Below are 44,213 nucleotides of genomic sequence, written 5' to 3' on the forward strand. Positions count from 1 at the left end.
GAGGTGCTGGTGCCGTTCGTCGCCGCCATCGTGACGTCGGTGTCGTTGGCCGACCAGACCATCGAAATCGATCCGCCCGAGGGTCTACTGGAGATGGAGTAGACCATGCGCATTGATGTCGTCACCGTCTTCCCGGATTACCTGGCACCGTTGCGGCAGTCGTTGCCCGGCAAGGCCATCGACTCCGGCATCGTCGAGCTCGCAGTGCATGACCTGCGGCGGTGGACCCATGACGTGCATCGGTCCGTCGACGATTCGCCGTACGGTGGCGGTCCCGGCATGGTGATGAAGGCCCCGGTATGGGGTGATGCGCTGGACGAAATATGTTCGGATGAAACGCTTCTCGTCGTGCCGACGCCGGCGGGCAGGCTGTTCACTCAGGCCGACGCCCAACATTGGACTGCCGAGAAGCATCTGGTGTTCGCGTGCGGACGCTACGAGGGCATCGACCAGCGCGTCGTGGACGACGCTGGCCGACGGATGCGGGTCGAGGAGGTGTCGATCGGCGACTATGTGCTGCCCGGCGGCGAGTCGGCGGCCCTGGTCATGATCGAAGCCGTCGTTCGCCTGCTTCCCGGTGTGCTCGGGAATCCCGCTTCACACCAAGACGATTCGCACTCTGACGGCGTACTGGAAGCGCCCAGCTACACCAGACCGCCCAGCTGGCGAGGGCTCGACGTGCCCGAAATTCTGCTGTCGGGTGACCACGCCAAGGTGGCGGCGTGGCGCCGTGAACAGGGTCTGCAACGCACGCAACAGCGCCGGCCCGACCTGCTGGATTAAATACGGCCGCCCGGAAACATCGTCTTGACCGCTTGGGTGATGGTGTTGCGTGCCGTCTTGTCGTCGGCGGGCTGCATCGAGCCGATCGCCATGACGTACCGACGGTCCGGCCCGATCACGCCGGTCGACAAGTGCACCCAGTTGCCGCCATTCCAGCAGCAGAACCAGCCCTGCTTGACCGCCACCGGCTCGGCGTAGAGGCCCTCGGGGATTCCGAATCGCTGTGGGTAAACCCCGCCGGGCACCGTGCCGTCGGGCGCGGTCGGTGTGGACGCTGCCAGGTTGGACAGGATGACGCTGGCCTGCTCCCGCGGCAGCCCGCCGGTACCCGCGAGCAGCATGTCGTAGTAGTGGACGAGGTCACCCGCCGTGCTCATGGTGTTGAACCACCGCCCGTTATACGGCGTCGTCGTCGCCCGCAACCCATAGCGCGCGGTCACGCGCGAGATGATCGCGCTGCCGCCGCTGCGGTTCCAGAACACCTCGGCGGCGCTGTCGTCGGAGGCGCGCAGCATGATGTCGAGCGCCGCGCGGTCGGCAGGGGAGAGCTTGGTCTGGCCCCTCGATTCCTGCAGCAGCAGATCGTCGGCGATGAACAGCTTCACCACGGAGGCGATCGGCATCGCAGAGCCGTTGCCATTGGAGACGGTCTGGCCGGTATTGCGGTCCAGCACCACGGTGGTGATGTCGGCGCCCGCCTTGGCGGCGTCGGCGGTGGCCAGCCTCGCGCGGTCGTCGAGGCCGTCGAAGGTGGCGGCGGGCTCGTCGGGCGGGGACTCCGGAAGCGGCGCCATGCTGCCCTGAGGTGCGACGACGGTCAGTTGCGGGCCGGCGGGCTCGGGCGGCGTGCCGTACACCTTTGCCTCGCAAGCCGAGACGAAGGGCGCCGCGACCGCGACGGCGCAAAGCGCTGTGACCAGCTTCGACGGTCCCCGTCGCATGGCCCTCCAATCAGTGTTTCCGGAACCGGAATCTGGGGCTTGCGGTACCGCCACCGCCCGTGATTTCAGCCTAATCGTCGAGATGGCATCGTGCGTACTTAGGTCTTGCCGGTGTTTGGGGCACGCAGATGGCGGCGATTTCATTGGATTTCAGAGATTGGCGCCTATCTGGCACAATTGAGCAGTTGTCTGCGCAGGACCGGGGACGGCCCCGCTGCGAGATACACCCAGATCCGCCCGATAGATCGGCTCGGCTGTCCGTCGATGTGAGCGTCACACCGCGACAGAGAAGCCCGCAGCCGCCAACAGCAAGGAAGTGTCACCGATGAACACGCTGGACTTCGTCGATCAGACGTCGCTGCGCGACGACATCCCGGACTTCAGCCCCGGCGACACCGTGAACGTTCACGTGAAGGTCATCGAGGGCTCCAAGGAGCGCATCCAGGTCTTCAAGGGTGTCGTTCTTCGCCGGCAGGGCGGCGGCATCCGCGAGACCTTCACCGTTCGCAAGGAAAGCTACGGCGTCGGCGTCGAGCGGACCTTCCCGGTGCACTCGCCCAACATCGACCACATCGACGTCGTCACCCGTGGTGACGTGCGTCGCGCCAAGCTGTACTACCTGCGCGAGCTGCGCGGCAAGAAGGCGAAGATCAAGGAAAAGCGCTGACTGGCGTTTCCAGCCGCCTGCCCAGCGGTTTCTGAACCGTGGAACGCGAGGCAAGCGGCGGCGAGCATCGCGCTGGCTACTCTGATGCGGTGACCGGACCTACGGACCCCGACGACTCGTCTATTGATCCGGATGCCGGCGGCGACGACGCGGAATCCGAGCCGAAGAAGAAGCACGGCGCACTTCGCGAATCCGCGATCCTGATCACCATCGCCATCGTCCTGTACTACGTGATGCTGACGTTCGTCGCGCGTCCGTACCTGATCCCATCGGAATCGATGGAACCCACACTTCACGGCTGCAACGGGTGCGTCGGCGACCGGATCATGGTGGACAAGCTGACCTACCGGTTCTCATCGCCGGAGCCCGGCGACGTGATCGTGTTCAAGGGGCCGCCGAACTGGAACATCGGCTACAAGTCGATCCGCTCGGACAACACAGCGGTGCGCTGGCTGCAGAATGCGCTCTCGTTCGTCGGGTTCGTTCCGCCGGACGAGAACGACCTGGTGAAGCGCGTGATCGCGGTCGGTGGCCAGACCGTCGAGTGCCGTGCCAAAACCGGGCTGACGGTCGACGGCAAGGCGTTGTCCGAGCCGTACCTCGACCCAACGACGATGATGGCCGACACCAAGGTCTACCCCTGCCTCGGCAATGAGTTCGGTCCGGTGAAGGTGCCCGAGGGCAGGCTGTGGGTGATGGGCGACAACCGCACCCATTCGGCCGACTCACGCGCCCACTGCAGCAACACTCCTGCCGACGCTCAGCGCGGGCTGCTCTGTACGGGCGACCCGACGGCGGGCACGATCCCGGTAGACAATGTCATTGGAAAGGCACGGTTCATCGCCTGGCCGCCGTCGCGATGGGGCGGAGTGGGCAGCGTGGACCCCCAGACCCAATAGGAGTGGCACTTGCCAGCGACATGGCCTCCGCGAACCGTGATTCGGAAGTCCTCGGGCCTGCGCACCCTGGAGTCCGCGTTGTATCGCGGCGGTCTTGGCCCGGTCGCAGGTGTCGACGAGGTTGGCCGCGGCGCGTGCGCCGGCCCGCTGGTGGTGGCGGCCTGCGTGCTTGGACCCAACCGACTGGAGAGCCTCTCGGCCCTCGACGATTCCAAAAAGCTCAACGAAAAAGAACGCGAGCGGCTGTTTCCGCTGATCCGCCGGTACGCGCTGGCGTATCACGTGGTGTTCATTCCTTCGGTGGAAGTGGATCGGCGAGGCGTGCACGTGGCGAACATCGAGGGCATGCGCCGGGCGGTGGCCGGGCTTTCGGTCCGCCCTGGCTATGTGCTGTCGGACGGTTTCCGGGTGCCCGGGTTGCCGATGCCCTCGCTGCCGGTAGTCGGTGGCGACGCCGCGGCGGCGTGCATCGCGGCGGCCAGCGTGTTGGCGAAAGTGAGCCGTGACCGGCTGATGGTCAAGATGGAGTCCGAGCATCCGGGCTACGGTTTCGCCGATCACAAGGGCTACAGCACGCCCGCGCACACCGCGGCATTGGCCGAGCTGGGGCCCTGCGGCCAGCATCGATACTCGTTCATCAACGTGCGCCGACTGGTGACGGTCGAGGGCGAATTGGTCCCAGAGGACGCTCTGGACACCGAACCCGAGCAGCAGAGCCAACTCGGGTAGGGGAAGAATGGAATCAGACCTACGTGAAGGACAGCTGAGTCGATGAGTGCCGAAGATCTCGAGAAGTATGAAACCGAGATGGAGCTCTCGCTCTACCGCGAATACAAGGACATTGTCGGGCAGTTCAGCTATGTCGTGGAGACCGAGCGGCGCTTCTACCTCGCCAATAGCGTCGAGTTGGTGCCGCGTAACTCCGAGGGTGAGGTCTACTTCGAGCTGCGGCTGGCCGACGCCTGGGTCTGGGACATGTACCGGCCCGCCCGGTTCGTCAAGCACGTGCGGGTGATCACCTTCAAGGACGTCAACATCGAAGAGGTGGAAAAGCCCGAGCTGCGGCTGCCCGAGTAGGCCGTTGCCGGCACGGCCGATGTCCGAATCCGAGGTATACGTGTCATTGTGACGCCGTGACCGCGCGCACAGACTGGCGTCATGACTCAAACCGGCATGGGTTCAATCAGTTCGACGTCGACGAGCTTCGGGACGGTCGGGTGGGCGCGACAACGTGGTGGCCGGCTGACCCGCGGTGAGAAACTGCGTGAGTTCGCGAGCGCGAATCGGGTGTTGCTCCACACCGCTCCTGCTCAGGTCCGCATGCGGTTGGGACTGCCGAACTCCAACGCGCGATCCTTCGATATCGATGCGATCCTGCTCCCGGATTCGAAGATCGCTCGCGAGGCACGAACCCAACTCCTCACGCGCTGGCTGATGTTCACCACCCTGGCTCGTCGCTCGCCGCTCGAGGGCCGCGCCTAGAGCCTGGATCGTCGCCAGTGACACCTAATATTTGATCCGCAAGCCCACAACGTCGGACCCTCCGGTGATTGTCGACTGGTAGTGCTGTACGCCATTCGACATGCCGTTGGCCGCCGCATGCCGGCGTGATCGATCCGATCCGTAGGCCTGGAACTAACATTAGGTTAAGGTCGGGCCTGATGGTCCGGGGTGCTATGGCGGCCGTCGGACGCTTTCCGGCTGCAAGTCGTGCATTGAGGTGAGGAGATCGCGTGTGACATCCGCCCTGAAACCCCTGCGGACCGTCGTGTGGGCCACCGGAGGGGTCGGCACGATCGCGATCGATGCGATACGACGTCGCCCCGACCTCGAACTCGTTGGTGTCTGGGTTCATTCGCCGGAGAAGGACGGCAGAGACGTCGGTGAGCTGACCGGCGGTGAAGCCATGGGGTTGACCGCCACGAACGATGCCGATGCGCTGATCGCCCTTGGCCCCGACTGCGTGGTGTACGCCGCCAGCGGCCCCGAGCGTGACGCCGGTGCGGTGCCGGATTACGTACGGCTACTACATGCGGGCATCAATGTCGTATCGACGACGTCCACCAGTCTCGTGTATCCGCCGTCGTATTACGCACCGGATTGGCGCGCTGAGTTGGAGGAGGCGGCCAAGGCGGGAAACGCGTCCTTCTATGCCTCGGGCGTATTCCCCGGTTTCGCCTCCGACCAGCTCGCGCTGCTGATGACGACCCAGTCCAAACGCATCCGGACCATCACATCGACCGAAATCGCGCTCAACGATCACTACCCGGTCGCGGACGTGATGATGGACGGGATGGGATTCGGTCGCCCACTCGACTTCGAGCCGATGTTGAAAACGCCGGGGTTCATCGAGCTGGCCTGGAAGGCGCCGATTCATCTGATTGCGAAGGGTCTCGGTGTCGAAGTGGAGGAGGTGCGTGGCACCCTCGACCGCCAGTTGACCGACCGAGACATCGAGGTCGCGTTCGGCACGATCAAGGCAGGTACCTGCGGGGCAGTGCGTACGCACGCGGCGGGCATCGTCAACGGCCGGGAGGCGATCGTCATCGAGCACATCATCCGAATGGCGCGCGACGTCGCCCCCGACTGGCCGGCCTCGGAGTTCGACGCAACCTATCGCGTCGACATCGAAGGCGACCCCGATGTCCACTGCGCGATGACTCTGGGCGAAGCAGCGGGCCACGGCGCCGGCCACGCTGCCATGGCCGCCACCGCGATGCGGGTGGTCAACGCGGTCCCGTTCGTCGTCGACTCAGCGCCTGGATTGCTGAGCTCCCTGGACATTCCGACAACACTGCCGCGACACGTATTCGACTGAGCGGGCCATCCGTACAAACTCTGGTAGAGGAGCCTGTCACGTTCACCCTGAGATTTGACATGCGCGCACCGGCCTTCGGCGCGCCGACTTCCGCGCTGTACTCGGCAGCCGCCGACATGAGCGCCTGGGCGGAGACGCGAGGCTGCATCGCCGCGGTGCTGTGTGAGCACCATGGTTCCGAAGATGGCTACCTGCCGTCACCGATCGTTCTCGCTTCCGCGATCGCTGCCCGCACCGAGCGTCTCCTCTTGAGCCTCGTCGTGATCCTGCCGTTCTATGATCCGGTGCGCCTCGCAGAAGACCTCGTCGTGCTCGACATCATCAGCGAAGGCCGGGTGTCGGTCGTATTCGGAATCGGTTATCGGCCTGAGGAATACGAGCATTTCGGCCTCGATATCCACCGTCGCGGGCGGCTCGCCGACGAGAAACTCGGCCTGCTCCGCGAACTGCTGTCGGGTGAGCCCGTCGTGCACAACGGCAGGCGCATCGCGGTGACGCCGCCGCCGCGGACCCCTGGTGGCCCGACGCTGATGTGGGGTGGCGCGAGCTTGGCAGCCGCGCGGCGGGCCGGCAGGTACGGTCTTGGGCTATTGGCCAATGGCGGCGAGCCCGGCATGCAGGAGGCATACGAATCCGCTTCGAGGCAACACGGACATCAGCCGGGCCCCGTCCTCGTGCCCGACCGCGATACCCCAACGGTGGTCTTCGTCGCCGACGACGTGGATCACGCATGGGACGAAATCGGCGAACACCTCCTTCACGACGCCAGGATGTATGCCGAGTGGAACCCCGATAACGAGACTTCCGCGGGTATCTCGCGTGCCAACGATGTCGCAGAGCTGCGCGCCACCTCCAAGTCGCACCGCATCCTCAGTGTGGCGGAAGCGGTCGAGCGAGTGTCTTCCGGCGAGATGCTCAACCTGTCACCACTGTGTGGCGGCCTACCGCCGGACCTGGCATGGCCATATCTCAAGCGGGTCGGCGACGTGGTGATGCCGAATGTCGCGCGGGCCGTGGGCGCCACGGCATCGGGTGGTGACCTTGGCGATGCACTGAATGAGTTGATGTCGACCGAGAGGTCGGGCCAATGATCGACGCAAGCCTGTGTCCGCAGTGTCGCGAGTCGTGTCGGAAGGAAGTCACCACATGACCGAACCGGTCGTCTCCGACGAACTGACACAGGGCGTCAAGGATGCACAGGCCAAGTTCGACGAAGGCATGGGCGCTGTCGGTGACGCGTCGCCCTATCCGATGCTGGCCGAATTGAGGGCGTCAGCTGCCGTTCATCGCGGCTGGCCGGAGATGGGTATACCGCCTAGTTCGGATGGCGGGCAGCAGATCTTCTCGGTCTACAGCTTCGATGTGGTGAAGGCCGTTTTCACCGACAACCAGACGTTCAGCACGCGCTGCTATGAGGACATCGTCCGCCCCCTCCAGGGGCCGACCATTCTCGAGATGCAGGAACCCGAGCACGCCCTGTATCGCAAACTGCACGAGTTCGCCTTCGCCCGTTCATCTATGCGGCGATGGGAGGCCGAGCTGGTCCAGCCTCTCGTGGAGCGCACCATTGAGAGGTTCCGTGATGCCAAGCGGGCCGACCTTGTCGAAGAGGTCTTTATGCCGATCCCGGTGCGGGTCATCGCGGCGCTGATCGGTCTGCCGGAAGCCGATATTCCCGAATTCCACAGACTGGCCATCGACCTGCTCGGATTTCATTCCGACATGGATGGCGCGCTGAAGGCATCCGCACAGCTCAAGGAGTACTTCATCGAAATCCTCGCTGACCGTCGACGCCATCCCAAAGACGACATGGTGACGGTGCTGGCCGAGTCGGACATCGACGGCGTCACGATGTCGGATGAGCAGATCTATGGCTTCATGCGCAACCTGCTGCCCGCGGGGGCAGAGACCACGTCACGCTCGACGGCCAGCCTCGCGATCGGACTGTTGACCCACCCCGATCAGCTCGCCGCGGTGCAGGCGGACCGCAGCCTGCTGCCGCAGGCGATCGAGGAGGGCATTCGTTGGGAAACGCCGCTACTGAACTTCATGCGGGAGACGACGCGTAGCGTCGAGTTCCACGGGGCCGACATCCCGAAAGGCTCGACCATCGCGATGAACCTTGGAAGCGCCAATCACGACGAAAACAGGTGGGACGACCCCGAAACCTTTAACATCTTCCGAGATCGCAAGCCCCACATCGGGTTCGGTCATGGTGCGCATGTGTGTCTAGGCATGCATTTGGCCCGACTCGAGAGCACCTTGATCTTCAACACGCTTTTCGACCGGTTGCCCGGACTTCGGCTCGATCCCGAGGCGCCGCAGCCCTACGTCGCCGGCACGTTCTTCCGCTCTCCGCAGCACCTGAAGGTGATCTGGGACTGACCGGCCCCTGCAGCGCCGCTCGGCGGTCACGGCACGAACTTGCCTCAGCGAGCTGCCACTACGGGTTGCGGACTGCGACGCCTCGCAGCACGGTGTCGCGGACCAGAATCAGAGACTGGCGCGTGCCGATGTCACGGAGGATGTTCTCGGGAATCCATTGTTCACCGATCACGCACCGCGCGAGCATCTCCGCGGAGGGGCTGCTGATCGTGATGTCTCCGGAGCGAATGCCTTCGGACAGTAGAGCTTTCATCTGGCGGATGCGAGTCGTGTACGAGAACGCGGGAGTTGGAGTGTCCGGCGGCGCCTGGCGCAGCCATGCGAGTTGGATCCGGAACTCATCGGGAAACTGGTCAAGGGCACTGATATTCAGCCAACTCAGCGCGTCAAGCTTTTCCGATGGGGTTGAATCAGAGCGCAGAATGTCAGTCCATGCGCCGCCGACCTTCTTGCCGAACGACAGCATGATCGACATCAGCAGTTCATCCTTGGAGCCAATCACCCGATAAACGGTCCCCGTGCCCAGCCCTGCGGCCGAGGCGATGTCACGAATGGTCGTCATCTCGTAACCGCGACGGCCGAATTCCGCGCGTGCCACTGCGCGCACGTGCGCGGCCTTGTCGTCGTCGTCATCCTGGTCATCGACCCAGGTGCGGATGACGGCATCGGCGGCGGCGAACGCACTGGACCGATCGAGGTCGTCGTCGGTCGGTGGGGTGGCGGCCAATCCCTCGAGCATGATGCGACACATCAGCGTCGCCACCTGATCGCTCGATGCCTTGTGTCTAATCAGATCAAGCCCGACGTGCAGCATGGCCTGGCAGATTCGGTCCGCCAGCGTCGGCAAGTCGGCGCCGAGTCTGATGTAGCCGCTCCAGCGGCCGGCCCGGAGCGCCTGAAGCATGGCGGCCTGGATCTTCTCGGGTCGGCGCCGGGTGAGCTCGATCAGTGCCGGGTCGGCGCTGGGGCCCTCGTAGAACGACATCTGCAGTGCGGCCCTGTGCTCCACCGCGCAGCGGGCGATCGCACAACCGAGGCTGATGATCTGCTCGGATGCCGGACGGGGGTCTGGCTCGTCCAGTTGCGCCAGCGCCAGTTCGCCGATGCGATCCAGGTCAGCGTGGTATCGCCGGATCAGCTCGACCAGAATCGCTTCTTTGGATTCGAAGTGGTGATAGAGACTGCCCGCGAGAATTCCTGCGGCGTCGGCGATCTGTTGCAATGACGTGCGCAAACCGGATTTAGCGATTACCGCATTGGCGATTTTCAAAATCTCGGTGCGCCGTGTGTCGTCGACCGTCGGGTCGCTGGGCCCGGTCGCGAGTTTTTTTGAGTTCCGACGCGCCGGCGCGGCGGGTTGGCCGTTTCGTGTTGCCGCGTCGAGGTCGGACATGGCTAGCTCTACCTCGACTCCTGTCGTATGCGGCACTGCGACCGGATTCTACCGGTCTCAGTCCGTAATGGGCGGCTAGGACATCCCACGGGCTCCGAGACACTCAGATTATCGCTTGCTGCCAAATATTTGTTCCCCGACATGCCCGTCTGAGGCTAACAGAACGGCGCGTTTGCGGGAGTCTTTCGAATGTGTGAGGCATGACGGCCCGAAATGTTCACGCGGCCGAACGCAGTACAAGCAGGATGGATCCGTGTTTGCGGTCAACCGCCCTTGAGCCCGAATCGCATCGCCTTCGTGATCGCTGACTCACACCGGCGGGCTGTCGGCGGTCGACCACCAGTACTCGACGAACGGCTGCATAGCCCGGCCGACGAGTTCGATACGCGGTCCGGTCGGTCCCTTGCAGTACGCCCACAACAGCTTTCCGGAGCCGTCGGGGATGTACGACTTCACCTCGCATTGCATTCCGTTGTCTACCAGCGTTGCCAGGTCTGATTCGACGTCGTCCGACCAGTAGCCGATGTGGTGCACGCCTGAATTCGCTGGGGTCCATATCGTGCCAGGGACCGTCTGCAGGAACTCGACCCGCGGTTCACATCCTGAATAGACCATCCGCATCGGGATGGTCACCTCGCCCTGCGGTGTCACACCTACCTGCTCGGCCTCGACCACTTCGGTCCACCGGTAGTCGGCCACCTTGGTGAACCAGTCCATGGTGGCGTCAAGATCGTCGACGACGACGCCGGTGTGGTGGAGGTCCTCGGGCTTCATTGGTTCTCCTGTGTCGTCGCGCTCTTGATCTCCTGCTCCAGCCATTGCACCTCGCTGAAGTTCTCACGTCCGCTGGCACTCAGAAGCTGCTGCAGCGCAGTCCGTTTCACCTGCGACGCGGCCGGATCTCCAGGTGTGTGGGTAAGCGCGATGTCGGCCAAGTGCAACGCGTGCAATGCGCGGCCTTGTTCCGCGTGCGCCTGGGCGCGCTCGGTCAGTGCAGTCGTCCCGCCCGCCAACTCGATGATGTCCGGCCACACCGACGACGCGGGGACGTCGTAGAGCTCGGTCGTCGATTCGTAGCGGAACCAGCCGACGTGTTCTTCCCAGATGGCGCGCACGATCCACGGCACCTTCCCATGCACCTGCGGCAGCGTGAGCTCGGCAGGCAGCGTGACGTCGCGCATCAACGTCCACATGTCGGCGCCCGAATTCATCCCGTCGATCGTGCGGTCGCGCAGATACGCCGTCGCGTCGCGCACCTTGGACATCGTTTGGGCGATCTCGTCCGCTCCGCGGAAGACGTCGTGTCCGTTGATCAGTGTGTCGGGCTCGAGTCCGATCACTCGGTCGACAGAGTGGATGAATTGCATTGCGCTGCGGATCTTGTCGCCGCGCAGCGTGTACAGATTGGGCACATGGCCGAAGAACGGCCCCATCAAGTTGCCTATGAACGCGATTCGGTGCTCGGGCATCCACACGGCGGACGCGTCTGTGGTCTCGCCCCCGGGCGTGGAGTAGAGCTCGAACCGACGCCCGCCGAGTTCGAACGCATGGCTGTCGATGAAGGTTGTGGTGAGTACCGGCTCCGGCGGCAGCTCCATGGCCGTCGCGTCCACGTCCATGAACGCGCCCCACAGCGTCATGATCCGTCGTGCATAGAACGGATGTAGGCGGCGCCAATACTCCCGTACATCGCTGTGGTTCGCCTGGGCCACCGTGTCGGCGCCCGGCTCGTTGAACAGATCCCAGCCACCCACGTGGTCGGGATGACCTTGGGTGAACGTGATGACCCGCAATGGACCCTTGCTCACCCTGGCGAACCGCGCCTTGATCTCAGCGGCTTCGAAGTCGGTGCCGGTGTTGATCAGCACGTCGCCCTCCGGCGTCGTCACCAGGTAGCTGTTGGCAATGTTCTTCGACATGAAGATGCCGTCGTCAAGGTCTACGGCGTCTTGAGCACCGTCTCCTTGTTTAACAAGTTCGTCGAGTGATGGCGGCATTCGGGTTCGACCTCTCAGAATTGCTTCCTTGATAACCTAACATTTGTTCTCTACGGCCGTATAGTCTCGTCCGACATGACGACTTCTCGGCGATCATCGACCGCACCCGCCATCGACGATCTCATCACCCGCGCCTCCGAGCGGGCCGGGCTCGACGACTTCGGTAGCGACTCGTGGCGGGAAGGTTTGAATCTGCTTGTCGAAACGATCGAATCCGCGCCCGGGGTCAACGAGGGCGGGCGGGACTACCTCTACGGCCAGTTCGTCGACGCGCTGTGGAACCGGCTGCGCATTGTGGACTACCTCAACGTCCACCCGGAAGTCGCGCAGGAAAAGGTCGACCGACCGCTCGTCGTGCTCGGGCTGCCGCGGACAGGTACGTCGCTGGCGAGTTATCTGCTGGACCAGGATCCGCAGCGGCGGTCGTTGCTGACGTGGGAGGCCGAAGATTCGGTGCCGCCGTCGACCCCGGACACGTTGCGGTCGGATCCGCGTTGTCTGAAGAAGAAGGCCGAACTCGACGTGCTCGCCGAAGGCCTGAAGGCGGCGAACATCCCGATGATCCACTGGGACGAGGCCGACGGACCGACGGAGTGCGTATTCGTCCAGAACCAGGACTTCAAGGCGTATCTCTGGGAGGCCTTCATGCCGACCAGCGCCTACGCCGACTGGCTGCTCGAGACCGACATGTCGAGCGCCTACCAATGGGAGAGGTCGGTCTTGCAGCTTCTTCAGTCGCGGTCACCCGGCACGTGGTCGCTGAAGATGCCTTCGCATGCGGTGCACATCGAAACGCTGCTGGCTGAATTCCCAGACGCTCGCATTGTGTGGGCCCACCGGGACCCGATCAAGTCCACCGCATCCTTTCTCCGGCTGAACTACCTCTCGCGTGCGGTGCTCGGAGCCGAGATTGACGTCGATGAGATCGTGCCGAATGTGCTGCGTCAGCTACACGAGCACGTCAGCAGGCCGCTGCAGACCCGTCGCCGCATCGGCGACGACCGCTTCTTCGACCTGCATTACGCAGAGCTTCTGCGTGACCCGGTCGGCGTCATGCGATCGCTGTACGACTGGGCCGGAGACGAGCTCACTTGGTCCACCGAGCAGGCGATGCTCGACTGGCTGAACCGACACCCGCAGGACCGCTTCGGTGTGCAGTCCTACTCGCTCGACGGCGCGGGGGTGACGTCCGCCGATCTGGAACCGGTGTTCGCCGAATACCTTGACGTGTTCGACATCGAGATGGAAGGCGAAGCATCGTGAAGGCAGCGGTGACGACAGAGGACCACGGGTTCGAGCTAGTCGAGGTACCCGATCCGGTGCCGGGTCCAGGCGAACTCGTCATTCGCGTCGCGGCGTGCGGCGTCTGCGGTTCCGACATCAAGGCTCAGCCCTTCATGCCCGCAGGCATGGTCATGGGTCACGAGTTCGGCGGTGACATCGTCGCCGTCGGATCCGATGCGGGTGACTGGCACGAGGGAACCAATGTGGCCGTCCTGCCCGTGGTGTCCTGTGGATCCTGCCGATATTGTGCGGACGGCGTCGTATCGCATTGTGCGCAAACGCGCTATATCGGGATGGGGCCAGACGGAGGCGGGTTCGCCGAACTGGCCCTCGTCCCCGCCCGGCACGCATTCGCGCTTCCCGACGACGTGACAAAAAGCCATGCAGCGTTGGTCGAACCGTTCGCGGTCGGGTTGCACGGCGTCCGCAGCGCCGAAGTCCGCGAAGGCGAGGACGTCCTCGTCGTCGGCGCGGGCGGGGTCGGCCTCACCACGGTCGCGTGGGCGCATGCGGTCGGTGCGCGACGCGTGACGGCGGCCGATCCCGATCCGAAGCGCCGCGAGTTGGCAGGGCGGATGGGCGCGACCGATGTCGTGGCCTCGGTTGCCGAGGCTGACGTGGCTGGTTATGACGTCGCGCTGGAATGCGTTGGGCGACCAGAACTTCTGCAGGCATGCCAGGCGGCCGTCCGCCCATGCGGACGCATCGTGATCTCCGGCGCATGCGCAGAGCCGACGGCGATCGAGCCGATCACCGCCCTGCTCAAAGAACTTACGATCCGCTACTCCGTCTGCTACACACCGAGCGAATTCCGTGAGGTGATAACCGCTTTCAGCACCGGCGCGGTCGACCCGACCGTCGTGATCGGACCGGCGTTCGGGCTCAACCAAATAGCCGAAGCCTTCGATCTGGTCCGCGACACGGCGGCGTACGGCCGGGTCCTCGTGACGCCGACGTGATCAGTCGGCGTTCTTGATACGAGCGTGCTCGGCGGCGACGCCCGCGATGACCGCATGGAGATAGCCCTCGAGTTTCTTCGGGTTCTCCAGCCGCGCCAGCCCGTTGGAGAGGCGGAACAGAAATCCACCGAGAAACGTCACGACCGCGAACGCCTGCTCTCTGATGAGCTCCACATCAGGCGGAACGCCCGCCGGCTGAAGCTGCGCCACCGCGGCTTCGCTGATCGCGACAAACTGATCCATCAACTGCTGGAACACCTCGCTCAGTTCCGGATCGCGGGCGGCCATCATTTGGAGTTCGAACCGCGCACGCGCACGTGAACGCTCGGGTTCGACCGCCGTGCGCATCGCCTGTTCGGCCAAATGCGACAGCAGCGATTCCGCCTTGTCATACTCAGCGCCCCTGACCTCGTCCAACGCCGCGGTGAAGTCGGCTACGTCGAGCTCAACGACCCGATTGGTCACCCCGTGCAGCAACGCGGACCTGGTCTGGAAATAGAACGATGTGGTGCCGTCGGCGACACCGGCCCTGCGGTCTACGCGAAGGTGAGTCACGCCGCGCGCGCCGTCCTCCGCCAGCAGCTCGATCGCTGCATCACACAGCTCGCGCCGCCTCTGCTCGGCATTCGGCTTTCTTCTCATCGCGGTCTGCAAAGTCTAACCAGCGTTTCGGGCTCCGCCGACCATCGCGCACGGCGATCCGGATCGGAATAGGCGAACGACTTATGACCCCCGGTCGCCACGCTTTGCGACTAGGGGGCGGGTGTAGGAGGGGTCGCTGCGGTCGTGGGCGGCCCCCTTGACGTCGGTGAGCATGGCGAGGACCTCATCGGTGATGAACGACTGGGATTCAGCAGTCCATTCCGCGACGCACACCCGATCGACGATGGCCCAGCGACCGTCCCGGCGTTCCAGACGGTCGACGTATCGACCGCCGGAAAGCGTTATGTGGTTGGCGGGTTCGCGGTCGGTTCCGACGAACAAATAGTAGGTCTCCGCGTGGGCCTCGTCGCCATTGAGCTCAACGGTGTGATTAAGCAGGTAGTGCTGGTAACGCGTCTGCGTCGAGTGGTAGGCGAATGCCCAATCGATGAAATCCTCAACCGGACCGACGAATCCGACGTGATCATCGATGGCGTCGTCGTGATACGCCGACCGGAGAAGTTCGCGGTCACGTCTGTCCATTCCGCGGGCGTAGCGCTGGACGCAGTCGTGTATCTCGGCCCGGTCCGTCAGTTGCCGGAGCTGTCCGCGTAGATCGGCGTCCGTCACGATTGGTCCTCCAGATTCCAGCCGTTGTAGGCGACGACTTCGTCGAGTGGTCGCCGCGGCGCGGGCTTGAATTCATGTTCGGTGCGCAACCTCGCGACCGGTAGCAGGCAGCCCTGTACATACGAATCAGGAATGCCGAGCAGTTCGCGCACCTCCTTCTCGTGTTGCAGGTGCAGCGTAGTCACGCAGGTGCCGTAACCGCGGGTGTGCAGCGCGAGCTGAAAATTCCATACGGCGGGATAGATCGAACCGTAAAGCGTTGCCTGATAGAACGATTCGTCTCCATCTGCACGTGGCAGGTACGGCTCGTAGCAGGGGATCACCATCACGGGTATCTCTGAGAGGTGCTCGACCAGCCACTCCGTGGAGCTCATCAGCCGGCCTTCCGGGGTTCCCGCGGGCATGAAGCCGGCGATCAGTTGCCCACCGACCTTGCCCAGATACGCCTTGCGGTAGAGGTCAGCTATCGCTTGCCGTAACCCGGGCTCGGTGATGACTAACCAGCGCCACGCCTGCTGGTTGGACCCATTGGGCGCCTGCAACCCGATCCGCAAACAGTCACAGATCTCGTCGAGCTCAACCGGTGTCTCCAGGTCCAGCGACTTGCGTGCGGACCGAGTGGCCGTGAGCAGCTGATCGACGTCCATGGCCGGCGGCTCAGGTCGGCAGTTTCGCGGCCAGATCCAGCACACTGACCGTGTCGGTGCCGGTTTTCTTCAACCGCTCCGAGGAGCGGAAGCCGAGGTCGACGTCCTTTGCCTGGGCGCGCAGTGCGTCGACGGCGCGGAGTACGGCCAGGCCGAGTTCTTTGTCCTGGGCGCGCGCGAAGTACTGTCCGCAGAACTGCGGATACGACGGGAAGTTCAACGCCGCGGCCACCCCGTTGGCGTTCATATCGCGGATCCGCTCGTGGATGTTGTAGCAGCCCTCCCGGATCCCGAAAGTTTCGTGGGCTCCGCGCCGTACTCGTCCGGACGGCGACCCGCGACGGCGTTAGGGCCGACGTTGGTGGCCTCCTGGCCCTCGAAAACCCATGCGTCGGTGCCGTCTTCGCGCTGGATCAGCTTGGGCACATCCTCCTTGTACTTCGCCGGTATGTGGTCGGCGAACATATCTGGCGGCTCGACGAGATGATCGTCGACCGACACCGAGACAAGGTCGTTCATATTCATGACTGCACTCCTAGTGTTTCGGCGGTTCTGGGAAGGTGACGTCCGCGTTCTCGGGCATCGCGCTGATACCGCGTCGATCGCAGAGCTCCAACACTTCGTCGACGATCGAGCCCGGCACGATGAATTTGTCGGTTGACGACACCTCGTCCATATGGGCGTCGATGTCCTCCGCGGTCGGTTCGCTGTCGGCGTCCGCCAACCAGCCCTCGCTGAGCCCGACGAAGACCCGTGCGTAGCGTCCTGCGCACGCCGAGTAGTTGCGATGGGTGACCGTGCATGCCTTGCTGGCGAGAAAGGTCACCAGCGGCACTACGAGCTCGGGCCGAATCGCCCGCATGAACTCCGATTCGGTGAGGAACTTCTCGTCACCGACAGTCTCGGTGACCATTCGCGAGAAGCCGGTGGGCATAACGGAATTAGCGAGGACCCCATGGGCCTCGCCCTCGATAGCGATCACGTTGGTCAAACCCACCAGGCCGGCTTTCGCTGCCGCGTAGTGGGCCTCCATCGGCTGGCCGAAGATCGCAGCGGATGACGAGATGAACACGAATCGGCCACCGCCGTTGGTCTTCATCACGCGGTAAGCGGGCTGGGAAAGATGGAACGCGCCGTCGAGATGGACGCGCAGCATTCGGCTCCAGTCGTCGAACGAAAGGTCCTCGAACGCCACGGTTCCGAAGATGCCGGCATTGCTGACCACGGCGTCGAGCCGCCCGAACGCATCGACAGCAGCGTCGACGATCGCTTGGCCGCCCTCGGGGTTGTCGACCGAATCGTAGGAGGCGACGGCCCTGCCGCCGGCCTGCTCGATCTCCTTGACTACCTCGTCGGCAACACCGGAATCGGTACCAGTGCCGTGCATGCTGCCGCCGATGTCGTTGACCACCACCGCCGCACCTCGCCGCGCCAGATCGAGGGCGTACAGGCGGCCGAGCCCGCGACCCGCGCCGGTCACAATCGCGACTTGGCCGGCATAGTCGATCATGGTGCAATACTGGTTAATTCGCGGTGTTCGTTGCCGTTGGCCGCGACGGTCGCACCCAGCTGTTGCAAGTATTGCCCGGGGCTGCCGAGGAATCGGCTAAAGCTCAGCAGGCGTTTCAGGTAGAGCTGAGCGTCGTGTTCCCAGGTGAACCCAATGCCGCCGAAGACCTGGATGGCCTGGTCGCCTACGGTGGCCAGCCGCCCAGAGAACGCCTTCAGGCGTAGCGCGGCGCGGTGGCGCTCTGCGCGATCCGCGTCGTCCGCAGCCCACAGCGCGTACAGCACACCGCTGCGCGCCAACTCCACCGTTTCGTACATGTCCACACACAGATGCGCAACCGCCTGGAAACTCCCGATGGGAGAACCGAATTGACGGCGCACCTTTGCGTACTCGATGGTCATCCCGAGAACCTGTCGGGCGGCACCGAGTGCGTCGGCCGCCCACGCTATGAGCATGTCGTCGATGAGCGCCTCGGCGGTCTCAGCCGAACCGGTCGCCACGACGTGTGTTGGAGCGTCCTTGAATACGACCTGGAAAGTCTTACGAGACCGGTCGATTCCCGCGTCCTCGACGATTTCGACGCCGTCCCCAGATGTCGGCACCGCCAGCAGTTCTGGCCGGGAATCGTCACCCGCTAACACCAGCAGTGTGTCAGCGGCCGCGGCGTCGGGCACCTGGCCGAGTGCGCCGCTGAGCACGGCGTGCCCGTCGCGGTGGACGACGGTAGAAATCGTGTCGCCTGCCGTGGGAAGCGCGACAGCGGCGATCCGCGACCCCGCGGCCAACCCGGCCAACAGCTCGGCGACCGCGGTGTCCTGGTTGTCGGTGCCGAAACGAAGCAAGGCCCGTGGCGCGGCGACCGCGCTGGACAGCCACGGACCCGGGTGAAGTGCGGCGCCTAACTCCTCGCAGACCAAGCCGGCTTCGGTCATCGACATGCCCTCGCCGCCGTGGTCCTCCGGAACCAGCAGTCCTGTTGCGCCGAGGTCGGCCAGGCCGCGCCAGACGGCGTCGGTGGTGCCCGTCGGATCGTCGAGCATCGGGCGCACATGCCCCGGGATGCTCGCCCTTTCGGACAGGAACCGTCGCACGGTGTCTCGAAGCGCCAGTTGTTCGTCGCTGAGTTCCAGATTCATGAGCGAGGCAACCCGAGCACGCGTTGGGCGGTGATGTTCTTGTTGATCTGGGTGGTGCCGCCCGCGATGGTGAGCGCGTGTGACGTCAGCCGGAACTCGTCCCACCGGCCACCGGCGGCCCCGGGGTCCAGTGCGTCGAACGCCAGTGCGGCCAGATCTTTGCCGATTTCGCCCCACACGGACTTGGCGAGGCTGGCGGTGGCGAACGCGTCGCCGCCGTGCATCCCGGCCGAAATCGACCGCTGGCACAGCACCTCGAGGTTCTTGATCCGTACGTCGAGTTCGCCGAGCCGGCGCAGTGTAGCCGGATCGTCGAGCGGGGTGCCGTTGTCGCTGCCCGCGAGATCTGCCGCGAGGTCGCGGAGCCGGACCTGCATCTCGGCGTAGAGCCGGGCCGCCGCAGCGCGTTCGAAACTCAACGTGGTGGTGGCCACCTGCCATCCCTTGTTCAGCGGACCGAGCAGTGCGTCAGCAGGTACTCGCACATCGTTGAAGAAGACCTCTGCGAAATCGGCGTCGCCGTTGAGCGTGACGAGCGGGCGCGCCTCGATCCCAGGTGACGACATATCCACGATCAAGCACGAAATGCCTTTGTGCTTTGGTGCTTCCGGGTCGGTCCGCACATACAACTGACACCAGTCGGCACGGTGTCCCAGCGAGGTCCAGATCTTCTGGCCGGACACCACGAAGTCAGATCCGTCGCGAACCGCCTTGGTGCGCAACGACGCCAGGTCGGATCCGGCTTCCGGCTCGGACATCCCCTGGCACCAGATGTCGTCGGCGCGCAGCATGCGGGGGAGCAACGAGCTCTTCTGCCCTTCGGTGCCGTACTGCATGATCGCCGGCGCGATGTTGTTGATGCCGATGATGTTGAGCGGCACGGGAACGCGCGCTCGCGTGGTCTCTTCGGCATACACGAGCTGCTCGAGCGGCGTCGCACCGCGCCCGCCGTACTCCCTGGGCCACGACACCGCCGCCCAGCCGGCGTCGGCCACCATTGCATTCCATGTGCGCAGCGTCTCGAACGCGGCGTCATCGGTGCCACGCCTGGGGCTGTTTTCAATCACCTCGTTAGTCAGATGCGCTGACAACCACGCTCGCAGCTCCTTGCGGAACCGTTCCGCCTCTGGCGGGTACGAGAAATCCACGTTCTCCGGACGACCTCATTCGATTGACTCCAGTTGGACCGGACTCTACGGTGGAACAGATATTTGGTCAACCGAGTCCAGGGGTGCGGAGGTGGTGCGTGGCCGACGACGATCGCGAGCGGTTGCAGGGGTTGAGCATGTTGGCCTCGGCGCTCGCCGGCCGACCGGTGGCGGTCGCGCCACTTGAGCCGGGCGAGCCGGCATGGACCGATGGCGAGACGATCTTCGTCGATCACTCGGCACGCTCCCGCGCCAACCTCGAGTCGGTGGCAGTGCAGGCGTCTCTGATTGCGGCAGGCAGCCTGGCTCCCGATGTCGTTGGTCCGATGGTCCGCCATCCGCGCCTGGCCAGGAGGTATCTCGCTATTGAGGGGCATAGGGCGCTTGTCGCGAACGGAGACCTGCTGCCCGGGGTGCTTGGTTCGATGGCCGATCGTGATGTGGCCCGTCGTAGCGACTCGGCCGCCATGTCGCTGTCGATCGCATCTGGCAATGGCGCGCTCGACGATGCACCCGTTGGATTCGGTGTCATCCGTGGGAAGAAGGTGCTAGCCGCCAGCAGCCGTGCGGCCAAGAACGTGGACCACGAGACGCCGGCACATATGCCGCGAAAACAGAGCGCCAAAGAGGAGCTCGAGGAACTCGACGACGGAGAGGTCGACGACACCGACGATCCGGACCTGTTTAGCAGCCCTGTCGGCGGTGGTGGCTTCATCGGCAAGTGGTTGAAGAAGATGCTGTCGTCGGTGCGGAAATCGGACCGCAGCGGCGGGGGGCCGCCGGGCGCGGATGCGCCGACGCATCGCACCAATTCGGCGAACCGCGGTGCATACGCTGTGTCGTCGACGGCCTCCGCCTCGGACGAGGACGTCGCCGATGTCAAATCCGACGGCTTCACGTACCCGGAATGGGACGCCAATCGCAAGCGCTACCGACCCGACTGGTGCACGGTGCGCGAGGTCGAGCCGAGAATCAAGGCTTCAGCGACGCAAGCCATCGACGGTGCCATCGGTGTGCGGCGCCCGCTCGCGCGACTCGGCATGGGCCTTCATCGCCGGCACCGCCAGTCGCAGGGCGACGACATCGACATCGATGCCGCTGTCGAGGCGAGGGTGGAGGTGAGGGCCGGGTCGGTGCCGGATGAAGCGGTCTACCTGGACAGCTTGCGCAGACGCCGCGACCTGTCTGTGCTGCTGTTGCTCGACGTCTCGGGTTCGGCGGCCGAGCCGGGCACCCTCGGGCGCACCGTGCACCAGCAACAGCGCGAGGTGGTCGCGAACCTCACCGTCGCACTTCACGACCTCGGCGACCGGGTGGCGTTGTACGCCTATTACTCGCAGGGCCGCTCGGCGGTGAACTTGGTGCCCGTCAAGCGGTTCAACGACCACCTCGACGCGCGGGTGATCCGGCAGCTCAACAGCCTGGAACCGGGAGCGTACTCGCGGTTGGGGGCTGCCATTCGGCACGGCTCGGCCGTCTTGGAGTCCAGCGGAGGTACGTCGCGCCGACTGCTGGTCGTGCTCTCCGACGGTCTGGCCTACGACCACGGCTACGAGCGTGCCTACGGCGCCGCCGATGCGCGCCGCGCGTTGACCGAGGCCCGTCGCCGTGGCACTGGCTGTGTGTGCCTAACCGTGGGTGCGGGCACCGACGTGGCGTCGCTGCGCAAGGTTTTTGGCAGTGCGGCACATGCGACCATCGCGCGTCCCGATCAACTCGCCGGCATGATCGGGCCGCTATTTCGTTCGGCTCTGCGCTCCGCGGAGGTTCGGCGGCGGGTGGCGTGACGGGCATTTTGGTCGGTTCGAGTTGGCCTGATGTCATGTCCCAGAATGCAGTTGGGATCCGAGGCATATCCAACGGCGACAAATTGGACGTCCTTGAAACAAACATCTGTTCCGGGTTACGCTACAGCCACCGCAGCGCGGCGGATGACGGAAGGGAAGCCATGTCTGGTGCCAGAGACTGTCAGACCAACCCCGGCGAAGGTACCTTGTGAAGGCCAACGAGTCCGGCCTCACATACCCGAACGGCGCGATTCCTCAAGTGTCCGCAGAACGTCCGTATTACCAGCCAGTGGGCAACGAGGAAACAGTCTTCAAGGCGGCATATCGCCAGGGCCTGTCGCTGGTCCTGAAGGGACCCACCGGTTGCGGCAAGACTCGCTTCGTCGAGGCGATGGCCCATGATCTCGGCCGGCCCCTGATAACCGTCGCATGCCACGACGACCTAACCACCGCCGACCTGGTTGGCCGATACCTGCTGCGGGGTGACGAGACGGTCTGGGTCGACGGTCCGCTCACCAGGGCCGTACGCGAGGGGGCAATCTGCTATCTCGACGAGGTGGTCGAGGCACGGCAGGACACCACCGTGGTTCTGCATCCCCTCGCGGATTACCGGCGGCAATTGCCGATCGAACGCCTTGGCATCACGCTGGAAGCGGCGCCGGAATTCGGCCTGGTGGTGTCGTACAACCCCGGCTACCAAAGTGTCCTGAAGGACCTCAAGGACTCCACCAGGCAACGGATGGTCGCGATCGAGTTCGGGTTCCCCGCGCCCGATGTCGAGGAGGGCATCGTTGCGCACGAGTCCGGCGTGGATCACGCGACGGCTGCCGAGCTGGTGCGGTTCGGTCAGGCGATTCGTCGACTCGAGACCGGGGGACTGCGCGAGGTCGCGTCGACGCGCGTGCTCATCGCTGCGGGCCGGCTCATTGCGGAGGGGCTTACCGCCCGCGATGCCGCCAGAGCCGCGATCGCAGGGCCGCTAACCGACGACGCATCGGTGGGGCGGGGTCTCAACGAGATGATCGATGTCTATCTAGGGGCGTCGGACGACGTCGGATGATTGACGCTGCTCAGCGTCCCCGCTAGGGTCTGAACAAATATTAGGTCGACCCCCAGGGAGGTCACGTGTCCTACGAGAGCACTGCTGAGCCGATCAAGGTCGGCTACCTGATGGACTTCACCTTGCCTCCGGGCTTCCCGGAGGATCTGTATGCCTCTTTCACCCAGACCTTCGAACTGCTCTTCGAAGAGGCTTTCGAGCAAGGTCTGATGGACCGCCCCGTCCAGATGATCTACCGCGAGGTGGAAGGGCTACCAAAGGGCTCGGTGAAGTCGGTCATCGATGCGTTCGGCGAACTCGTCGACGAGGGCTGTCTGGTGGTATTCGGCCCGCACATCACCGACAACGCTGTGCCGTGCAAAGAGGCGATCGAGGAACGGTTCAAGGTCCCGGCCATCAGCGTCACCGGCACCGACGACTGGCTGGGGGAATGGACGTTCGCGTTTCCCCAGGGATCGATGACCGATGAGCCGATCTTCCTCGCGGACCTCGTGGCCAAGCGCGGCTTAACCGAGATCGGTGTCCTCGTCGAGCAGAACCTGATCGGTGAGAGCTATCTGAAGAATCTGCGAAGTGCTTGCAGACGCAAGGGCATTCGCATCGTCGCGGAGGCCGCGATCGCACAGACCGCGCAGGACATCAACGACGCGGTGCGAACTCTGCATGACGCCAAGGCCGAGGCGATCGTCCATCTCGGCTTCGGCTTCGGCATCGTGTTCATCAACCCAGCGCTCGAGGCCGTCAACTGGGACCCGCCGCGGTTCACCACCACCGCGTTCCAGAACGCGTGGGTCAACCCGATCATGTGGAACGCGTTCATGGGCTGGACCGGGATCGACCAGTACGACGAAGGCAACGCGGTCGGACAGGCGGTCCTGGACCGCTACGCGAAGAAGTACAACGGCAGTCGTCCCGAATTCTGCGTGACGGCAGTGAACTTCGATGTCGCCGGGACTCTGGTTCGTGCATTCACCGACTCACATCCGTTGAGCCCGCGCGGGGTCAAGGAAGCGCTGGAGCGCGTGAAGATGATGCCCGCCGCGTCAGGTGCCCCCGGAACCCGGGTGTCCTTCGGCAAGTGGACCCGCCGCGCCTGGATGGGCGCCGGCTACCTGGTCGCCCGAACGCTTGATGCCGACGGCACCAACTCGCACTTAGTTGATCGCTTCGGAGAGGAAGACTGATCGATGACCACCCAGGAATCCACACCACCCGGTTCACAGTCCGATACTCGGGCTGATTCGAAAGGGGGGTCGCGCACCGGCCCGAACTGGGGCCGAGTGATTTCGCTGTTTGCTTGGCTCGGCTTCCTCGGGTTGTTCGCCGCCGTCGGGCGCTGGGACGTCGACCCGCGGGTGGCCAACCCGAACGTCGAGGGACGGCCCCGTCCGGTCGGGTTCCTGACGGGATTCGATCACTGGCAAGTCATCCCGCAGGTCGGCGCTTTGATCATGGTCGTGGTGCTGACGATCGTCTTCATCCGTGGCTGGCGGAAAAACCCCGGCAGCCCGGTGCTGTTGATGGTCCTTGTCACGACGCTGATCGTGTGGCAGGACCCGATCATGAATTGGTCGCCGTACGCGGTCTATAACCCGATGTTGATGCACTGGCCGGAATCCTGGCCTCTGATCATGATGTCGCCGACCGTTGAACCCTTCATCGTGTTCGGATACGTGACGTTCTACTTCGGCCCGTACTTCCCGGCGATCTGGATTCTTCGCAAGTTGCAGGCGAAGCGCGGTCCGGAAGCGTTCGTCACCCGGCACCCGCTGATCAGCTTGGGTGCGCTGGTGCTGGTGATCGGCTTCATCTTCGACGCCATTCTGGAGATCAGCTTGGTGCGCACGGGGCTGTACATCTACTCGCAGGCGATCCCGTTCGGCACGTTGTTCCCTGGCACCACCTTTCAATTCCCGCTGATCTGGGAGTCGCTGTCGGTGACCTTCGTGATGATCCCGGCAGCGATCCTCGTCTACCGCGACGACACGGGGAAGTCGGTGGCGGAGAAGCTCGCCGCGAAGGCGAAGCTGTTCCCCACCAAGCCGGTGCTCGGCACGTTCCTGGTGATGTTCGCGATCATCAACGTGTCGTACTTCGCCTACGGCGGGTGGTTCTGGGCTATCAAGGCAAGTGGGCTGGCCACGTCGGTCGCGTGCCCGTGGCCTTACCCCGAGGCCAAGGTGTACGACCCGCAGGGCTACTACGAGAAGGCCGGTGCCGAGGGACCGTTCTCGGTCGGGAAGTGGTCCACATGGCAGCAGGGTCTGCCGGACGGGCGCCCTGACGTCGAGCCGCCGCCGCCGGGCGAAGGCGCGTGTGCGACTGAGAGTCAGAATGGCTGACCCGCGCGGCTTCGATGAGCGCTCGCGCGAAGAGAAGACGGTCGTCATCACGGGTGCGTCTCGAGGGCTCGGCTTCGCGTCGGCCTTGCGCCTTTATCGCGAGGGGTGGCGCGTGGTCGCGGCGATGCGCGCCCCCGATCGCGGAATGCCGTTGTTGCGCAAGGCGACAGGGGCGGCCGAGGACGACGATCGGCTGATCGGCGTTCAGCTCGACCTGATGGACTCGGCGTCGGTCTCCGCCGCCGCCAAGGCGATCGAAGAAGGTGTGGGGGCGCCATACGCGCTTGTGCATAACGCCGGAATCTCCGCTGCCGGAATGGTGGAGGAAACCGACATGCAGTTGTGGGAGAACATGTTCGCCACCCACGTCCTGGGCCCCGTCGCGCTTACCAAGGAGTTGTTGCCATCGATGCGCGCCGCGGGCAAGGGCCGCATTGTGCTGGTCTCCAGCGCCGGTGGCGTGCGCGGTCAGCCGGGCATCGCTGCGTACTCGGCAGCCAAGGGCGCGCTGGAGCGGTGGGGTGAGTCGATGGCGGGCGAGATCGCGCCATTCGGACTCGGAGTCACCATCCTCGTGACCGGCACGTACGACACCGACATCATCACCGATGCCGGAACCACTGACGACCGCGACTTCGCCGGGCCCTACGCCCGGTTGCATACCACCATGAACACCCGAGGTCGGTTCGCTGTCAGTTTCGCGCGGCCACCGGAGAAATTCACCGACGGCTTGGTGAAAGCGCTCGACGATCGCGGGGCGTTTCGCCGCCATGGCGTTGGGCCTGACGCGTCGATGCTGTTGGCGTCGAACCGGTTCCTGCCGTCGACCGGGATGCATCACATGTCCCGGCTGGTCATGGGAATCCCCAGGCAGGGGGCGATGCGTGACGGCGCATGGCCTTTGACTGGTGCACAGCAGGCGATGGTTCTGGCGGCCAAGGTGATTCCGAAACCGCTGATGCAGCGCCTGGCTGACCGAGCGGCGAGACGAGCGGCCGCCCGCAAGCCGTCCGAGCAAGGGAGCGAGAGCAATGGCTGAGCCCAAAGCGCCCTACGAGGCGCGAATGATGATCGACGGCAAGCTCGTCGACGGTGAGGCGGGAACCTTCACCAACATCAATCCCGCCAACGAGGATGTGCTCGGCGAGGTCGCCGACGCTTCGGCGGCCGATATGCACCGGGCGATCGACGCGGCCCGCCGATCGTTCGACGAGACCGACTGGTCGACCAACCATCAGCTGCGCAAGCGGTGTCTCGAACAACTCCACGAGGCGATCGAGAGCGAACTGGAAGAGTTGCGCGAGGAGCTCATTCGGGAAGTCGGCTGTCCTCGGGCGGTCACGCACGGACCCCAGTTGGACGCCCCTCTCCAAGACGGCCTGAAGTACCCGGCGAAGCTCATCGAAACCTTCCCGTGGGAGACCGATCTCGGCGATGCGTTCGTCTCGCTCACCGGCCGGATGACCCGCCGCAAGGTATGGCACGAACCGGTCGGGGTGGTCGGTGCCATCGTGCCCTGGAACTTTCCGTTCGAAGTCACCATCAACAAACTCGCTCAGGCGTTGGCGACCGGGAACACCGTGGTACTCAAGCCGGCACCAAACACACCGTTCAACGCGACGAGGCTAGGGCGGCTGATCGCCGAAAAGACCGATATCCCAGCGGGTGTGGTCAATGTCGTCACCGCATCCGATCACTTCGTCGGCGAAGAGCTGACCCTCTCGCCGAAGGTCGACATGATCTCGTTCACCGGTTCCACGGTGGTCGGCAAGCGCATCATGGAAAAGGGCGCCGCGACCATGAAGCGGCTGTTTCTCGAACTCGGCGGGAAATCGGCGACGATCGTGTTGGAGGATGCCGACTTCAACACCGCTTGTCTTATCGGCATCGGTCCGCTGATGCACGCCGGTCAGGGTTGTGCGGCGCCCACCCGCATGCTGCTGCCGCGCTCACGCTACGACGAAGGCGTGACCATCCTCAAAGGCATCTACGAGAACATGGCAGCCGGCGATCCGCAGGACCCTGGCACCATTTGCGGCCCCGTCATCTCTGGTAAGCAGCAGGAACGCATCCTCGGATACATCCGAAAAGGTGTCGACGAAGGAGCGACGATGCTCGTCGGGAGCACCGAGGCGCCGAAGCAGTTCGACAAGGGGTTCTGGGTCAGCCCAACGCTTTTCACCGATGTCGACAACGCGATGACCATCGCGCAGGAGGAGATCTTCGGGCCCGTACTCGTCGTTATTCCCTACGAGGACGAAGAGGACGCGATCCGGATCGCCAACGACAGCGTGTACGGCCTTGCCGGAAACGTGATGTCGAGCTCGCTGGACCGGTCGCTCGCGGTCGCGCGCCGGTTGCGTGCCGGATTCATCGGGTTGAACGGCACCGCCGGGTATGGCGCGGACGTGCCGTTCGGCGGTTACAAGGACAGCGGTGTCGGACGCCAGAACGGCCTCGTGGGGTTCAGTCAATACACGGAAGTCAAGTCGGTCTCCTATCCGGCCGACGAATAGGGAGTTCAACCATGGAACAGCTTTTCGACGATCTTGAAGATTTCGGGTCGTTCGACGACGCGATATCCGGTGACGTGCGTGATCCGTATACGGAACTGGCGCGGCTACGACGCGAGGAGCCCGTTCAGCGCCTCGAGACCTCAGGGATGTTGCCCCATGAGGAATCGTTGCCGATGTTCATCGTGTATCGCCACGAGGAAGTGCAGCAGATGCTGCGGGACAACGAGACGTTCTCGTCGTCGGGCGTCATCGCGGCGTTCGGCCCGGTGTTGGGCGACCGCGTGATGCTCGGGATGGACGAGCCGGTGCACGGCCGGCTGCGCTCGCTGGTGCAAAAGGCGTTCACTCAGAAGGCATTGTCGCGGTGGGAAGACGAGCTTGTCGGGCGCGTGGGGAACAGCTTGATCGACAAGTTCGCTTCGAAGGGTAAGGCCGACCTGGTGAAGGAGTTCACCTTCGACTACCCGAGCCAGATCATCGCGGGTCTCCTTGGCCTGCCCGAGAAGGATTACCCGCAGTTCCAGCGCTGGTCCATATCGCTGCTGAGCTGGCTCATGAACCCGGAACGCGGCCTTGCGGCGTCGGCGGCGTTGTGTGACTACTTCGCGCCGATCCTCGAGGCGCGCCGCGCCGAACCGAGGGACGACCTGATCAGCGCACTGGCGGCGGCCGAGATCGACGGGGAGAAGCTCGAGGACGAGGAAATCTTTTCGTTCCTCCGGCTGCTGTTGCCCGCGGGTGTCGAGACGACATACCGGTCGCTGGGAAGCCTGCTCTTCGCGCTGTTGTCGGATCCCGCGCAGTTGGACGCTATCCGCGCCGATCGGTCACTGCTGCCGCAGGCCATCGAAGAGGGAGTGCGGTGGGAGGCGCCGCTGCTGACCATCACCCGCGTCGCCACGCGCGACACGGAACTGGGCGGTGTGCAGATCCCGGCCGGCGCGACGGTGATGCCGATGCTGGGGTCGGCGAACCGACAGGATGACCGCTACCCGGATCCCAACAAGTTCGACATCTTCCGTCAGGCCAAGGGAAATCTCGGCTGGGGTCATGGTGTACACGTCTGCCTCGGAATGCATCTCGCACGCCTCGAGATGCGTACTGCGATCAACCTGCTACTCGATCGACTGCCCAACCTGCGGATGGATCCCGACGGCGACGATCCGCACATCCGGGGGCAGGTGTTCCGCTCGCCGACGTCGCTACCGGTGCTGTTCGACCCCGCGTAGGACATACGTTGACGGAACTGCGCTTTGACGATCGGGTGGTGGTCGTCACCGGTGCCGTGGCGCCCCGCATGTGAGGCGGACGCCGAGTACGGACCTCAGTAACCAACGTTTCGTCTGCCTTGTACGGGTAGACGTGTCAGTCAACTAGGAGGCGCAATGAGCGATTTCGATTCGGTCGATTACTTCACCGATCAGTCACTTGTTCCCGACCCGTATCCCTACTTCGATTACCTGCGTTCGCAGTGCCCCGTCCAACATGCCACCCCTTACGGTGTCATGGCGGTGACGGGGCATCAGGAGGCGTTGGCTGCATACAAGGACGCGGCCTTCTCGTCGTGCGTTGCTGTGGCCGGCCCGTTCCCGCCGCTGCCGTTCACTCCAGAGGGCGACGACATCAGCGCGCAGATCGAAGAACACCGCGCGACGATCCCGATGGCTGAGCACGTCGTAACGATGGACGCGGGTGACCACGCAAAGACGCGGGGGCTGCTGAGCAAGCTCATTACCCCGAAGCGGCTCAGCGAGAACGAAGACTTCATGTGGCGCCTGGTCGACCAGCAGATCGACAAGTTCATCGATCGTGGTTCCTGCGAGTTCATGGAGGACTACGCGAAACCGCTCTCGATGTTGGTGATCGCCGATCTTCTCGGCGTTCCCAATGAGGACCACGGCGAGTTCAGGAGGGTACTGGGCAACGAGGTCGTCGGCAATGTGGAGAACGAGGAAACGGTCGCCCATAACCCGTTGGTGTGGCTGGACGATAAGTTCGCTTCCTATGTCACCGACCGTCGGCGCCAACCGCGCGAGGACGTGTTGACCGAACTGGCCGGCGCGACCTATCCGGACGGCTCGGTGCCCCCTGTCGACGAGGTCGTGAAGCTGGCGACGTTCCTCTTCGCGGCGGGCATGGAGACGACGACCAAGCTGCTCAGTACCGGGATGCGGGTGCTGGGCGAGCGTCCCGACATCCAACAGGCGCTTCGCGACAATCGCGCGCAGATCCCGGCGTTCCTCGAAGAGTCCTTGCGGATGGAGAGTCCAGTCAAGAGCCACTTCCGCCTGGCGCGCACCACGACGAGCATCGGTGAAGTGGAAATTCCCGCGGGCACGATCATCATGTTGCTTCCCGGCGCAAGCAATCGTGACCCGCGTAAGTTCGAGTGCCCGCACGAGTTTCGGCACGACCGTCGAAACGTCCGCGAGCACGTGGCTTTCGGGCGGGGTGCACACTCATGCCCCGGTGCGCCACTGGCACGTGCCGAGGCGCGCATCTCGATGAACCGCCTGCTGGACCGGATGGCCGACATCAGAATCTCCGAGACAATGCACGGCCCTGCCGAGGACCGCAAGTACGAGTACGACCCGACGTTCATCATGCGGGGACTCAGCGCCTTGCACGTGGAGTTCGATCCTGTGTCCAATTCCTAACCACACCACCCATGTTCACGATGCGCTTCGATATGCGCACGCCGGCGTCGGGCGCACCGACACCGGCGCTGTACGACGCCGCGCTGGAGATGTGTGCATGGGCGGAGACCCGAGGCGCCGTCATGGCGGTGTTGAGTGAGCATCACGCAACCGCCGACGGCCACCTGCCCTCGCCTCTGATTCTCGCGTCGGCGATCGCCGCCCGAACCAAGGTGCTCAACATCCTGGTGGCAGCGGCGGTGCTGCCGTTGTACCACCCGGTGCGACTGGCCGAAGACATCGCCGTGCTGGACAACCTCAGCAACGGCAGGGTGTCCTACGTCTTCGGAATAGGCCACCGCCCAGAGGAATACGAACACATGGGCGTGGACGCTCGTCGCCGGGGACAGATCGCCGATGGTCACTTGGCACTCATCTTGGAACTGCTCAAGGGTGAGCCGGTCGACCTAGCCGGGCGACGCGTCCATGTAACTCCGATGACATCCACCCAGGGCGGACCGCGGCTCATGATCGCGGGCGGCACCGCAGCGGCCGCGAGGCGTGCGGGGCGTCATGGCCTCGGCTTCATCGCGCATACGAACGCGCCAGGGCTGCGTGAGACCTTCGACGCGGAATCGAGATCCCACGGCCACGAACCTGGGCCCGCCCAGTTTCCCGACGGCCGCAGTCCCACAGCGGTGTTCGTCGCCGACGATGTCGACCGCGGTTGGGCGGAGATCGGTTCTTACCTGCTCCACGACGCCCAGATGGCCGCGGCATACCGGCACGGCGACGAATCGGTCGCCAGCATCACCCGTGCAGACACCGTGGACGAGCTGCGCTCGGCGCAAGGGCCATACGCGGTGATGACGATCGATGACGCCGCTGCCCAGATCCGCGGCCGCGGCAGTCTGCAGCTACATCCGCTATGTGGTGGCATGCCGCCCGATTTGGCATGGCCCTATCTCGAACGCGCGTCGGTTGCAGTAGAGCGCGCCAGGAGAAGTGGATAACTGTTGCCGACGATCCGATTCCGTCTCCCACACAGTGGGTCTTTGCGGAGGGGGCAGAAGGCAGTGGCCAGTAGTGAGATCTGCCGATGCGCCGGGATTCGGCCAAGCCGCTGATGCGAGCTGACCGAGAGTTCATCTTTGCTGCCGTGGCGGAGCAGCGACGTCAGATAGCCGGCTTGCTCGACAGCTTGGACGATTCGCAGCTAGCGTGCCCGAGCCTGTGCACAGGCTGGGACGTCAAGACCGTGGCGGCGCATCTGGTGAGCGTGTTCGCCGACAGCTTCTGGTTGTTCATGAGAACGGCGGCGCGGCGTATGAGTATGGCTCGCGCGATCGATGAGTTGGCGCGTCGTCGTGCTGAGCTACCGGCCGCCGAGATCGCCGACACGCTACGCGAGTGCGCCGATCACCCGTTGAGTCCGCCGTTATTTGGACCACTTGACCCGCTCGCTGACATTCTCGTGCATCGCGGGGATATGAGTATTCCGCTGAATCAGCCATTCGAACCGGATCCCGAGCTGGTGGTACTGGCGCTGGATTTCCTGACCGGTCCGTGGCCGTTTGCGTTTGTGCCTCTCGGCAGACTGCGTGGGCTGTCGCTGCATGGCACCGATGTCGACCGGTCCTGGGGCAACGGGCTTGAAATCCATGGGCCGGCAATGGCTTTGATGATGGCGGTGTGCGGGCGCACCGTCCTGCTCAACAGACTCGACGGGCCCGGATTGCCGCTAATGTGTCATCGGCTGGGTTGCCAATGAAGCCAATCTGATGGGGGCGCTTGACGGGTCGTCTACCTTGTTGCCGGTAGAGGGTCGACGGGTCTGCGTGTGGCGGTTTGGCAGTGTGGGCGGATGGCCCTTGGTGTGGAATCACGGCGGACTCGTTTGCGGTCTCGACGCCAAGGTTATCGACGCCGCCGGCCGACGGTGCGGCGCCGAGATCATCTCGATCGACCGGCCTGGAATTGGGCGCAGTGACTACTGGGCTATGAGCTCGATCGCCGAGTGGCCTAACGTCGTCGAACAGGTCGCTAGCCTTCTTCACCTTGACGATTTCGCTGTCGCGGGGTGGTCGGGCGGCGGGCCCTACGCGCTGGCGTGCGCGGCTGCAATGCCGCGCCGAGTGCGTGTCGTTGCCACCGTTGCCGGAATGGCCCCGCTCGAGAAGCCCCGCCACGTCTTGGAATTGGGCTTCTGGCTAGACAAAATGCTTATCCCTGCCGCACGTTGGGCGTCCTGGGCCGCGGCGGCAGTCCTGTGGCTTACTCGATGGACACCTGATTGCTATCTGGCGTGGGAGAGCCGACGTGCCTTCGGTGGCAGCAGCGATATGGCTGCACTCGAGATGGCACTCCCTGCGCTCACCGCAGCGATCCGAGACGCCACCAAGCACGGAGTCCGCGGAATGGTCGATGAGTACCGCCGGTATTACGGGTCGTGGGGTTTCGACCTTGGCGAGGTTCGGCAGTTAGTCACCATCTGGCAAGGCGAGCGAGACACTTGGGTGCCGATGGAGCACGCCCGACGTCTGACGCGTCTGCTCCCCAACAGCAGGCTTGAGGTGGTTGCGGGGGCCAGCCACGCTCTGCCCCTTGTTGCGGCCGAAGGGATACTCGACCACCTCGCGCCGTAGTCGCGGCAGTCGTCGATGCGGTGCTCGAAGATCTTGCCGGCCAATCCGGTTGGCTGCCAACGAACTGAGGGTCAGCGTAGAGGTTGGCGGGGGAGAGTGAGCGGCATGTCGAGCGCGCTGAGCAGCCCTGGCTTCGCTTCCACCACATAGGGAATGGCGTTGACAACGCGCATCGCCGTCGACACCATCGCGCCCGCACCCGCGTCCATGTTGGATCCTGAGGCCTTCGGGTCGCGCAGGCTGGCGGTCATATCGCACGCGATATCGGGCTCACCGGCGATGCGTATCCGGTAGACCGGGTTCTCGCCACCCTCACCCCACTCAAGGCCAAAATCGGGAGCCAGTCGGTTGACATGCTCGATGGTGATCGCCTCGCGACCGTCGATGACGGCGATCGCCTGAGTGCGCAGTGCGCCGCAGGTGCCCGCTTGGGCGGTGCCGAACGCGACGTGCAGGTCGCGGTCGGTGGCAACCCGGTCGAACTTCTCCCTGATCTCGTCGATCTTGAGCCCGAGGCCATGCGCGATCAGACGAAGGCCTGGTCCCCATTGGAACGCGATGGCGCCTGGGTACGAGAGCATGGGCACAAAGTCGAGGGGACGTCCGAAACCCATCGCATCCGTCATCGTCTCTACCACTGGATAGTCGTCGTACAATGCGATTTCGCTGGCGTGGATCTTCGTGATGGATTTCGACTGCGTGGCCAGCATCAGCACCAGATGGTCTGCGGCGAAGCCGGGTTCAATGCCGCTGGCGTACAACGACGTTCCTCCGGCCGCGGCGGCTTGTTCCAACTGCTCACGCCAGATGTCCGGTTCGAACGACGGCGGGAAGATCAGACGATTGAGTGTCGTGGTGACCACGTTGACGCCGGCTTCGAGAAGCCGCACATGGTCGGGTACCGCGGCCGCGTCGCGCTCAGGCCCGCTCGCGGCGTACACGACGCAGTCCGGCCGCAATGCGATCAATGCGTCGGCGTCATTGGTCGCGGTAACCCCGATCGGTCCGATACCGACGAGCTCACCCGCGTCACGCCGGCTTTGTCTGCGGAATGCACCCAGACGCCGACCAATTCGGTGCCTGGATTCTCCACGACGGCTCGCACCGCAATTGACCCGATACCGCCGGTCGACCAAACGGCGACCCGCAACGGACCTTCAGACATTCGTCGATTCCGCATCCTGAAGCTGTGCGGCGAGATCCTGCAGGCGGGTGGAATACGCCTTGACTCCCCACGCCATGGCCTCGCCGTCGAGTTCATTGTGCAGCGAGCCGTCGCGGATCCGTTCCCAATTGCCCGCAATGTCTTCCACCGTCGGATGGGGGCCGAAGGTCGCGCCTTCGGTGTGCGAGATCGCGTAACGGCAGTAATAGCCGCCGGTGGCTCCGAAGATCTGCGCCGTCGCAGGGCAACTTTGGTGTACGAGCGCCAACGCCATGGGCGTTACGCGACTGGCGGTAAGCAGCGCCACGTATTCGGCTGAGTCCAGGGAGATCTCGAGTTCGGGCGGGCGCCCGCGTAACGCCGCGTCGCCGTCCGGGGTGAACACGGAGAACAACCGCGTGTCGAATGCCGCCGGGGCGAGAGCGTTCGCCTTGACGCCGAAGCGCGTACCCTCCCAGGCCACCGAGCGTGTCAGCCCGATGACACCCATCTTCGTCGTCGCGTAGGCCGCCTGACCGAACGCACCGGAAAGGCCGGACGCCGACGTCAGCGTCACGATGCGGCCGCCGCCGGTGTCCTTCATCGCCCGGTACACGGCTCGTACGGTGCGGAATGTGCCGCGCAGATTGACCGCCATAATGCTGTCGAGGTCGTCGTCGGTGACGTCTTCGACATGATCGTCGAGCACGATTGCGGCGTTGTGGATGAGACCGTCGATACGGCCCCAGGTGTCGAGTGCGGCCCCGACGATCTGTTGTGGCCCGTCGTCGGACGCCACGCTGGCGCCACTGGCGACGGCGTCGCCTCCGGCAGAGACGATCTCGTCCACGACTGCCTGAGCCATCGTGGCATCTGACCCACCGCCGCGCGGGCTGCCTCCCAGGTCGTTGACGACGACGCGGGCGCCGCGGCGGCCCAGCTCGATCGCCTGGGAGCGGCCGATTCCGCCCGCACCGCCAGTGACGACGACGACGTCGCCGTCGAATCGGATCTCCTCGCTCACGAAGTCTCCTCTCTAGAGATCAGGTGACTCGTTGGGGAACAGTCCCGCCGGGGCGGCACCGTCGACCTCGAGCAGCTTTCCGGTGATCCACGACGACGCGGGCGACGCGAAGAACAAAGCGGCAGCGCCGATGTCCTCGGGTGTTCCGTTTCGACGCATCGGAGTCTTGGATTGCATGCCGGCCCGCACATCGGGCATGGCATCCATGAATCCGCGCAACGCCTCCGTTTCGACGCAACCAGGAAGGATCGCGTTCACCCGCACCCTCGGCGCGAGCTCGATGGCGGCCAGCTGAGTGAACTTGCCGAGCGCCGACTTCGCGAGACTGTAAGGGAGAAAGCCTCGCTCGTTCTGCATGCCCGACATCGAGCCGATGTTCACGATCGCTCCGCCTCCGCGGGCAAGCATGTGCGGCACCGCGTGACGGCCCAGTACGAACGGTGCTGACACATTGAAGCGGAACGCGTTCTCCAGGATCGCGACCGTCATGTCCATATACGTGCCGAGTTGTTCGACACCACCAGCGTTGTTCACAAGGACGTCGAGTCCCCCGAGCGATTCCGCTGCGTGCTCGACGACGTCGCCGAGCATTTCGATCTCCGTGACATCGGCTGGAATCGCCACTGCGGTGCGCCCCAGAGCCCGGATGTCCTCGGCGACCGCGTCGAGGTCGTCCTTGGTTCGAGCGACAAGCGCGACGTCTGCGCCCGCCTTGGCGAACGCCACGGCGATGCCCTTGCCTATGCCCTTGCCGGCACCGGTGACCAGAGCGGCCTTACCGTCGAGGCGAAACTGTCCAGTGATGTCGTGGTCTTCGGGCAACGGTCAGACCTTGATGCCGAAGATCTCGGCGGCGTTGCCGCGGCAGATCTGCTCGACCTCGTTCGCGGGCACGCCGTCGAACTGCTTCTCGATCCACTCCGCGGAGAACGGGAACGAACCTTCGTGGTGGGGGTAGTCGTTTCCCCACATCAAACAGTCGAGGCCGGTGAGGTCACGTGAGCGAATCGCCAGCGGATCCCACATGAATGTGGCATGTGCCTGCCGCTTCAGGTAATAGCTCGGGTGCACGTCGATCTTGGCCGGCCCCATGATGTGGTCGATGCCGAGGTCGTGCAGCCGACTCTGGCTGAAGTGGTGGTCGTAGAACTGCATGGCGAAGGCAAGCCACCCCGCATAGCCTTCGGTCATGACGACGTGCAGGTTCGGGTAGCGCTCAAAGACCCCGCTATAGGTCATCCAGCCCAGGGTCTCGCCCATACCGCAGCTCTGCATGTACCAGCCGATGTCCTGGCGTCCGGGGTACGCCATCAGGCCCGGCCCGACGAGCGGGCTACGCAGGCCCCCGACGTGCATCGTGATTGGAATACGTAGGCTGTCCGCTGCCTCCCAGAGCGGCTCCCATTCCTCCAAGTAATAGGGTCTCTCGAAAATCCCATCGGGTAGCAGCGCTGGTCGCAGTCCCATGCCTGCCGCGCGCTCCAGCTCTGCCACCGACGCCGCGACATCCTTGAACGGCAGGTGGATTCCCGGCGCCACCCGATCAAGGTAGGGCCCCCAGGTCTCGGCCAGCCAGTCGTTGACCACCTTGCAGTAGGCGGTGTCCGCGTCGGCGGGAATCGCGTTCGGCATATCGGTGATGCGGCCGATCAGTACCGCGCCATAGACGCCGTCGCGCTCAAGGTCGGCAAGCTGCTCGGCGGCGTCGAAGCTCGGATGTGCCTCCGTGACAACATTTCCGACAGCGCCCGTCGCGTCGGCGGTGATGTCGGACTCCGCGCCCTCGCCGGCCATCATCGACATCGAGACGATGTGGCCCTCTCTGTAGACGGTGGTGCCGTCGTCCTGCTTCTCCATGCGCGGGAAGTACTCGCGGTAGCGCTCGGGAAGTTCGTCGATCAGCTCGTAGGGCGGAGCGATGTGACAATCCGCGGTAATCAGTTTGTCAGGCACCACGGCGCGTCTCCTTCGGTGTGACGGTGGGCTGATGGTGAGTTCAAGAGTTGAGCGCGGCCTTCTTGGCCTCGACCTCTTCCATCGTCGGATTCTGAGGTCCGGCAGGCATTTCCGGGAACGATCGCGAGTCCCAGTAGTCGCGGTTGTGCACGATCAGGCCTGCGTCGTCGGTCTCACCGACCGATGCGCCGCGGCAGGCGAACTCCTGGCCGAATATCGTGCCGGACATCGTCCACTCGATGGCATAGGAATTGCCGACACTCATGCCACGGTGATGGGTGAACTTGCAGTCGGGGATCGCCGCGATGGTCACTTGGACCATGTCGCGCACACCGTCGAGGCCCTTGAACTCGATGTGTCCGGATACGTCCTCCCACAGGATGTCCGGCGACGTGAGCGCCTGCATCGGCTCGACCTCGTGGGTGTTGAAGGCGTCGATGAACTTCTCACTCCACGACGACATGAGGCTCCCTCTTCAAAGTCAGGCTAGACGAACGTATAGGCTCGAAGCCTAGACGATCGTATAGCGATGTCAAGGGTGAATGTGACGATTCGATCCGTTTCGCCTGTGCGGCGTCGAGCCCGGCCGCCTCTAGGCTGACGCGATACGCGAGCCGTTGGAGCGGCGTGTTCGCGCTTTGGGCGCCGCCGGAAGTTCAACGAGTTGACGCACCACGTCGATCAACTGCGTCCGCAAGGTCTCGTCGTCGAGGTCGGCGACAAGCGGGTGGCCGACGGTGCCACCCACGACGCACGTCAGGGCTGCGAGTCGAACCCGCGTGCCGGGTCCGGCCTCGTCACCGACGAGCATTCCGTACAGGCGTTCAACGAAGCGTTGGAAGGGCAGGTGACTGGACAGCAGTCGGAGGATGACTGGGTCGAATTGAAAGGTGTTGGCCGCGCGCCGATGTTCGATTGCGTGATCGATGATCCGGCTCATGAGGAGTTCGCGTCCGCGCACCTGATCGCCTTCGGACTCTGCGGCCTCCAGCGCGTCTTCCAACCGTGCGAGTTCCATCTCGGCGACGGCGATGATGATCTCTTCTTTGGTCTTGAACTGGTGGTAGATGGCGCCCTTTGTCACGCCGATCGCGTCGGCGATCATCTGGTAGGACGTGGCGCTGACGCCGTGCTCGGCGAATAGCTCCAGCGCCGCGTGCAATGTCCGCATCTGCGGAGCGCTGCGGGGCGGCGAGCCCAGGCGTCCGGTCTGCTGGTTCGTGGCGGCCACCGGGCAAGGGTATACCGACCCAGGTTGACAAAGCTATACGCATGTCTAGTCTTGGGGCCAACGGTCGCCCGCCCTGGCTGGCACTGGGATTCATCGACGAGGTGGGAAATGAATGTTCCGTCCGCGAGCGGGGATGTGGCAAGCGACGCATCGGCGACCGGCCTGTACTACGACCCTTACGACTTCGAGATCGACGACAATCCGTATCCGGTGTGGAAGCGTCTCCGTGCCGAGGCGCCGCTGTATTACAACGAGAAAATCAATGTCTATGCCTTGAGCCGCTATTCGGATGTCTCCCGCGAGCTCAGCAACTGGGACACCTACCGGTCGGGGCGCGGTACGACACTCGACATTCTGTTCTCGGGTGTGGAGGTGCCACCGGGCATCATCCTGTTCGAGGACCCTCCGATTCACGATCTGCACCGCAAGCTGTTGTCGCAGGTGTTCAGCCCAAGACGAATGGCGGCGATCGAACCGCTGGCACGCGAGTTCTGTTCGCGCGCACTCGATCCACTGATCGGTTCGGGTGAATTCGACTTCATCGCACACATCGGCGCCCTGATGCCGATGCGCACGATCGGATATCTGCTCGGCATCCCCGAGCAGGACCAAGAGGCGATTCGCGACCACGCCGACAGTACGATCACCCTCTCCGAGGGGCGGCCCGGCGAGGTCGACCCGAATATGTTCGCCAACACCATCGCCCTGTTCGCCGAGTACGTGGAGTGGCGCGCCGAACATCCATCCGACGACTTGATGACCGATCTTCTCAACGCAGAGGTGGAGGAATTGGACGGCACCCGACGCCGGCTGTCGCGAACCGAGGTGCTCACCTACATCAGCACCATCGCGGGCGCGGGGAACGAAACCACCACCCGACTCATCGGTTTCATCGGCCAACTGTTGTCCGACCATCCCGACCAACGGCGAGAGCTCGTCGCCGACCATTCTCTGATCCCTGGAGCCGTCGAGGAAGTTCTCCGTTACGAGGCGCCGTCGCCGGTGCAGGCACGTCATATGGCGCGCGACGCGGAGTACTACGGCACGAAGGTGCCGGAGGGCTCCGTGATGCTGTTGCTGAATGGCTCGGCGAACCGTGACGAAACCCAGTACACGGATGCCGATCGTTTCGACATCCATCGCAACCCAAGGCATTTGAGTTTCGGTCACGGGCTCCACTTCTGCTTGGGTGCCGCGCTGGCTCGCATGGAGGCCCGAGTGGCGCTCGAGGAAGTCCTGAACCGCTTTCCCGACTGGGAGGTCGACTACAGCAACGCAGCGCGTGCACACACCGCGAGCGTTCGGGGGTGGGCGCGTCTGCCGGTCTCGACCGGCTAGATCGCGTCGTCCCTACTGGCGCAGAGGGACTCGGAGAGTGCCCACAGTTCGCCGGCCCGGTCCCTGTCGACCGCGTACGGGGCGACGTCTGAGCGCACTTCACAGTCGGCGAGGTAAACGCCGCCCTGGTCAGCTAGTTCTGGGCTCACGGCTGCCCACACCTGGGTGGCCGCGCCGTGCTCGGCGGTGACGACATCGACGGCGCGAGTGTCGGCCCGTTCGCCCACGGCGACCACATCCTCACGTGACATGTGCCGAGTGAGTTTGGTGGCGACCATGCCGGGGTGTACCGCGTAAGCGCGGACGCCCTTGTCGCGGAGGCGGCGGTCGAGTTCGACGGCGTGCAGCACGTTAGCCGTCTTGGCCGCGCCGTATGCGGAGAACTTGTCGTACTCACGCCGCTGCCAGTTCGGATCCTGCAGGTCGATGTCACCGAGGTGATGCCCGTCCGACGACAGGTTGACGACGCGGGCTCCCCGGGCGGCCTCGAGTTGACGTCGGAGCAATTTGGTCAGTTCGAAGTGGCCGAGATGGTTGGTGCCGAACTGAATTTCGAACCCGTCCTCGGTGCGGCTGAACGGTGTGAACATCACGCCCGCGTTGTTCATCAGGACGTGGATTGTCGGCGCGACGTCGGCGACTTTCGCGGCCGCGTCCCTGATGGCAGTGAGTGACGTGAGGTCTAAGTCCACAATCGATGTTTGTGCATCGGGCACCTCCGCATTGATCCGGTCGCGCACGCCGGCGAGCGCATCGAGGTTGCGCGCAGCGAGTACGACGTGCGCTCTGGCGCTCGCCAGCGCCCGCGCCGACTCCCGACCCAGACCCGACGAGGCACCGGTGATCACACAAGTCTTTCCCGTCAGGTCGATGCCGTCCACCACATGCAACGCGGTGGGACGTGAATCACCTTGCGTAACTTCTGTGTTCATCGGCGCTCCTCTCCCACGATCACCCCTGCCGAGCTTTCCATCGGCTTGACGATCGACGTGAAATCGGATTCCGGGCCCTCTTCGCGCAGCGTCTTCTCCCAGACTCGCGCGACGGCTTGAGCCAATTCGACCGATAACCCCAGGGCCTCGGCCTCTTCGAGGAACAGCCGGACGTCCTTCGTCATCAAGCCGGTGGCGAACCCATAGTCGAAGGTGCGGGGGAGCACTGCTTTCGGGAATTTGTTCCGGCTGGCGTCTGTGGCGCCGGACCCGGCGTTGAGCACATCGATCATGACCTGGGCGTCGAGTCCTGCCTTGACCCCCATGACCATCACCTCAGCGGTGGCCGCCAGCGCGGTGGCCGCCATCAGGTTGTTGACGAGCTTCATCGTCTGGGCGGCGCCGGGTAGCTCGGACACGAAGATCGCGTGGCCGATCGCTTCGAAAGCCGGTGCGAGCGCGTCGAACTCTGCGCGTGGTCCGGACACCATCACCGACAGCGCGCCTGCCTCAGCACCCCGAACGCCGCCGCTGACCGGGCTGTCGAGCGCCGCGATATTACGTTCCGCGAGCAGCGCATGGTTGTGTTGCGCGGCTTGGCTTCCCACCGTCGACAGGTCGACGAATCTGCGTGCACGTCCTCCCTGGGCCACTTCGGCAGCGACGTGCATCGACACCGGCGGTGTCGGCAGGCTCGCCATCACCGTGTCGACCTGATCGGCCAGCTCGCGCACCGACGCCGCAGGCGAAGCGCCCCGATGGACCAGTTTGTCGACCGCGGTGGGCGCGACGTCGAAGACGACCACGCGGTGTCCCGCCGCGACGAGTCGCGTTGCGATCGGAGCGCCCATGTTTCCCAGGCCGACGAAGCCGATGTCCAGCGCGCTCACAGGTGGACCACGACGGTCTTGGTGGCCGTCACCGCGTCGAGTGCCTCGTAGCCCTTTTCACGGCCGTACCCCGACTTCTTGAAACCGCCGAAGGGGAGCTCGACGCCGCCGCCTGCGCCGTAGATATTCACGTACACCTGCCCGGCGACGACGTCAGCGGCCAGCCGGTGTGCACGCGACAGATCCCGCGTCCACAGAGCGGCGAGCAGCGCGTAGTCGGTCCCGTTGGCCAGAGCCACGGCTTCCTGTTCGTCCTGAAAGGTGTTGACCGTCAGCACCGGTCCGAAGATCTCCTCCTGTGCGACCATTCACGACCGTCGCAGTTCTCGCCGCTAACCCCCTGGACCGTTGGGCCATTTGAGCAGCGAGCCGCCGTCGACGCGGATCTGCTGGCCCGTGATGTAGCGGCTCTCGTCGCTGGCCAGGAAGACGCCTAGATTAGCCATGTCCTCCGGTTCCACATACGGGATGGGCATGGCCTGAAAGATGGTGAAAAGTGGTTCGGCGTCCTCGCGCGTGGCTTTCTTGCCCTCGGCGGTGAGGTCGGGTCGGAACATGCTGTACATGCCGTCGTTCTGCAGCAAGTGGGTGTTGCAGTTGGTCGGGTGGATGGCGTTGACCCGGATCATCCGCGGGGCCAGGTGCAGGCACATCTCCTCGACGTACTCCATCACGATGCGCTTGCTCCACCCGTAACCCGCGCCGCCGGGACCCATGTTGGGGTTGTCGGTGGTGCCGCGGATCATGCCGGCGGTCGAACCCGTGACGATAATCGATGAGCCGTCGGGCAGATGCGGCATGGTGACCGCGACGGTGTTCATCACCCCGAGCAGGTCGACGTCCGATGCGTCGACGAACTGCATGGGGTCAGGCTTGCCCATTGCCATCGGAAGGATCCCGGCGTTGGCGACGACAATGTCGATCCTGCCCAGGTCGGCCAGCCCCGCTTCGACCGCTTCGCGCAGCTCCTGGCGTTCCCGTACGTCGGCGATCTTCGCGACGACCCGGCGGCCGAGCTCCTTGACCGACCGTTCGGTCTCGGCGAGATCGTCGGGCGTCGCGAGCGGGTAGGGGTTCGATTCGATCTGTCGGCAGATGTCGACGGCAATGATGTCGGCGCCTTCCTTGGCCATCGCAATCGCGTGAGCGCGACCTTGCCCACGAGCGGCACCGGTGATGAAAGCGACCTTGCCGTCGAGCCTTCCGGCCATGTGACCTCCGTCGATGTGTGGCGCGGGGCGGCGGCCTCGCGCTGGACTCCGACTGAACGTATGACCTGGAAATCGATTAATCAAGAGTTGCGGGACAAAAATTTGGTTCGGGGGATGGTTATAGTGTGTTCGATGTGAGCCGCGGCGATCAGGCGGGAGAGTCGGACGAACCTTCGAACTGGGATTCGAACTGACGAAGGTAGTGCTCGACAAGTGCGCGGATGTTTCGGTGGCCCGTCGTCACCCCGAGCGACTTTTCCATCACGAGCATGCGGCCGACGCTGCCGATCACCGCCATCAACGCGTCCGGCCGCACGACATCGTTGACGATTCCGAGTCGCTCGAGCACGTCCGACAAAGCGTCCACCTGCATGCGCCTGAGACGTTTGGCGCCATCGGCGAGCTCGGCGCGGATGGCCTTGCGGTGGTTGGCAAGCGCCATCATCTCGATCTGCAGTGCGGTGGCCTCAGTGTCGCTGCTCCACTCCCACAGCCGGCGAACAGGATTCGGTGATGTCAGCACCCTCGCGAGCGTCTCTCGACTGCGGGCAGTAGTGCGGCGAACGAGATCTAGCAGGAGCTGGTCCATTGATTCGAAGTAATAGTGCACGAGCTGAGGTTTGAGACCTGCCTTCGCCGCGACGCGACGCGTCGTCACGGCGGCATAGCCCTCCTCGAGCATCAGCTCCTGAGCGGCGTCGAGTAGCGCCGTGCGATTGTGAGACTCTTCGGCGCCCACTCTGCGCGGCGTCGACCCGGATATGCCGGTCATTCCGCGATACCCGTCACGCGTCCACCCCTCTCAGGCGTCGGCTGCGCACCGATTGTATGCCCAGCTATCTGCCCGTGACGGTAGTTGGCTGTACAGTCGCCCAGTTTTGGTTGTACAGTCGCCCAGCATGGGCTGTACAGTCGCCCAGCTGGCCATGGAGCCGCGACGCCGGGAGGTCTTAGGGATGGCCGAACGCGGCGCTGATCAAAACGCACAGGCAGATGTGCACGTACCAATGATCACCGGGTCCGTCGCCGAGTTTCGTCAGAGAGCCAGGCGCTGGCTTGCCGAGAACATGGCGCGGCTCGGCACGAGCTTCCCTCTCAAGCGCGATACAGACGCCGCGTGGCAGCGGGCTCGCGAACTTCAGCGTCGCCTGTATGAAGGGGGATTTGCCGGCATCTGTTTCCCCCGCGAATACGGGGGATTGGGTCTCGATTACGAGTTCAAGAAGGCGTTCGACGCCGAATCTGCCGGCTATGAGATGCCGGTCGTCCTGAACATCCCGTGCTTCGCCATCTGCTGCGCAACCCTGCTCGACATGGGTAGTGAGGAGCAGAAGCGCAGCCACATCTCGGCAGCGCTGCGCGGAGACGAAGTGCTGGTGCAGCTGTTGTCGGAGCCGAGTGGCGGTTCCGACCTGGCGGGGGTGATCACACGCGCAGATCGCCGTGGTGACCGGTGGGTGCTCAACGGTGCGAAAACCTGGAGCACCTACGCCTTCGCCGCGGACTACGGCCTATGTCTGGCGCGCACCAACTGGGAGGTGCCGAAGCACGATGGGCTCACCATGTTTCTGGTGCCCATGCGCAGTCCGGGCGTCACAATGAACCGGATCAAGCAGGTGGACGGCACCGCGGATTTCTGTGAAGAGTTCTTCGACGACGTCG

General features: G+C 64.3%; 44 protein-coding genes and 3 pseudogenes. 25 read left to right on the forward strand and 22 right to left on the reverse strand.

What is annotated here, in order from left to right:
* Together VFH65_RS31220 and trmD are read left to right on the forward strand one after the other, a co-directional pair.
* Positions 1-102: pseudogene (locus VFH65_RS31220) on the forward strand (ribosome maturation factor RimM); the annotation flags it as partial.
* A gap of 3 nt (positions 103-105) precedes the next feature.
* A complete protein-coding gene (gene trmD / locus VFH65_RS31225; protein WP_353327277.1) occupies positions 106-783 on the forward strand; it encodes a tRNA (guanosine(37)-N1)-methyltransferase TrmD in 678 nt (225 codons plus the stop codon).
* Here the strand turns inward: trmD and VFH65_RS31230 are convergent.
* Complete coding sequence (locus VFH65_RS31230) at positions 780-1,724, reverse strand: hypothetical protein (protein ID WP_353327279.1); 945 nt, start codon at positions 1,722-1,724, stop codon at positions 780-782. The two genes, trmD and VFH65_RS31230, sit on opposite strands and share 4 nt — an antisense overlap.
* A 325-nt stretch (positions 1,725-2,049) precedes the next feature.
* On the opposite strand from VFH65_RS31230, the gene rplS reads away from it, so the two are divergent.
* The 8 genes from rplS (at position 2,050) to VFH65_RS31270 (ending at position 8,493) form a co-directional block, all read left to right on the forward strand.
* The gene (gene rplS, locus VFH65_RS31235; RefSeq protein ID WP_014214050.1) at positions 2,050-2,391 is read left to right on the forward strand and encodes a 50S ribosomal protein L19; all 342 of its coding nucleotides are present in this window, start codon (positions 2,050-2,052) and stop codon (positions 2,389-2,391) included.
* A 38-nt stretch (positions 2,392-2,429) separates the two neighbouring features.
* Entirely contained in the window at positions 2,430-3,290 is an 861-nt protein-coding gene (gene lepB / locus VFH65_RS31240) for a signal peptidase I (RefSeq protein WP_414688552.1), read from the forward strand.
* Between the two features lie 9 nt (positions 3,291-3,299).
* The gene (locus tag VFH65_RS31245; protein WP_353327281.1) at positions 3,300-4,019 is read left to right on the forward strand and encodes a ribonuclease HII; all 720 of its coding nucleotides are present in this window, start codon (positions 3,300-3,302) and stop codon (positions 4,017-4,019) included.
* Positions 4,020-4,061: 42 nt separating this feature from the next.
* Positions 4,062-4,367 carry a DUF2469 domain-containing protein gene (locus VFH65_RS31250; protein ID WP_110314881.1) on the forward strand — a complete coding sequence of 102 codons (306 nt, stop codon included), beginning with the start codon at positions 4,062-4,064 and terminating at the stop codon, positions 4,365-4,367.
* Between the two features lie 81 nt (positions 4,368-4,448).
* Positions 4,449-4,772, forward strand: a complete 324-nt coding sequence (locus tag VFH65_RS31255) for a hypothetical protein (RefSeq protein WP_353327283.1) — start codon at positions 4,449-4,451, stop codon at positions 4,770-4,772.
* A 253-nt stretch (positions 4,773-5,025) separates the two neighbouring features.
* Positions 5,026-6,108 carry a dihydrodipicolinate reductase gene (locus tag VFH65_RS31260; protein WP_353327284.1) on the forward strand — a complete coding sequence of 361 codons (1,083 nt, stop codon included), beginning with the start codon at positions 5,026-5,028 and terminating at the stop codon, positions 6,106-6,108.
* Positions 6,109-6,167: 59 nt separating this feature from the next.
* Positions 6,168-7,199 carry an LLM class flavin-dependent oxidoreductase gene (locus tag VFH65_RS31265; protein WP_353327286.1) on the forward strand — a complete coding sequence of 344 codons (1,032 nt, stop codon included), beginning with the start codon at positions 6,168-6,170 and terminating at the stop codon, positions 7,197-7,199.
* A gap of 55 nt (positions 7,200-7,254) precedes the next feature.
* Positions 7,255-8,493 carry a cytochrome P450 gene (locus VFH65_RS31270; RefSeq protein ID WP_353327288.1) on the forward strand — a complete coding sequence of 413 codons (1,239 nt, stop codon included), beginning with the start codon at positions 7,255-7,257 and terminating at the stop codon, positions 8,491-8,493.
* Positions 8,494-8,551: 58 nt separating this feature from the next.
* Here VFH65_RS31270 and VFH65_RS31275 read toward each other — a convergent pair whose 3' ends face one another.
* The 3 genes from VFH65_RS31275 to VFH65_RS31285 form a co-directional block, all read right to left on the reverse strand.
* Entirely contained in the window at positions 8,552-9,886 is a 1,335-nt protein-coding gene (locus VFH65_RS31275) for a TetR/AcrR family transcriptional regulator (RefSeq protein WP_353327290.1), read from the reverse strand.
* A 309-nt stretch (positions 9,887-10,195) separates the two neighbouring features.
* Complete coding sequence (locus tag VFH65_RS31280) at positions 10,196-10,660, reverse strand: VOC family protein (protein WP_353327292.1); 465 nt, start codon at positions 10,658-10,660, stop codon at positions 10,196-10,198.
* Positions 10,657-11,883 (reverse strand): alkyl sulfatase dimerization domain-containing protein, encoded by a 1,227-nt coding sequence (locus tag VFH65_RS31285; RefSeq protein WP_353327294.1) that lies wholly within the window; start codon positions 11,881-11,883, stop codon positions 10,657-10,659. Before VFH65_RS31285 ends, VFH65_RS31280 begins: the two co-directional genes overlap by 4 nt.
* Before the next feature lie 75 nt (positions 11,884-11,958).
* Here VFH65_RS31285 and VFH65_RS31290 point away from each other — a divergent pair, with 75 nt between their 5' ends.
* Entirely contained in the window at positions 11,959-13,146 is a 1,188-nt protein-coding gene (locus tag VFH65_RS31290; RefSeq protein ID WP_353327296.1) for a sulfotransferase family protein, read from the forward strand.
* A complete protein-coding gene (locus VFH65_RS31295) occupies positions 13,143-14,126 on the forward strand; it encodes a zinc-dependent alcohol dehydrogenase (protein ID WP_353327298.1) in 984 nt (327 codons plus the stop codon). Before VFH65_RS31290 ends, VFH65_RS31295 begins: the two co-directional genes overlap by 4 nt.
* Here VFH65_RS31295 and VFH65_RS31300 read toward each other — a convergent pair whose 3' ends face one another.
* From VFH65_RS31300 to VFH65_RS31330, 7 genes and pseudogenes are all read right to left on the reverse strand, one after another.
* Positions 14,127-14,768, reverse strand: a complete 642-nt coding sequence (locus tag VFH65_RS31300; RefSeq protein WP_353327300.1) for a TetR/AcrR family transcriptional regulator — start codon at positions 14,766-14,768, stop codon at positions 14,127-14,129.
* Between the two features lie 81 nt (positions 14,769-14,849).
* Positions 14,850-15,398, reverse strand: coding sequence for a nuclear transport factor 2 family protein (locus VFH65_RS31305; RefSeq protein ID WP_353327302.1), 549 nt, complete (start codon positions 15,396-15,398; stop codon positions 14,850-14,852).
* Positions 15,395-16,045, reverse strand: a complete 651-nt coding sequence (locus VFH65_RS31310) for a nitroreductase family protein (RefSeq protein ID WP_353327304.1) — start codon at positions 16,043-16,045, stop codon at positions 15,395-15,397. Before VFH65_RS31310 ends, VFH65_RS31305 begins: the two co-directional genes overlap by 4 nt.
* 133 nt (positions 16,046-16,178) lie before the next feature.
* Positions 16,179-16,570, reverse strand: a pseudogene (locus tag VFH65_RS31315) (amidohydrolase); the annotation flags it as partial.
* Between the two features lie 10 nt (positions 16,571-16,580).
* A complete protein-coding gene (locus VFH65_RS31320) occupies positions 16,581-17,555 on the reverse strand; it encodes an SDR family NAD(P)-dependent oxidoreductase (protein WP_353327306.1) in 975 nt (324 codons plus the stop codon).
* Positions 17,552-18,691 (reverse strand): acyl-CoA dehydrogenase family protein, encoded by a 1,140-nt coding sequence (locus VFH65_RS31325; RefSeq protein WP_353327308.1) that lies wholly within the window; start codon positions 18,689-18,691, stop codon positions 17,552-17,554. Before VFH65_RS31325 ends, VFH65_RS31320 begins: the two co-directional genes overlap by 4 nt.
* Positions 18,688-19,839, reverse strand: a complete 1,152-nt coding sequence (locus VFH65_RS31330; protein ID WP_353327310.1) for an acyl-CoA dehydrogenase family protein — start codon at positions 19,837-19,839, stop codon at positions 18,688-18,690. The genes VFH65_RS31325 and VFH65_RS31330 overlap by 4 nt, the downstream gene beginning before the upstream one ends.
* Positions 19,840-19,937: 98 nt before the next feature.
* Here VFH65_RS31330 and VFH65_RS31335 point away from each other — a divergent pair, with 98 nt between their 5' ends.
* The 11 genes from VFH65_RS31335 to VFH65_RS31385 all read left to right on the forward strand — a co-directional run bounded on the left by VFH65_RS31335 (position 19,938) and on the right by VFH65_RS31385 (position 32,825).
* Complete coding sequence (locus tag VFH65_RS31335) at positions 19,938-21,626, forward strand: nitric oxide reductase activation protein NorD (protein ID WP_353327311.1); 1,689 nt, start codon at positions 19,938-19,940, stop codon at positions 21,624-21,626.
* A 208-nt stretch (positions 21,627-21,834) separates the two neighbouring features.
* Positions 21,835-22,686, forward strand: coding sequence for a CbbQ/NirQ/NorQ/GpvN family protein (locus VFH65_RS31340; protein WP_414688553.1), 852 nt, complete (start codon positions 21,835-21,837; stop codon positions 22,684-22,686).
* Between the two features lie 65 nt (positions 22,687-22,751).
* Positions 22,752-23,870, forward strand: a complete 1,119-nt coding sequence (locus VFH65_RS31345; RefSeq protein WP_353327315.1) for an ABC transporter substrate-binding protein — start codon at positions 22,752-22,754, stop codon at positions 23,868-23,870.
* A 3-nt stretch (positions 23,871-23,873) separates the two neighbouring features.
* Entirely contained in the window at positions 23,874-25,028 is a 1,155-nt protein-coding gene (locus VFH65_RS31350; protein ID WP_353327317.1) for a spirocyclase AveC family protein, read from the forward strand.
* On the forward strand, positions 25,021-26,067 hold the full coding sequence (locus VFH65_RS31355; RefSeq protein ID WP_353327318.1) for an SDR family oxidoreductase: 1,047 nt from the start codon (positions 25,021-25,023) through the stop codon (positions 26,065-26,067). Before VFH65_RS31350 ends, VFH65_RS31355 begins: the two co-directional genes overlap by 8 nt.
* Entirely contained in the window at positions 26,060-27,544 is a 1,485-nt protein-coding gene (locus VFH65_RS31360; protein ID WP_353327320.1) for an aldehyde dehydrogenase family protein, read from the forward strand. The genes VFH65_RS31355 and VFH65_RS31360 overlap by 8 nt, the downstream gene beginning before the upstream one ends.
* A gap of 11 nt (positions 27,545-27,555) precedes the next feature.
* Positions 27,556-28,773, forward strand: coding sequence for a cytochrome P450 (locus tag VFH65_RS31365; protein WP_353327321.1), 1,218 nt, complete (start codon positions 27,556-27,558; stop codon positions 28,771-28,773).
* Positions 28,774-28,929: 156 nt separating this feature from the next.
* Complete coding sequence (locus VFH65_RS31370; RefSeq protein ID WP_353327323.1) at positions 28,930-30,201, forward strand: cytochrome P450; 1,272 nt, start codon at positions 28,930-28,932, stop codon at positions 30,199-30,201.
* A gap of 11 nt (positions 30,202-30,212) precedes the next feature.
* Positions 30,213-31,193 (forward strand): LLM class flavin-dependent oxidoreductase, encoded by a 981-nt coding sequence (locus VFH65_RS31375; RefSeq protein ID WP_353327325.1) that lies wholly within the window; start codon positions 30,213-30,215, stop codon positions 31,191-31,193.
* Positions 31,194-31,279: 86 nt separating this feature from the next.
* Positions 31,280-31,951: a maleylpyruvate isomerase family mycothiol-dependent enzyme gene (locus VFH65_RS31380; RefSeq protein ID WP_353327326.1), complete on the forward strand. Its 672-nt coding sequence runs from the start codon at positions 31,280-31,282 to the stop codon at positions 31,949-31,951.
* A gap of 85 nt (positions 31,952-32,036) precedes the next feature.
* Positions 32,037-32,825 (forward strand): alpha/beta fold hydrolase, encoded by a 789-nt coding sequence (locus VFH65_RS31385; RefSeq protein WP_353327328.1) that lies wholly within the window; start codon positions 32,037-32,039, stop codon positions 32,823-32,825.
* Between the two features lie 71 nt (positions 32,826-32,896).
* On the opposite strand, the pseudogene VFH65_RS31390 reads toward VFH65_RS31385, so the two are convergent.
* The 6 genes and pseudogenes from VFH65_RS31390 to VFH65_RS31415 form a co-directional block, all read right to left on the reverse strand.
* Positions 32,897-33,990: pseudogene (locus VFH65_RS31390) on the reverse strand (dihydrodipicolinate reductase).
* Positions 33,983-34,993: an SDR family NAD(P)-dependent oxidoreductase gene (locus VFH65_RS31395; RefSeq protein ID WP_353327330.1), complete on the reverse strand. Its 1,011-nt coding sequence runs from the start codon at positions 34,991-34,993 to the stop codon at positions 33,983-33,985. Before VFH65_RS31395 ends, VFH65_RS31390 begins: the two are co-directional and overlap by 8 nt.
* Before the next feature lie 12 nt (positions 34,994-35,005).
* Positions 35,006-35,815: a glucose 1-dehydrogenase gene (locus tag VFH65_RS31400; protein WP_353327332.1), complete on the reverse strand. Its 810-nt coding sequence runs from the start codon at positions 35,813-35,815 to the stop codon at positions 35,006-35,008.
* Between the two features lie 3 nt (positions 35,816-35,818).
* Positions 35,819-36,946 carry an amidohydrolase family protein gene (locus VFH65_RS31405; protein ID WP_353327334.1) on the reverse strand — a complete coding sequence of 376 codons (1,128 nt, stop codon included), beginning with the start codon at positions 36,944-36,946 and terminating at the stop codon, positions 35,819-35,821.
* Positions 36,947-36,989: 43 nt separating this feature from the next.
* Entirely contained in the window at positions 36,990-37,412 is a 423-nt protein-coding gene (locus VFH65_RS31410) for a nuclear transport factor 2 family protein (protein ID WP_353327335.1), read from the reverse strand.
* A 129-nt stretch (positions 37,413-37,541) separates the two neighbouring features.
* A complete protein-coding gene (locus tag VFH65_RS31415; RefSeq protein ID WP_353327347.1) occupies positions 37,542-38,120 on the reverse strand; it encodes a TetR/AcrR family transcriptional regulator in 579 nt (192 codons plus the stop codon).
* Positions 38,121-38,288: 168 nt separating this feature from the next.
* Between VFH65_RS31415 and VFH65_RS31420 the strand changes: the two genes are divergently transcribed.
* The gene (locus tag VFH65_RS31420) at positions 38,289-39,518 is read left to right on the forward strand and encodes a cytochrome P450 (protein ID WP_353327337.1); all 1,230 of its coding nucleotides are present in this window, start codon (positions 38,289-38,291) and stop codon (positions 39,516-39,518) included.
* On the opposite strand, the gene VFH65_RS31425 is transcribed toward VFH65_RS31420, so the two are convergent.
* From VFH65_RS31425 to VFH65_RS31445, 5 genes are all read right to left on the reverse strand, one after another.
* Positions 39,515-40,450 (reverse strand): SDR family NAD(P)-dependent oxidoreductase, encoded by a 936-nt coding sequence (locus VFH65_RS31425; RefSeq protein WP_353327339.1) that lies wholly within the window; start codon positions 40,448-40,450, stop codon positions 39,515-39,517. The two genes, VFH65_RS31420 and VFH65_RS31425, sit on opposite strands and share 4 nt — an antisense overlap.
* Positions 40,447-41,331, reverse strand: a complete 885-nt coding sequence (locus VFH65_RS31430) for an NAD(P)-dependent oxidoreductase (RefSeq protein WP_353327348.1) — start codon at positions 41,329-41,331, stop codon at positions 40,447-40,449. Before VFH65_RS31430 ends, VFH65_RS31425 begins: the two co-directional genes overlap by 4 nt.
* A gap of 5 nt (positions 41,332-41,336) precedes the next feature.
* Positions 41,337-41,648, reverse strand: coding sequence for an aldehyde dehydrogenase family protein (locus tag VFH65_RS31435; RefSeq protein ID WP_353327341.1), 312 nt, complete (start codon positions 41,646-41,648; stop codon positions 41,337-41,339).
* 24 nt (positions 41,649-41,672) lie between these two features.
* The gene (locus tag VFH65_RS31440) at positions 41,673-42,551 is read right to left on the reverse strand and encodes a mycofactocin-coupled SDR family oxidoreductase (protein WP_353327342.1); all 879 of its coding nucleotides are present in this window, start codon (positions 42,549-42,551) and stop codon (positions 41,673-41,675) included.
* Positions 42,552-42,699: 148 nt separating this feature from the next.
* Positions 42,700-43,323, reverse strand: a complete 624-nt coding sequence (locus VFH65_RS31445) for a TetR/AcrR family transcriptional regulator (RefSeq protein ID WP_353327343.1) — start codon at positions 43,321-43,323, stop codon at positions 42,700-42,702.
* A 235-nt stretch (positions 43,324-43,558) separates the two neighbouring features.
* Here VFH65_RS31445 and VFH65_RS31450 point away from each other — a divergent pair.
* On the forward strand, positions 43,559-44,213 hold a 655-nt coding region (locus VFH65_RS31450), incomplete at its 3' end, for an acyl-CoA dehydrogenase family protein (protein ID WP_353327350.1).

Source organism: Mycobacterium sp. (genome assembly GCF_035697385.1).
Taxonomy (GTDB): Bacteria; Actinomycetota; Actinomycetes; order Mycobacteriales; family Mycobacteriaceae; genus Mycobacterium.

Coding starts and splice junctions, on each gene's coding strand:
- trmD (WP_353327277.1), top strand. CDS start 106: ATGCGCATTGATGTCGTCACCGTCTTCCCGGATTACCTGGCACCGTTG.
- VFH65_RS31230 (WP_353327279.1), bottom strand. CDS start 1,724: ATGCGACGGGGACCGTCGAAGCTGGTCACAGCGCTTTGCGCCGTCGCG.
- rplS (WP_014214050.1), top strand. CDS start 2,050: ATGAACACGCTGGACTTCGTCGATCAGACGTCGCTGCGCGACGACATC.
- VFH65_RS31250 (WP_110314881.1), top strand. CDS start 4,062: ATGAGTGCCGAAGATCTCGAGAAGTATGAAACCGAGATGGAGCTCTCG.
- VFH65_RS31255 (WP_353327283.1), top strand. CDS start 4,449: ATGACTCAAACCGGCATGGGTTCAATCAGTTCGACGTCGACGAGCTTC.
- VFH65_RS31265 (WP_353327286.1), top strand. CDS start 6,168: ATGCGCGCACCGGCCTTCGGCGCGCCGACTTCCGCGCTGTACTCGGCA.
- VFH65_RS31270 (WP_353327288.1), top strand. CDS start 7,255: ATGACCGAACCGGTCGTCTCCGACGAACTGACACAGGGCGTCAAGGAT.
- VFH65_RS31275 (WP_353327290.1), bottom strand. CDS start 9,886: ATGTCCGACCTCGACGCGGCAACACGAAACGGCCAACCCGCCGCGCCG.
- VFH65_RS31280 (WP_353327292.1), bottom strand. CDS start 10,660: ATGAAGCCCGAGGACCTCCACCACACCGGCGTCGTCGTCGACGATCTT.
- VFH65_RS31285 (WP_353327294.1), bottom strand. CDS start 11,883: ATGCCGCCATCACTCGACGAACTTGTTAAACAAGGAGACGGTGCTCAA.
- VFH65_RS31290 (WP_353327296.1), top strand. CDS start 11,959: ATGACGACTTCTCGGCGATCATCGACCGCACCCGCCATCGACGATCTC.
- VFH65_RS31300 (WP_353327300.1), bottom strand. CDS start 14,768: ATGAGAAGAAAGCCGAATGCCGAGCAGAGGCGGCGCGAGCTGTGTGAT.
- VFH65_RS31310 (WP_353327304.1), bottom strand. CDS start 16,045: ATGGACGTCGATCAGCTGCTCACGGCCACTCGGTCCGCACGCAAGTCG.
- VFH65_RS31320 (WP_353327306.1), bottom strand. CDS start 17,555: ATGATCGACTATGCCGGCCAAGTCGCGATTGTGACCGGCGCGGGTCGC.
- VFH65_RS31325 (WP_353327308.1), bottom strand. CDS start 18,691: ATGAATCTGGAACTCAGCGACGAACAACTGGCGCTTCGAGACACCGTG.
- VFH65_RS31350 (WP_353327317.1), top strand. CDS start 23,874: ATGACCACCCAGGAATCCACACCACCCGGTTCACAGTCCGATACTCGG.
- VFH65_RS31355 (WP_353327318.1), top strand. CDS start 25,021: ATGGCTGACCCGCGCGGCTTCGATGAGCGCTCGCGCGAAGAGAAGACG.
- VFH65_RS31360 (WP_353327320.1), top strand. CDS start 26,060: ATGGCTGAGCCCAAAGCGCCCTACGAGGCGCGAATGATGATCGACGGC.
- VFH65_RS31365 (WP_353327321.1), top strand. CDS start 27,556: ATGGAACAGCTTTTCGACGATCTTGAAGATTTCGGGTCGTTCGACGAC.
- VFH65_RS31370 (WP_353327323.1), top strand. CDS start 28,930: ATGAGCGATTTCGATTCGGTCGATTACTTCACCGATCAGTCACTTGTT.
- VFH65_RS31375 (WP_353327325.1), top strand. CDS start 30,213: ATGTTCACGATGCGCTTCGATATGCGCACGCCGGCGTCGGGCGCACCG.
- VFH65_RS31380 (WP_353327326.1), top strand. CDS start 31,280: ATGCGCCGGGATTCGGCCAAGCCGCTGATGCGAGCTGACCGAGAGTTC.
- VFH65_RS31410 (WP_353327335.1), bottom strand. CDS start 37,412: ATGTCGTCGTGGAGTGAGAAGTTCATCGACGCCTTCAACACCCACGAG.
- VFH65_RS31415 (WP_353327347.1), bottom strand. CDS start 38,120: ATGCGGACATTGCACGCGGCGCTGGAGCTATTCGCCGAGCACGGCGTC.
- VFH65_RS31420 (WP_353327337.1), top strand. CDS start 38,289: ATGAATGTTCCGTCCGCGAGCGGGGATGTGGCAAGCGACGCATCGGCG.
- VFH65_RS31425 (WP_353327339.1), bottom strand. CDS start 40,450: ATGAACACAGAAGTTACGCAAGGTGATTCACGTCCCACCGCGTTGCAT.
- VFH65_RS31435 (WP_353327341.1), bottom strand. CDS start 41,648: ATGGTCGCACAGGAGGAGATCTTCGGACCGGTGCTGACGGTCAACACC.
- VFH65_RS31440 (WP_353327342.1), bottom strand. CDS start 42,551: ATGGCCGGAAGGCTCGACGGCAAGGTCGCTTTCATCACCGGTGCCGCT.
- VFH65_RS31445 (WP_353327343.1), bottom strand. CDS start 43,323: ATGACCGGCATATCCGGGTCGACGCCGCGCAGAGTGGGCGCCGAAGAG.